This is a genomic window from Pseudonocardia kujensis (genome assembly GCF_021283305.1).
In the GTDB taxonomy this organism is placed as follows: Bacteria; Actinomycetota; Actinomycetes; order Mycobacteriales; family Pseudonocardiaceae; genus Pseudonocardia; species Pseudonocardia kujensis.
In genome coordinates this window covers 1-56,424 of record NZ_JAJSOK010000030.1, presented here as the reverse complement: position 1 = coordinate 56,424, position 56,424 = coordinate 1, and the positions used below count along the sequence as shown (strand labels likewise).

The following is a 56,424-nucleotide window of genomic DNA, read 5'->3' as shown; positions in this document are numbered from 1 at the left end:
TGCATTGGCATAAAGCTGGAATTCCCGCGTGGATCATTCCAGGACGAGGCCGAAGGCGTGTGAGCTAGCGGGTCGGCCAGATGGCGCCATGTTGGCACTAGCTGCGCTCGCTCAGGTCTCTCCACTGTAAGCATCAGCGCGATCCGCAAGCGCCGAATTAATCGCTCCATCTCCTCGTCAGGAGCGACTTCGTTCGGCCACTGGAACGACGAGTCAGGATCATTCATGGACTTCTTCGACCGCTTGACTCGAAAGGGATAGTCGTACTCTAGGATAATATCCCCGTCGTAATTCACAACGGCTTCATTTCCCAAGCTGTCGGTACCCGATACTTGACCGGCCAAGAACTCGGGTGCACGCTCGCGATCTCGCGGGCCAGCCGAGCGTATCTGACCGCGTTCCAGAGGGAGGCTGCTACCTTCCGGAATAGAGACTCCAGTAAAGGCACAGTACGCTCTTATTGAGGCAACATTGCCTGCGAGAGCCGTCCGCAGCAGTCGTAGCAGTTCACATGCACGTTCGACAAGTCCCTCGACCGTTCGATTGGAGGGCTCCAAGTCATGCCACGCCGAATGTATAAGGGTACTCGGCATCATTGAGAGCTGAACTGATCCCCCCTGTCCGGTACTGCGATACAGCATCGCGTATGTACCGGTGTGCCCCCCGGGGTCCTGATGAATGAAAGCCTTCCTCAGTACAGGGTCTACAAGAGCCGCGTCCTGAAACTCGTTGGAGTGGGGATCTCCGAGTATCGCCCGACTTAGAGCGATCGGCGCGAATCGAGGACCTGGAAGCAATTCGTGCTCTTCGAGCGGGAGCAGCAGACCGATATAGGAATTTCGAGCAATCTCGGCAAGTGCATGCTCGACCGGGTCCTGGCGTCGACCATGAAGTGATACACCGACCGCCTCTTCGTGCACTCGACGAGCATTCGAGCGCCCACCCTCATACTGTATTAGAGTCCACGCAACCAGGTTTCGAAGTGCCCGAGCGCCAACACCTTCGCCCAGGCTCTTCCGAAAGTTCGACAGGTCATTTGCGACCCGCCGGGGCAGCTGCGGGAGAGCCTCCGAGGCAGCAGGCAGATCCACGTAGCCAAGGAGGTACGAAAGCGCCTCGGGCCCGATGGCTTCACGGATTTCGTTCAGGCCCGCATTGACTTCGTCCTCCGGCATCTGACCATCCTAGCGAGAACTTCATCCAGCACAGGCAGGTCGCTGAGGTGGACTCGTGACGCCAAGTCATACTGCGAGGTTCGGGGTGCCGACGATGTCATTGGCTCGAATGTGGCAACTCATGCGTACCGCGTCGAGTGTCTGGCGAAGACCGAGGCCGATTGGCCGAAGCCCATCACTTGCCGAATCCGCCTGTAGAAGATCAAGGCGCCGCCTGCGGCGGCGCGGGCCGGCTACGCCGGCACCGCTCGGCTCGCTCGCTCCTGCCTCCGGCCCGCTCGCGGCCGGCGGCACCAGCTACCCGGCCCTCTCAGCCGAGGGTCGCCTCATCCCACAGCGAGATCAGACAGCGCGCCCGTCGCTGCGCAGCGTCCGACCCAGCTCCCGCCTGCGAGATCGCCAGCACCGGCGCCAGAGCCACGACCCACGCAGTGATGCGCTCGGCGTCGAAGCAAGGGACGAGCTGGGCAAGCTCCTCAGCCGCTCGAAGCACACCAGCGCGCGTGGGCGCCTCACCACGAAGGACCCAGTCGATCGCGTCGAAGTGCGAGTCCCCGAGGCACGCGCGGGGATCGATCGCCACGACCGAGCCACCACGGCCGCGAAGCACGTTGCCGGGGTGAAGATCCCCGTGGACCAGCCGAGCAGGCGGCTCGGGGTCGCTCGCCAACGCGACGGCCAATCGCTCCGCCTCATCCAAGGTCTGCGGGCCCACGAGCTGATCACCCCCTGCCTCGATGCGTCGCCGCGTCAAGCCGAACAAGAACTCCACGCGCTCGACGAGAGACGGGACGTGCACGGAGGGCACTTTGACTGAGCTGGTCAAGTCGCTCAGCAGTGGCGCGACCTCGACGAGCTGCCAGTCGTCCTCAACGAGGGGCGTGCCCGGCGAAACACCCGCCAAAAGAAGGGCTCCGTCGGCCTCGTCCGCAGCCAGCAACTCGACCACGTGCGGTAGGCCCGCCCAGCAGCGGAGAGCGTCAGCCTCCCAACGCCCAATCTCCGCGTCCGGACACAGCTTCACCACCACCGGCGCACCCGCCCGCGAGCCCCGGAAGACCACCGAGGTACCGCCTGCGGAGACCTCTTCCAGATCCAGGCCCCACGCCTCTTCCAGCTCCTGCAGTCTGCCGGGGAGGTCGTCCAGCCAACTTCCAACACTCTCGCCGAAGCGCGCCGCCAGCCGCAGCTTCACCGCCGGGTCCAACCGCAGCGACAGCGCACGCGCAGCCTGCTCGTCCACGGCCACAGCATCCACGACCGAGAAGGAGCGGGCTCCGCCCACACCCGACACCGCTCGGAGACCAGGGGAGTGCTGGCCTCCTCACGGCGCGCCGAGACGGCTACCGGACCGAGGGGCGGGCCGCAAGGCGGGACAGCGTGCCTTGCAGCCCACCCCTCGCCCCGGCAGGGTGGAACCCGCGCCGCGAGGAGACCAGCACGAGGGCACCCGTGACGTGGAAGACCCCACGACGAAGTGGATCACCACCGCAACAACAGGCCAGCAACAAGCAGGGGTCAACGGCGGTCAATCTCGGGCACCCTAGACCGACCCGGCTCGCAGGTCAGAGCCACCTTCCTCAGGCGTCCCGCTGGTTCCCAAGCTGAATACGCGGGTTCGATTCCCGTCATCCGCTCAGAAGACGAAGGCCCAGCTCACACGGTGTCCACACCGGAGCTGGGCCTTCGTCGTTCCTCGATCGACGTCTGTCGTCTCCCTCGGTGCCCTCTGCCGCTCGGCCGGCCCCGCGCACGGCCGAGCACGTCGGCGCTCTGGTCCTCGCCTTTCTCACCACGGCGTTCGGCCCACCGAGCGAGCCGTCCATGCCGAACCCGGCGCACGAGACACGATCCCTCACGCCGAGCCGACGTGGTGTCCGACCGCGGCGAGGTGGGCGGCGTGATGTTCGGTGCGTCCGAGAAGACGGGCCGCAACGGTCCGGGGCTGCTGCATGTCGTCGTCGACGATCCGGACGAGCGCCGTGCGCATGGGCAGTGCCGCGACCCGGGGTGGGCAGCGCTCGCCGACGCGGGCGGCCCGGCCGCTGCGCGACGCTCGCACGGTCACACCCCACACCTGGAGGACACCGTGCGCACTCCCACCCCCTTCGCCCCGGCCCGACACCTCGACCCGCTGCTCAGCGTCGAGGGGGCGGGCGACCGCTACCACTGCCCCGACCTCACCAGCCTCGACGCGCACCTCGCCCGGCTGCGCCGCCGCATCGACCGCGACGGCGGCCGGAACCCGGCGGTCGTCGCGACCTGGCGCGCCGACCTCGACCGGCTGCTCGACCGCCGCGCCTGGCTCACCCTGCCGGTGCTCGACGAGCGGGCGAGCCCGGCAGTGACCGCGCCGTCGGCGAGGTCCCGCACAGCAGGCCACGCGGGGCCCGCCATCGACCCGCGACACCACCGCGCGGGGGTCGGTCGGGCACTGACCGAGCACGCCGCCACCCGGCTCCGGGAGCGGGGCAGCACGGTCGCGATGGTCGAGACGGGCGGGGATCCCGGGCACCCACCCGCCCGGGGCCTCTACGAGCGGGGCGGTGACACGCCCCTGCCCTGCGTGCGGTACTTCCGCACCCTGTGACACCCCCGAGCCGAGGCCCCTACCCGTTCGCGCGGATCCGGCCGGTAATCGACGGGCTGCACCGGACCGGGAACCCAGAGGCGCTGCGGGCGGCGTGGCGGAGCGGCGCGCCACGCACGACGCCCCGGGCCCGCGCCGTGCTCCGTGGCGCCGCCCTGCTCCACGCCTACCTGGAGGAGCCGTGCTCAGGCGACCCGCGCGACCAGCCCGTCGAGGACGCCGACGTGCGCCGCGGGCACCCGGACGTCGAGCGCCGTCCCGTCGAGGGCGAAGTCGAAGAAGGAACAGCAGGCGCTCTCCCGCGCGACGAGGTCGGCGGCGTCGGCGTCCCGCTCGGGGCGCAGCGTCAGCCGCAGGTGGCCGGCGGCCACGCGGACCGCCTCGGTGACGCCGGTCGACAGCAGCTCGTCGAACTCCGCCACCCGCAGCGGACGCTCGGCGGTGGGCAGCGTGCACGCCTCCGGAACCCAGCTCGTCATGCCGCCACGGTAGGCCGATGAGTTCCGCGCCGACCGGCGGTCGGAAGGGGGACATCCGAGGCAGGAGAGGACGGCACCCGATGCGCGAGATCGTGGTCTCCGAGTTCACGACCCTCGACGGCGTGATGGAGGCGCCCGGCGGCGAGCCGTCGCACCCGCACACCAACTGGGTCTCCGAGCACGGCACCCCCGAGTTCTTCGAGTTCAAGTACCGCGAGGTGGTCGAGGCGGGCGGGCTGCTGCTCGGCCGGACCACCTACGAGAGCTTCGTGGGCGCGTGGCCGCAGCGCGAAGGGGAGTTCGCGGAGCGGATGACGGCGCTGCCCAAGTACGTCGCCACCTCCCGCCCGCAGGAGCTGACGTGGAACGCGCGCCCGCTGGTGGGCGAGGTCGTCGACGCGGTGACCGAGCTGAAGAAGGGCGACGGCGGGCCGCTGCTGGTCAACGGCAGCGCCACGCTGGTCCGGACCCTGCTCGCCGCCGGTCTGGTCGACGAGCTGCGGCTGCAGGTCTTCCCGGTCGCGATCGGCGGCGGCCTGCGGTTCTGGCCCGAGGACCGGTCCAAGGTGTCGCTGCACCTGGCCGACGTCACCCGCTACGGCGACGTCCTGGTCCAGACCTACCGGGCCTGACCGTCACGATCGCGCACCAGCCGGGCGGGTGCCTTCCGCCGCCACGCCTCCTCGACGAGCTCCGCGAGCTGCGCCGGGTCGATCTCCGTCAGGTCGACGAGGATCGAGCCGTACCCGTCGTAGTGCGGGGTGGTGAAGAAGGCCGGATCGCCCGAGGCGAGCAGCGCCTCCTTCTCGTCCGTGCCGCACACCAGCATCAGCCCGCCCTCCGCCTCCGTGCGCAGCCGGGCGAAGCCCTTGCCGCGGACCTTCAGCGCGGGTGTGCGGTAGGAGGTCGAGACCTCGACCTCCGGCAGGGCGGTCGCGATCGCGACGACGTCGTCCCAGGTCATGGGGTCGATCCTCGCCGACGGGGCACCCGGCGTCGTGGAGGAAACGGATCTCAGGCCGGCGTGTTCGCGGCCAGGAACTCGGCGACCGCCTTCTGCGCCATCGGGACGCTGTCGGGGTCCTTCCACGACTCCAGCAGCGACGCGTTCGGCGCCAGCCGGGCCAGCGTGCGCGAGGCCGCCTGCGGGTGGAACTCGTCGTTCCCCATGAGCACGAGGATCGGGTGGTCGAAGCGCTCGACGTCGGCGTCGGAGACGCTCCACAGCACGTCGTCGCCGCCGTAGAGGTTGTCCCGGAGGCCGGCGAGGTCCTCGGCGGGGATCCCGCGCTCCTCCCCCCAGCCCCGGACCATCTCGTGGAACCGGTCCCGGTTGTCGGACAGCCCGATGGGCTGCAGCGCCACGGCGGCCGCGATCCGGTCCGGCGCCGTGCGCAGCAGGTTCGCGATGAACGCGCCCCCGATGCACATGCCCAGCACGTGCGCCCGTTCGACGCCCGCGTGGTCGAGCACGGCGAGCTGGTCGGCGGTGTAGGTGTCCCACCCGTCCGATGCCGAGACCGGGCCGGAGGAGCCGCCCCCGGCATTGCGCTGGTCCATCGCGATGACCCGGTAGAGCGGCGCGAGCTCGTCGACCGGGTTCCACGGGGCGCGCTGCCAGGCCTCGATGGTGGACCGCAGCCCGCCGGGGGCCAGCAGGAGCACGGGGAAACCGGAGCCGTGCTCCTCGTAGTGCAGGGTCACCCCGTCGCGGGTGAAGGTCGGCATCGGTGCTCCTCGGCTCTCAGCGGACGTGCCGGCGCCGACGATGCCCGGCCGCGGGCGTCGGCGCATTCGCGAGGGCGACCACGCCCGCGACCGAGACCACGAGGCCCGCCGCGAAGGGGACGAGCCAGCCGTGCCGGATCGGGTCGCCCAGCAGCACGATGCCCACCAGCCCGGGGACGATCACCTCGGTCACCGAGAACACCGCCGTGACGCCGGCGAGGTTGCCGATCGCCAGCGCCCGCGAGTAGCAGGTGATCCCGACGACCCAGAACACCCCGATGAGGTAGGTCGCCGGCTGGCCCGCGAGCTGGCCCACGTCGAACCCGGCGTCGGGCGCCAGGTGCACGGCGCGGACCGCGAGCGAGGTCCCGCCGAAGCCCAGACCGGCGATCAACGACAGGGGCCAGGCCACGGGGAGCCGCCACACCGCGATCGCGGCGACGGCCAGCGCCGCCACCGACGAGGCCAGCACGACGATCGCGGTGCCGGAGAAGTCGGCCGGCGCCTCACCGCCCGCGCTCCCGGCGACCACGCCGAGGCCGAGGACACAGGCCCCCACGCCCACCTTGTCGATCGTGCGCAGCCGGACCCCGTAGAGCCCCCACGTCGCGACCGCCGTCAGGGCGATGGACAGGCCGAGCGCGGCCTGCACCGCGAAGACCGGCAGGTGCCGCAGCGCGACCACCGTGCAGATCCAGCCGAGACCGTCGACCAGCAGACCGGCCACGTACAGCGGGCGCAGGGCCAGGTGCGTGCGCGACTCGGTGTGCTGCGCGGCGGCCGACTGCAGCAGCCCGGCTCCGCTGTTGAGGACGGTCGCGCAGAACGCGAACAGCAGGCCGGTCAGCACGGGTGCACGCCTCGGGCCACCTCACCACCGTGGCACGGCGGCGGGCCGCCGGCAGCTCACACGCGGGTGCGGTCGACCTCGACGACGCCGCGCGGGGCCGGGACTTCGAAGAACCCGCTCATGAGCCCGCCGGGGACCGCGGCCTGCTCGTAACGGGCCGCGCGGGCCTCCTGCAGCCGGGCGCGAGGCTTCTCGGACAGGTGCACGAACAGCAGGACGAACGCCGTACCGACCAGCGCGGGGATCCCGATCAGCAGCACCGGCCACCCGAAGGCGAGATACGCGACGACGACCGCCGCGGCCTCGAGACCGATCACCAACCCTGCCAGCCGACCCACCGCGGGATCCTCCTCGACACTCGTCCCGTACGGCGCCCGCGTCCGCGGGCGCCGCAGTCGACTATCGGTCGGCGGATGCGGGACGTCACGCCGAGTACGGGAGCCGAGACGCAACCGAGACCCGGATCGGGTGACGGGCCACCCGACGGCCTCCTCCCGGCCACGCTCAGGACACCGAACCGGTCCACCCAGAACGCAGCCGCCGCCGCGTGCGAGACGCGTTATGGATCCACAACGCTGTTCAGGGGGCTCCTCGGACGCACTGTGGATCCATAACGCTGAAGACTGAGGGGCGCGTTCGGGGCGCATGCGCCAGGCGGGCGGGCGGACCGGAGGGGGGTGCCCAGGACGTCCTACGCCGCCGGCCTCCCCCGTCGAGCACGCTATGGATCCATAACGCTGCCAGTTGGCCCCGTCGACCGCGTTATGGATCCACAACGCCGCCAACGGGCCCCGTCGAGTGCGTTATGGATCCCCAACGCCGCCAGCGGGCCCCGTCGAGCACGCTATGGACCCATAACGCTGCCAGTTGGCCCCGTCGAGCACGTTATGGATCCACAACGCTGCCACCGCGCCCGCCTGAGAGCGCTATGGATCCATAACGCTGCTCAGGGGGCTCCTCGGACGCGGTATGGAGCCATGACGCTGGAGGGGGAGGTGGGTCAGGGGGCGGCGGACGGGGCGGCGCTGCTCGAGGGGGCGGCGGCGACGCTGCTGGTCGGGCTGCCGTCCGTCGACGGGGTGGAGGGGCCGGGGTCGGTCACGGGGTCGCCCCCCGGGTTGCCGGTGTTCCCGCCGCCGGTGTTCCCGCCGCCGGTGTTGCCACCGCCCGCGGTGTCGCCGCCCGTGTTGCCGCCGCCGGTGTTGCCGCCCGCGGTGTCACCACCGGTGTTGCCGCCACCGGTGCTCCCGGTGCCGGTGTTCTCGCCGCCCGTGCCGACGGGCGAGGAGGGAGGCGGGCCCGGTGCCGGGGGGCCGGGGACGACCGGCCCCGGCGCCGGGACGACGGGCGCAGCGGGGGCGGCTCCGCCCGCCGCCGGAGGCCGTGCCCCACCCCCGGCGGGCGAGGTGGCGGTGCGGCCGGCGTTCGCGTTGCCGCCCGACCCCGCGGACCCGGTCTGCGCGGAGGGCGCCCGGACCGCGGTCGTCGGATCGAGGGTGGCCGCCGTCCTGGTGGGGTCCGCGGCCGAGACGCCGGAGGCCGGCACGTTCATCCCGCCGACACCGGTGCTCACGGCGGGCGCGGCCGAGGGCCAGAACACTGCCGCCGCCACCACTCCCACGGCGGCGAGCGCCCCGCCCAGCCCGACCAGCAGGCCGACCGGCATGCGGCGACGGCCGTCGGGCTCCGGGTCGTACTCCCAGTCCGGGTTCGCGGGCGCGGCACCGGGCAGCCCGGGACGCGGCGGGGGACCGGCGGGTGCCCAGCCGCCGGTCGCCGACGGGGACGGGGCCGGGCCCACGACGGCGACCGGGCCGGTCGCGCCGGGGTCGGGCGAGCCGATCGCCACGGTGGCGCCGATGAGCGCGGGCAGCGAGCCCGAGGGGGAGCCGGTGAGCGCGCTCGGCGAGGGCGCCTCGAACCCGCCGGTGGCCGTCGCGGCGCCACCGGGCACCGGGGCCAGCGCCACCGCGGGCCAGGACGCCGTGGGGCGCGGCGAGACGGCGAGCGCCGCCCCCTTCGCGATCGCGTTCTTCGGGTCGGTGTCGACGGCGACGGGCCGACCGAGCTCCTGCGACACGAGCTGCCCGACCAGCGGCACGCGCGAGGACCCGCCGACGAGCAGCACGGCGTCGAGCGCCGCCGGCTGCAGCCCGGCCGAGGCGACGGCCCGACGGAGCGCCCCGACCGTCTCCGCGACCCGGTCCCGGATGACGTCCTCGAACTCGCTGCGGTGCAGCCGGACCGAGCCGCGGTGGCCCGGCAGCAGGACCGGGATCGCGGTCTCGGTGTCCGCCGACAGCGCCTCCTTGGCCTCGGTGCACTCGCGACGCAGCCGGGCGACGGCGGCGAGCACGGCGGGATCGGCCTCGTCGAGACCCTCGAATGCCTCCGGCAGCCCGGCGACGACGTGGTCGAACACCACCTGGTCGAAGTCGACCCCGCCGAGCCGCTCGATCCCCTCCGGCCGCCCCTGCAGGGCGAAGTGGGAGCGGTCGGTCTTGCGCACCACGGCGGCGTCGAAGGTGCCGCCGCCGAGGTCGTAGACGGCGATGGTGGAGCCCGCGGCCACCCGCTCGCCCGCCGCGTAGTGCAGGGCCGCGGCCTGGGGCTCCGCCAGGAAGGTCACCGCGAGGCCCTGCCCGTCGAGCGCCTCGGCCATCAGCTCCAGCTTGTGCTGGCCCCAGGAGGCGGGGTGGGTGAGGGCGATCCGCTCGGCGGGACCGCCCTCGCGGTCGGCGACCTCGTCGACGATCCAGCGGACCAGCCGGGCGCACAGCTCCTCCGGCGCCCAGCTCCGCCCGCCGACGACGATCGGCGTCGCGTCCCCGACGCGGCGCTTGAACTCGCGGACGACCCGGTCCGGGTCGGTCACCGCGCGGCGCTCGGCGGCGTCGCCGACCAGCACCTCGCCGTCGGGTCCCACGAACAGCACCGAGGGGACGTCCGTGCGGCGCCCGGAGAGCGCGACCATCTCCGGGGCGACCCAGTGCTCACCCGCCGGCCGGCACACGGCCGCCGCACTGTACGTCGTACCCAGGTCGATGCCGAGCTGGTAACCCATCGTCGTTCCCCCCGCCGGTCCCCGGCAGCTCTGCCCCCGGGCGCGCCCCCGCACGCCTGCTACGCCATCGCGTGGCGGCACCGCGCCGTTATCGTCCCCGACCCCCTGCTGACACGATCGGGTGACGCCTGGGGGTGCCGGGCCCCGGAAGCCCCTAACGGGCCCCGCCCCGATCCCCTATGCCACCCGGTGGCGAACCGTGCCCGATCCCCGATGGCGGCCCTGCCCCGCGCTCCTACCTTTCGGATCAACGCCAGCCGGGGTCGCCCGGCGCGACACCGACACGATCCACGGAGACGATCCCCATGACGCTTCTCGAGTTCCTCCTCAAGCTCATCGGCAACGACGAGGAGTCCCTTGAGCTCCAGCAGGACTTCCGCGAGAACCCGTACGAGACGCTGCGCGACGCCGGCCTCGAGGACCTGACGGCCGAGGACGTGCACGACGCCCTCGTCCTGATCCAGGACAACGACACCGCCTCCTTCGACCGCAACTACGACACCGGCAGCAACCACCTGGTCGCGGCCGCGGCGGCCCCGCACCACGGCGGCGGGCACCACGAGGGTGGCCACGACGGCCACAAGGGCGCGGTCGACTACATCAACCGGTACGTCACCAACAACTACGTCGACGACCGCGACACCATCGTCGACAACTCCGTGAACCAGCACATCGACACCGACGGCGGCGACTTCCGCCAGACGATCGACACCGACGTGGTGACGGCCTCCGGCGACGGCGCGGTCGCGGCCGGCGGCGACATCGAGGACTCGGTCGTCACCACGGGCGACGACAACATCGTCGGCGACGACAACAACGTGGTCGAGGGCGACGGCAACACCACGGCCTTCGGCACGGGCAACGCCAACAGCGCGTCCTTCGAGGACGTCTCGGTGGACGAGGGCGGCGCGCTCTCGGTCGGCGGCTCGGCGACCGGCGACCACGACGTCTCCGACTCGTACAACTCGGTCAGCAACGAGACCAACACGAGCGTCGACATCGAGGACTCGTACAACCAGAGCTCCGAGGTCTCCGTGTCGGAGGAGACGAACTCCTACTCGGAGACCAACACCGACATCGACACCGAGACCAACGTCCTGAGCAACAACGAGGTCGACGTCGAGGTCGGCTGACCTCCCGCTCCCCCTCCCTCACGACCTCACGACCTTCACGGAGACGACTGACATGGCTTCCCCCCAGACCCTGATCGAACTGCTGCTGAGCCTGCTCAAGGACCCGGAGGCCGCCGAGGCCTTCAAGGCCGACCCGGCCGCCTACATCGAGGGCTGCGGCCTCACCGAGTTCACCGCCGAGGACGTGCACGACGCCGCGCTCCTCATCCAGGACAACGACGACTCGGACTTCGAGCGGAACCACAACACCGGCGGCAACCACCACCACACCCCGCCGCCGCCCCCGCACAAGGAGCCGCACGAGTCGGACCACGAGCACGCGGTCAAGTACCTGAACACGTACGTCACCAACACCTGGATCGACGACCGCGACACCATCGTGGACAACTCGATCAACCAGCACATCGACACGGACGGCGGGGACTTCCGCCAGGACATCGACATCGACGCGGTGACCGCGTCCGGTGACGGGGCCGTGGCCGCCGGCGGCGACATCGAGGACTCGACGGTCACGACCGGCAACGGCAACGTGGTCGGTGACGGCAACAACGTGGTCGACGGCGACGACAACACCACCGCCTTCGGCAACGGCAACGCCAACAGCGCCTCCTTCGAGGACGTGTCCGTCGACGACGGCGGGGCGCTCTCGGTCGGCGGCACGGCCTCCGGCAACTACGACGTCGACAACTCGGGCAACGAGTACTCGACGGAGACCAACAACTCGACCTCGGTCGACGACTCGTACAACGTGGACAACGACTTCGAGTCGAACGTCTCGAGCGACGACACCGACATCACCAACACGAGCTCCGACACCGAGACCAACATCGGCAGCAACAACGAGCTGGTCCTCGACGCCTGACACGCCTCCCGCGTGACCGGACGCCCCGACACCCTCACCCGAGGGTGTCGGGGCCTTCGTCGTGGACGCGGTCGGCGTGTAGGCAGAATGTGGCGGACAGGCGTCCCGGCGGCCGGGACCGGAGAGGACGACGATTCGGTGGCGGTACCGGCAGCGGTCCAGCTGGTCGATCTGGCGCTCAAGGCCACGACGGCCTACGAGCGCCCCGACCTCGCCGTCCGGCTGCAGGCGACCCGCGCCCGGCTGGCCGACCCGAACGTGCGGGTGCTGATCGTCGGGGAGTTCAAGCAGGGCAAGAGCCAGCTGGTGAACGCGCTGGTCAACGCCCCGGTCTGCCCCGTCGACGACGACATCTCCACCGCCGTGCCCACCGAGGTCCGGTTCGCCGAGACCACCACGGTGACCCTGGTGAAGGTGCCGCCGGGGGCGCAGGAGGGCGCGGAGCCCGTCGAGGAGCGGACGGTCGTCGAGACCTCCCGGCTCGCCGACTTCGTCTCCGAGGCCGGTAACCCCGAGAACCGCGCCGGCCTGCACCACGCCGAGGTCACCCTGCCGCGCAAGCTGCTGCAGAGCGGCCTGGTGCTCGTCGACACCCCCGGCGTCGGGGGGCTGGGCTCCGCCCACGGCGCCGCGACGATGGCCGCCCTGCCGACCGCCGACGCCGTCGTCCTGGTGTCCGACGCCGCGCAGGAGTACACCGCCCCGGAGATCGACTTCCTGCGCTCGGCGACGGGCCTGTGTCCCAACGTCGGGTGCGTGGTCACCAAGACCGACCTCTACCCGCACTGGCGCAAGATCGTCGAGCTCGACAAGGGCCACCTGCAGCGGGCCGGCGTCGAGGCCGAGATCTACCCCGTGTCGTCGGCGCTGCGGCTCGCGGGGGCCGAGACCGGCGACGCCGAGCTGATGAGCGAGTCCGGGTTCGCGCCGCTGGTCGGCTTCCTGCTGCGCAAGGTCGTCGCCCGGGCGGACGACCTGGACCGGCGCTCCACCAGCCAGGACGTGCGGGCCGTCGCCGAGCAGCTCTCCGCGCAGTTCACCGCCGAGCTCGCCGCGCTGGAGGACCCGGGCAAGGCCGAGGCGCTGGTCGAGGAGCTGACCCGGGCCAAGGCCCGGGCGGACGACCTGCGGCAGCGCTCGGCGCGTTGGCAGATCACGCTCAACGACGGCGTCGCCGACCTGATCTCCGACATCGAGTACGACCTGCGGGACCGGCTGCGCGCGGTCACCCGCGAGGCCGAGCAGCTGCTCGACGACGCCGACCCCGCGGACATCTGGGACCAGTTCGCGCAGTGGTTCCACCAGCAGGTGAGCCAGGCGACGTCCGCGAACTACGTGTGGACGGCGCAGCGCGCCCGCTGGCTCGCCGAGCAGGTCTCCGAGCACTTCGCCGAGGGCGCCGACGCCGCCCTCCCCGAGATCCACATCGATGGGAGCCGGCTGGGCGGCTCCGTCCAGGCGCTCGAGCAGCCGGAGGGCGAGAAGTTCGGGCTCGGGCAGAAGCTGTTCGTCGGCATGCGCGGCGGCTATGGCGGCCTGCTGATGATCGGCCTCGCGACGAGCTTCGCGGGCCTCGCCCTGCTCAACCCCTTCTCGATCGCCGCAGGCCTGCTCTTCGGCGGCAAGACCGTGCGCGACGAGCGCAGACGGCTGCGCGAGCGGCGCCGGGCCGAGGCGAAGACCGCGGTGCGCCGGCACATCGACGAGGTGACCTTCCAGGTCGGCAAGGACTCCCGCGACACCCTGCGCCGCGCCCAGCGCCAGCTGCGGGACCACTTCACCGTGCTGGCCGAGGAGCTGTCGGTGTCGCTCGCGACCTCGGTGTCGGCGGCGCAGAGCGCGGTGAGCTCGGACGTCTCGGGCCGGCAGAAGCGGATCGAGGACCTGAAGGCCGAGATCACCCGGGTCGAGTCCCTGGCGAAGCGGGCCCGGGCGCTGGTGGACGAGAAGTGAGCGAACACTCCACCCTCCGGACCCCGGCGCAGCCCGCCGGTCTGGGCGCCGAGGTGCGCACCCTGCTCCGCCGCACGATCGACGTCTACGCCGACAGCCCGCAGGCCGTCGGCTGGCTGCGCCAGCACCTGGGCCGGTTCGAGGAGCCGCTGCGCGTGGCGATCGCGGGCAAGGTCAAGGCGGGGAAGTCGACGCTGCTCAACGCCCTCGTCGGTGAGGAGATCGCGCCGACGGACGCGGGGGAGTGCACCCGGGTCGTCACCTGGTACCAGGACGCGCCGGCGCCGCGGGTGCAGATGTTCCCGCGCGCGGGGCCGCCGCGGCAGCTCACGATCGCCCGGTCGCAGGGCGCCCTGCAGCTCGACCTCGGCGGGCTGCCGGCCGAGCAGGTGGACCGGCTCGTCGTCGACTGGCCGTCGCAGTACCTGCGGACCACGTCGCTCGTCGACACCCCGGGCATCGCGTCGCTGTCCGCCGACGCCGCCGCACGCGCGGGCGCCTTCCTCGCGCCCGAGGACTCGCCCTCGCAGGCCGATGCCGTCGTCTACCTGATGCGCCACCTGCACAGCACGGACGTGCGGTTCCTCGAGTCCTTCCTGGACCGCGGGGTGGCGCGGGCGACCCCGGTGAACACGATCGCCGTGCTGTCCCGGGCGGACGAGATCGGCGTCGGGCGGCTCGACGCGCTCACCTCGGCCCGGCGCATCGCCCGCCGCTACCGGGCGGACCCGAAGATCCGCGGGCTGTGCCAGACCGTCGTCGCGGTCGCCGGGCTGTTGGCCCAGACCGGGCGCACCATGCGGCAGGACGAGTACGCGGCGATGGCCGCCCTCGCCGGGATGCCGCGCGCGGAGCTCGACGCCCTGCTCCTGTCCGCGGACCGGTTCGCGAACCGCGAGGTGGAGGGGGCGCCCGCGCCGGAGGTGCGGGGCCGGCTCGTGGAGCGGTTCGGGCTCTTCGGCGTCCGGCTCGGCACCACGCTGGTCCGCCAGGGCGTGACGGACCCGTCGGCGCTGGCCGCCGAGCTCGTCCGGCGCAGCGGGCTCGAGGAGCTGCGCTCGGTGCTGGCCACGCAGTTCGCCGAGCGCCGCGAGCTGCTCAAGGCGCGGTCCGCGCTGCTCGCCGTCGAGCTCGTGCTGCAGCGCGAGCCGCGCCCGACGGCGCAGCCGATCGCCGCGGAGATGGAGCGGATCCTCGCCGGTGCCCACGAGTTCGTCGAGCTGCGGATGCTGTCGGCGCTGCGGGCCGGCACCGTCACCTTCCCCGCCGACGCGCTGCCCGACGCCGAGCGTCTCCTCGGCGGCGACGGCAGCGGCGTCGCCGCCCGGCTCGGTCTCGACGCCACGGCGGGGCCGGACGAGCTGCGCGCCGCCGCGCTCGACGCCGTGGTCCGCTGGCAGCGGCGGGCGGAGAGCCCGCTGGCGAGCAGGGCGACGGCCGACGCGGCCCGGGTCGTGGTGCGCAGCTGCGAGGGGATGCTCGCGCGGTTGCGCTGACGCCCGGGGCGCTCCTCAGCCGACGATCCGCTTGAGCTGTGCGAACAGCTCGCCGCGGCTCGTCGACCCGAGCCGCTGGCGCATCCGGGCCACGTGGTGCTCCACGGTCTTGGCCGAGATGAACAGCTTCTCGCCGATCTGCTTGTAGGTCAGGCCCTCCAGCACCAGCGCCGCGACCTCGCGCTCGCGGTCGGAGAGCTGGCCGTCGGCGGGCTCGTCCTCGACCGGCGGACCGGCCGGCGCCCCGGTCTGCTCGGTGCCGGGTTCCTGCGGCCGGGCCGGGGCCGGCGGCGCCTGCTGGCCCTGCAGCGCCCGGGCACAGGTCAGCAGCGCGCTCATCGCCTTGCGGTCGTCCGTGCGGATCGCGGCCTGGCCGGCGAGCTTGCCGCCGTCCCAGGACAGACCGACGGCGTGCAGGCCGCGCGCGGCGGCCTCGACCGCCGCGGGGTCGACCCGGGAGTCGAGCAGCGCCACCCAGTGCGGGGCCGCGACGGCCATGGCCTCGGCGAACCGGCTGCCGCAGGCCGCTCCCTGCAGGGCCGCGGCGTGCGCGGCGGCCTCCTCGCGGTCCTCGGTGAGGATGGCCGCGTGCAGTCGGGCCCAGTGCAGCGGGGCGGCCCACAGCGGCGGGCTGCCGAGCCGACCGAGCAGGGCCTCGGCCTCGTCGAGGTGTGGGCGGACCCAGCTCGGCTCGCGCAGCCGGGTGGCGGCGATCGCCAGCTCGCCCAGCGGCTGCAGCACGAAGAGGTCCACGGGGTGGCGCACGATCGCCTCGCGGGCCCGGCCCCAGAGCGGCATGAGGGAGGCGAGGTCACCGGCGCGGCGGGCGAGGGCGACCTCCAGCGCGGAGGCGAGCAGCTCGTCGCGGGGTTCGAGCGCGTCCCGGCCCACCGCGTCGAGATGACCGCGCGCGGAGGCGAAGGCGCCCCGGTTCAGGGCGATCCAGCCGAGCAGGAGCCGGTGCCGGGCCGCGGCCGCGGGGCCGCCCAGCCGGACCGTGACGGCCCGCTCCAGGAGCGACCTCGCGACGTCGAGCTCCCCGGTCTGCACCGCCACCAGCGCGGCGAGGGCGGCCGGGGTGTCCGGCAGCAGCGCCGCCCGGGTGGACGACTCGAGCAGTGCGGCAGCCCGCGCGAGCTGGGAGAGCGCCCGCGTCGGCGAGCCGGTGACCGAGTCGAGCACCCCCTGGGCGGTGAGCTCCTCGGCCCCGGCGAGCAGGGTCGGCGGCCGCGCGGGACCACCGGTGGGCGCGCCGCCGCCGAAGCCGGGTGGGGCGCCCAGGACGGCGCCGGCCGACGCCGGGGGACCGCTCGGGACCGCCGGCGGGGCCGGGGCCCGGAGCGCGGCCCGCGCCTCGTCGAGCGCCCCCGTGCCGACGAGGGCGGGGATCGCGAGGGCCGTCGGTGCCCCCGCCCCGGCCATCCAGCGGTACAGCTCGGCGCTGCGGGCGAGCATGCCGCGGTGCGCGAGGACCGCCGCGGCGACGGTGCCGGCCCGCAGCGCGTCGTCGACGTCGACCCGGTCCAGTGCGGACAGGACCTGGTCGGCCTCGGCGAGGGCGTCGTCGAGCCGGCCGGCCCGGATCGCCGCTTCTGCGCGGCGCGAGGCCAGCGGCAGCGCGGGGGCCCCGGCGGCCACGGCGGCGGCGTAGAAGGGTCCGGCGTCCTCGTCGGCGGCGGTGCGGGCGAGCTCGTCGCCGGCGGCGGTGAAGACCTCGGCGGACCGGACGCCGGTCGCGCCGGTGCCGAGCATCCCGCGCGCCGCGGTGAGCACGCTCCCGCCGCGGTCCAGCTCGATCTCGGCGAGCGTGCGGCGGATCTCCAGGCGCCGCGCCTCGGGCGTCACGCGCAGGATCGCGCTCGTGACGAGCGGGGCCGGCCCGCCGGACGGGGTGAGGACGGCCGCGGCGCGGGCCTCCTCCACGAGCTCGTCGACCTCGTCGATGCCCCCGCCCGCGGAGTCGAGCAGGCCGAGCAGGGGGACCAGGACCTCGGCGTCGAGCGGGGCGCCCAGGGCGACCGCGATCGCCAGCTCCCGCACCCGGGCGTCGAGCGCCCAGAGCCGGTGCCCGAGCTGGTCGAGCAGCCCGGTCGGCACCGGCACGCGGACCGACCCGGGCGGGGTGTCGCGCAGCAGCCGGGCGCGGTTCTGCGGCCCGATCCGCTCGACGATCTCGGCCAGCATCCGGTCGACCAGCGCCGGCAGGCCGGCGGTCTTCGTGTGGACGTGCTCGACCAGGGCATCGGCGGCGGGCGCGCCGAGCAGGCGCGCGGCCCGGGCCGCCACCCCGGTGCGGTCGAGCGTGCCGAGCAGCAGCGGGGGACGGTGGGTGCTCAGCGCGGCGCCGAGGGCGGCCAGCTGCGGGCCGCGGGGCCAGGGTCGGCGGGCGACGACGAGCCGAGCGCCGGGCCGGGCGGCCCGCTCGCACAGGAGGTCGAGGGTGCGCCCGGGGAGCTCGTGGGCGTCGTCGACGACGAGGGGGGCGTCCGGGTCCCCCTCGATTCGCGTCTCGGCCGGGACCGTGACCGATGTGGACCACGCCGCGGCGACGGCGCGCAGGGTCGTGGACTTGCCGGCCCCGGCGGGCCCGACGACGTCGCACACCGTGCCGGCGCCGGGGTCCGCGGCGATCGCGCGGACCAGCCGGCGCGCGGCGGGCGCCCCGGCCAGTGCCTCGCCCGCGTCCGGTTCGGACACCGCTCCACCCCCTTACGGCCCCCCGACCGTGCGACGACCGAGCGTAGCGATCCACAGCGGCCCAGCGCCCCGCCCCCGCATCGGCGCAGGCACGACCCACCGATCGGGTGAGGGTGGCTCTCAGGTACGGCGTGTCCGATGTGGCGTCAGTGCGGAGGCCCGAGGGGATCCGAGGTGGTGTCCGCCGGAGCGCCGGAGGTGCCGAGCAGGTCCTGCCAGGCCGGTCGGTCGACGACGTCGGGGACGGCCTCGGCAGCTCCGCCCGATGGCGCGCTCCGCGTCCGGTCCGATGGTCCACTCCGCAAGCTCCGTGTCCGGTCCGATGGTCCACTCCGCAAGCTCCGTGTCCGGTCCGATGGTCCACTCCGCAAGCTCCGTGTCCGGTTGGCCGCGAGGAACTCGACGGCCCGCGCGGCGTCCGAGCCCGGTTCCGCGACCCGGTCCACGGTCCGGGCCAGCACCGGCCAGGACTCGCCGCCGAGGATGCCGTTGGGCTCCTCGGCCCCGGTGGCCTGCTGGAACTCGGTCACGGCGGCGACGGTGGCCGGGGTGTAGCGGCCGTCGAGGTTCGTGCGCAGCCCGGCGTCGCGCAGCAGGTACTGCGCGGCGAGGACGGCGTCGCCGGTGTCGCCCGCACGCAGCAGCGGCCAGCTCGCCTTCTGCGTGTCCGCCTCCTCGACCCGACGGCCCAGTACCTCCGCCACCTCGCTGCGCAGCCGCGGCAGCATGCCGTAGAGCCGGTCGCCGGGGCAGATCGTGTTCTTGAAGTCGCGGTGCCCGTACAGCTCGGTCGGCGCGATGCCGTACTGGCTGCAGGCGTACGCGCACAGGGCGCGCAGCGAGTCCCACAGCGCGCCGGGCGGGTCCTGGTCGATGTAGGTGCCCTCGTTCTCGATGCCGATCGCCACGACGTTCTGCCCGGTGCAGTGCGCACCCTCGACCTGGCGCTGCCCGATCCGCAGCACCTCGAGCGAGCGGTGCCGGCCCTCCAGCACGAAGCCGCCGCGGCTGATCGTGAAGTGCTGCCCGGTGTCGAGCCAGCCGCGGCTGTCCATGTGGAAGTTCTGGATCGCGCGCGCGACCCGGTCCGCGCCGCCGCGGCTCATGTCCGCGACGTTGGCCGACGCGGTGTGGTGCACGAGGATCTTCACCGGCCGCTGGTTCCAGATCGGCACGATCGCGCTGTTCGGCCGGGCACCCCAGCCCGCGCAGTCGACGATGTCCGGTGCGGCCACGCCGTCCGTCCGGGCATCCCCGGCCGGCATCTCGCCGGCGTGGGCCAGCCCCGGTGCCCCGAGGAACACCCCCGCCGCGAGTCCACCCAGGACGAAGCCGCGGCGCGTGAGGTCGCCCCGCACCGCTCCCGTCACCCCACGCTGACGACCCATCGTGGCCCCCTGCCCGTCCGGATGACCCACGCGGTCACACGAGTCACATCCGCCCCGGTGGAACCTTGGATCACACACGCTCCGTGCACAACCGGTCGACACGAAGGTGTGATCGGCGTCCGGCCAGGCGGTGACGGTTGCCGTGGTTACCGACGAGTAATAAGCTGTGCACAGGAGTTACCCGTCGGTAGGAAGGAGCACCGCGATGGGCCACTACAAGAGCAACGTGCGCGATCTCGAGTTCAACCTGTTCGAGGTGTTCCGGGTCCAGGAGCAGCTCGGGACGGGCGCCTTCGAGGGCGTCGACACCGACACCGCGAAGGGCATCCTGAGCGAGCTGAACGCGCTCGCCACCGGCCCGCTGGCCGAGTCCTTCGCCGACGCCGACCGCAACCCGCCGGTCTTCGACCCGAAGACCCACACGGCCACGCTGCCGCAGTCCTTCAAGGACTCTTACAGGGCCCTGTGGGACGGCGAGTGGTACCGGCTGTCCCTGCCCGTCGAGCTGGGCGGCTTCGGCGTGCCCCCGTCGGTGCAGTGGGCCGCGTCCGAGCTGATCCTCGGCGCCAACCCCGCGCTGTACATGTACATGGCCGGCCCGAACTTCGCCTCGGTGGTGCACGCCAACGGCACCGAGGAGCAGAAGCACTGGGCCGAGATCATGATCGACAAGGGCTGGGGCGCCACCATGGTGCTCACCGAGCCCGACGCGGGGTCCGACGTGGGCGCCGGTCGCACCAAGGCCGTGCTGCAGGAGGACGGCTCCTGGCACCTCGACGGCGTGAAGCGGTTCATCACGTCCGGCGACCAGGACATGACCGAGAACATCATGCACCTGGTACTGGCCCGCCCCGAGGCGCCCGGCCTCGACCCGAGGCCCGGCACCAAGGGCCTGTCGCTGTTCCTCGTGCCGAAGTTCCACTTCGACTCACGGACCGGCGAGCTGGGCGAGCGCAACGGCGCCTTCGTCACCAACGTCGAGCACAAGATGGGCCTCAAGGTCTCGACGACCTGCGAGCTCACCTTCGGCCAGCACGGCGTCCCGGCGAAGGGCTGGCTGCTCGGCGAGGTGCACGACGGCATCGCGCAGATGTTCCAGGTCATCGAGTACGCCCGGATGATGGTCGGCACCAAGGCCATCGCGACGCTGTCGACCGGCTACCTCAACGCGCTGGAGTACGCCAAGGAGCGCGTCCAGGGGCCGGACCTGACCCGGCAGACCGACAAGACCGCGCCGCGCGTCACCATCACGCACCACCCCGACGTCCGCCGCTCGCTCATGACGCAGAAGGCGTACGCCGAGGGCCTGCGGGCGCTCTACCTCTACACCGGCACCTTCCAGGACAAGATCCGGCAGGGTGGCGAGGTCGAGCTGGCCGAGAAGGTCAACGACCTGCTGCTGCCGATCGTCAAGGGCGTCGGGTCCGAGCGGGCGTCGGAGCAGCTGCTGCAGTCCCTGCAGACGCTCGGCGGCTCGGGCTTCCTGCAGGACTACCCGCTCGAGCAGTACATCCGCGACTCGAAGATCGACTCGCTGTACGAGGGCACGACGGCGATCCAGTCACTGGACTTCCTCTTCCGCAAGATCGTCAAGAACAACGGCCAGGCGCTGATGGCCGTCGCCGGCGAGATCCAGGCGTTCCTCGAGAACGAGACCGGCAACGGCCGGCTCAAGGAGGAGCGCGCGCTGCTGGCCACCGCGCTGGCCGACGTCCAGGGCATGCTCGGCACGCTGACCGGCTTCCTCTTCGCGTCGCAGGAGGACGTGAAGAACCTCTACAAGGTCGGCCAGCACTCGGTGCGGTTCCTGATGGCCGTCGGCGACCTGCTCGTCGGCTGGCTGCTGCTGCGCCAGGCCGACGTCGCGCAGAACGCCCTGGCCGGCGACGTGTCGCCCCGCGACAAGGCCTTCTACGAGGGCAAGGTCGGCGTCGCCCGGTTCTTCGCCAGGACCGTCCTGCCGCGGCTGACCGCCGAGAAGGCGATCGTGGAGGCAGCGGACAACGCGCTCATGGAGCTGGACGAGGCCGCCTTCTGACCGGGGCCCGACCCCACCGACGGCGCTCTCGTGCGGCCCTGCCGCGCGAGAGCGCCGTTCGTGCATCCTCGGACGGGCTACTGCGCGATGTAGGACTCCAGCTGCTCGCGCTCCCGCTCCAGGGAGTCGATCCGGGCCTTCACGAGGTCGCCGATCGACACGATGCCGCGCAGCTCGTCCTCGACCACGACCGGCAGGTGCCGCACCCGTCGGTTGGTCATCACGACGGCGAGGTCGCTCGCGCTGTCCTCGGGCGTGCAGGTGGCCACCACGGTCGTCATGATCTCGGAGACGGCCACCTCCAGCAGGGCCGCGCCCTGCTCGTGCAGCTTGCGGACGACGTCGCGCTCGGACACCATCCCCACGAGCCGGCCGTCCTCGACGACCGGCAGCGCGCCGTAGTTCCCCTCGGCCAGACGGGCGAGCAGCGCCGTCACCGTGGCCCCGGGCTCGATCGTCGCGACGGCGTGCCCCTTGCTCCGCAGGACGTCCGCGATGCGCATCCGTGCCCCCGTTCCTCGACGTCGTTGTCCGAGGAGGGTACGAACCGTGAGCCGGATCACGCGAGGGCTGAACGGCGGCTCGCCCCGATCGTCCGACGGCGGATCAGCCGCAGATCACGTTCGGTGACGGGTTGTACTTGACCGTGCGCGTCTTCCGGGTGACCTCGCCGGTCTCGAGGTTACGCATCACCCGCGTGTCCGTGGCCGTGAACCCCGGCGCTCCCTTCGACGGGGTACAGGCCTGGCCCGGCGGGACGGTGATGGTCTGCGGCTCGGTCGGGTTGGTGCGCGGCCCGGTCTCCGAGGTGACCTCGTAGCGCTTGGTCCCGAACATCTTGACCGTGAGGCTCGACGGGGTCCAGAACGTCTGGATGAGCACGCCGGTCGGCCCGTCGTTGCGGAACTTCAGGTCGATGAGGTCGTCGAACACCGTGGCCTCGCGCGCCACCGGGTAGCGGCTGATGTAGAAGCTGTGCTCCTTGTGCGCGACGTCGACCATGCCGGCGAAGTACGCCGCGTTGTACAGCGTGGTCGCCACCTGCGACACGCCGCCGCCGATCCCTCGGGCCGAGTGGCCGTTCTCGATGATGCCGGCCTCGACGTAGCCGTTGGCCGCGTTGCGCGGGTTCGTCCTGGCGTTGAGGCTGAACGTCTCGCCGGGCTGCACGATCGTGCCGTTGATCTGGTCGGCCGCGCGCTTGATGTTCTGGCCCGAGTCGGCCGCGAAGCCGCCGGTGCTGAACGAGCTGATCTCGCCGGTGATGCCGAGCGACGACAGCTTCTCCGTGGTCAGCTCGGCCTTCTGGTCGGCGTACACCGCGACGACGCTGCGCTCGCCGGTCCCGGTCAGCACCGCGACGACGTTCTCGAGGGTCTTGTCGTAGTCGATCCCGCGGCCGTCCTGCGAGGGGACGACGGTCGGGGTGCCGGAGGAGAAGTCCAGGCTCGCGTCCCGGGCGGGCTTCTCGGTCGCGGCGAGCTGCGGCGACGCGACCTCCTTCAGGGCCTCGTCGTTGATCTCCGGGACGAGTCTGGGGCTCGCCGCCGCATCGGCGCGGAAGGTCAGGGCCGTCGCGATGTCCGCGGGCTGCAGGACGGCGTCGGCGCCCTCGCCCTTGATCGTCAGGGGCGCGGAGACGGCCGGCTTCGCGACCTTCTCGATGGCCTGCTGGACGTCGTCGTCGGTGGTGACGGTCGGCTGCGGGATCAGCGGCAGCGCGACCGGGGCACCCGAGGCCCACTCCCGCTCCAGGACCCCGACGGCGGCGGCCAGGTCGAGCGTCTGGCCCGGGACCGGCGGGACGGCGACCGGGGTGGTGCCCTCGAAACGGACGTTGCCCTCGACGGGGGCCTGGTCGACGACCGGCTTGAGCTGCTCGAGCGCGGTGGTGACCGACCGCTCGTCGGCCTTGTTGATCACGCCGGCCTCGTGCTCGGAGAAGAACGACGTGATCCGGGTGATCGGGTTGAGCGGCTGCTCGCCCGCCTGGTCGATGGTGGCCTCGTAGTCCACCTCCAGGCCGGCGGCCTTCGGGTCGATCCGGCTCTGCACCGGGCCTGCGGTGATCTGGACCGGGAGCGACGACCGCGGCTCGATCGCGTCCTGCAGGCGCTGCCGGGCGTCGGCCTTCGAGAGTCCGCCGAGCTCCAGCCCGGCGACCGTGACGCCCCGGGGCACGTTGCCGGCGGAGACCACCAGGTCGGCGACGTAGAGCAGGCCGAGCACGGCCACCACGCCGGCGACGATCAGCAGCGGCTTCCTGCGGCCGCCACCGCCCTTGCCGGAACCGGCCGGGGCATCGCCGGTCGGCGGGGTCCCGGAGGTCTGCGTCGGCGCCGTCGCGCCGCCGGTCGGCATGCGGAACTGCTCGGTCGGCGGGTCGGCCGGACCGGCCGCGGCGCCGGGTCGTCGGACCGGCTGGGCGCCGAGGCGCCGGGTCGGCTGGTCGACGGCCGCCGTGGCACCCGCACGGGGGAGGACCTGGGTGTCCTCGGCGCTCCAGCCGGTCGCGGTGGGGTGGACGGCGGTGGGGCGCTCGTCGGCGGAGCCGGGAGTACCGGTCGAGCCGGCCGGGGCGGGCTGGTCGCCTGCCGGCGGGGTGGCGGTGTCGGCGCTCGACGCGTCGGCCGGGGTCGGGGCGGGGATCGGGGTGCCTGCCGGGGCCAAGCCGGGGGCCGGGACCGCGGAGCCGGCATCGTCCGTGCCCGGGGCCTGCGCGTTCGCCGCGGACACAGGGCCGGTGGCCTGCGTGTCCGGCACAGGTGCGGAGCCGGCGGCCTGCTGGTTCGCCGCGGGCGCGGGGCCCGCGCTCGGCGTCGGAGTCGCCGTGGTGGGGGCCGGCGTGCCCGCGGCGATCCCGGAGGAGTCCGCGGCGGCGGTCCACCCGGGGCCCGTCGCCTGCGCGGCAGCACCGTTCGTGTCGTCGCCCGGGCCGGTCCCGGCGGCCGTGTCCCCAGCGGCCGCGGTGCCGGTCGCCCGGGTGAGACCCGCAGCGGCACCGTTCGCGCCCGCCCCGTTCGCGGCGCCGTTCCCCGCCCCGGGCACGGCTCCGTTCGCCTCGTGGGCAACGCCGTTCCCGTCGCCGGCGGTGCCGTTCCCGTTCGACGAGGAGGTCGCGGCCGGAGCCTCGGCACCCTCGCCCGCCGCACCCTTCGGGCGGGGCGACGGCCGGGTGATCGGCTCGACGGCCGTCGCGGCGGCGCCGGTCGCGCCGGCGCCCTCCCCGCCCTGCTCGCGGGCCTGCGGCGTGGGCCGCGGGGCCGGGGAGAACAACGCGTCGCCGCGCGGGCTGTCCGTGCGCGGGCCCGCGGCCGGTCGGGGGCCGTCCGTAACCGAGCCGGCGGCGTTCCCCCCGCCGCCGGTGCGCTGCTCGTCCACCTCGCCGGGCGAGGGCTGCCGCTCGGGCATCAGGCCGTGTTCCTTCCCCACCGATGTCCACCGTCCCGCGTGCCCCGGGACGGTCGTGCCACGCGCCACGCGCCTACAGGTACAAGCCGGTCCCGTGCTCGGTGCGCTCCGTCGCGACGGCGTGCAGGTCGCGCTCGCGCATCACGATGTAGCTGGAGCCCTGGACCTCGACCTCGTACTGGTCCTCGGGAGCGAAGAGGACCCGGTCGCCCACCTTGATGCTGCGGACGTGCTGGCCGATGCCGAAGACCTCGCCCCAGATCAGCCGCTTGGCGACCTGGGCCGTGGCCGGGATGACGATTCCCGAGGAGCTCCGCCGCTCGCCCGCCGACTCCACAACCTTGATCATGACGCGGTCGTGCAGCATCTGGATCTCGAACTTCGGGTCCGGCACCGGGGTGATGCTACGGGCAGCGCGGACACCGTCACCCGGCGGTGTCGTCTCGGGGACGAGTCGGGCGGGGCGACGGGTCCCGCGGGTCGCCCGAGGTCGCGCCCGGGAACGTGGAGACCCCGTGGAGCTGCCAGGTCGGGGGTCCGACAGCGCCACGGGGCTACCCCAGGATTCGTCCGCCCCCGGCCGGGCGTTACGCCCCCGGTGCCGAAAGACGTTCTTCACTCGTTCGGCGCAGCGCTGCGTCAGGTGGAGGCGAGCAGGTACCGGCCGAAGTGGGGCACGGTGAAGGCGATCTGGCCGCGTTGGGCCGAGAACACCAGGCCCTTCTTGAGCAGGCTGTCCCGTGCCGGGGACAGCGAGGAGGGCTTGCGTTCCAGGTGCTGCGCGATCGTCGAGGTGACGACGGGCTCGTCCGTCCCCTCGGCCAGCTCGGCCATCGCGCGCAGGTACTCACGCTCCGCGGGCGTCGCACGCTCGTACCGCGACCCGAAGAACCCGACCGCCAGCTCGGCCTCCGCCTCCGGCGCGGCCAGCGCGACGTCCTCGGCCCGGATCGGGCTGGTCGGCGCGGCGTCCCAGGCGGCCTTGCCGTAGGCCTGCACGAAGTACGGGTAGCCGCCGGAGCGCTCGTAGAGCTGGTCCAGGGCCTCGGCGTCGAAGGCGGCGTCCTCGCGCTCGGCCGGTGCGATCAGGGCGAAGTCGGCGTCCTCGCGGTCCAGCTTGTCGATCCGGGCGTACTTGAACAGGCGCTCCGAGTAGGACTTCGACGCGGACAGCACCGCCGGCAGGTGCGGCAGCCCGGCACCCACCACGACCAGCGGCATCCGGGACTGCGAGAGCTCGTGGCAGGCGGCGCAGAGCGCGGAGACGTCGTCGGGTCGCAGGTCCTGCATCTCGTCGATGAGGATCGCGATCCCGGTGGCGACCTCGCTGGCCAGCTCCGCGACCTCGGTGAACAGCTCGACGAGGTCGATCTCGATGTCGCCGGAGTCGGCGCGGCCGTTGCGGACCGGCACGTCGATGCCGGGCTGCCAGCGCTCCCGCATCCGTGCGCCGTCGGGCGAGGCGCGCAGGGCGAAGGCCTTGAGCACCCCGAGCACCTCGTCGACGCGCTCCTGCCGCGGGTGCTGCACGGCCAGGTCGCGGATCGCCCGGTGCAGCGCGGCCGAGAGCGGGCGGCGCAGGTCGGCGTCGGGCCGGGCCTCGATCTTCCCGGACCCCCAGCCGGCGCGCACGGCCATCGACCGCAGCTCGCCGAGCAGCACCGTCTTCCCGACGCCGCGCAGTCCGGTGAGCACGAGGCTGCGTTCGGGGCGGCCCCGCGAGACCCGCTCCAGCACGATCTCGAACGCGTCGACCTCGCGGTCCCGGCCCGCCAGCTCCGGGGGCCGCTGACCTGCGCCGGGAGCGAACGGATTGCGCACCGGATCCATGGATCGCACGGTATCCGTGCGTCTCGCGCAGACCCTAGATTTCGCTATCCGGGGCGATGGCGTGTCGTCGATCGGCCGGTCTGCGCCCGTCTAACGCCGAGACGAGACACCGCCCGCTCAGGCTCGACGAAGGGCCGCGTCGGCGACGCAGTACAGGCCGAAGGCGCCGAACCCCAGGGCGACGACGACGAGCAGGGACATGCCCAGCGGCGTCTCGCCCAGGGCCCGCAGCGCGGCGTCGAGCCCGCCGGCCCGGCGCGCGTCGGACGCCACGGCGGCCGTGAACACCAGCACCCCGACCACACCGAGGGCGAGCGCCCGGGCGAGGTGCCCGACCATGCCGACCACCTCGACGACGCGGCGCAGGGCGGGGGAGAGTCGCCGGACGTCGAGATCGCCCATGAAGGTCCGGCGGATCCCGGTGTAGGTCATGGTCACGGCCATCACCCCGATCGCGATGGCCGCGGCCGCCACCAGCAGCGTGCCCCCGGGGAGCAGCAGGAGGTCCGCGACGACGTCGCGCGCCCCCGCGTCGCCGGACCGCGGCCCGGAGCGCAGGAACGCGACGGCGACCGCCGCGAGCCCGAGCATCGTCACCGCCTTCGCGAACGCACCGACCCGCTTGCGCACCCGCTCGCCGCCGGACACCCAGCGGAACCCGAACGCGGCGGCCGTGAGCTGCCAGAACGCGAACGCGACGAGCCCGACGACCGCCACCACGAGGCCGACGGCGCCGGCGCCGGTGGCGATCTCCGCGACCGCGCCCTGCGCGTCGGCCGAGCCCTCCGGCAGGCCGATCGCGATCCGCACGGCGAGCCAGGCCACCATGAGGTGCACGAGGCCGTAGGCGACGAGGCCGCCGCGGCCGAGGAGGTCGATGGTGGGGCCGGGCGCGTCGGAGCGGCCGCGGCGAACCGACCGGCTCAGGCGCCGGAGGGGAGCGAGCACCGCACCACGGTAACCATCGGTGTGTCTGCCTCCGTCTAGCGTGCAGCCGAGAGTCGGGAATACGTCGCGATCGCCCGCGATCTGGGAGGCTCGGGGACGTGACCGAGAGCGCACCGGAGATCGTGACCGAGGGCACCGGCTGGGTCGAGCACACGGCCGACCGGGCGGAGCTCTCCGTGGTGTTCGACGCGCGGGGGCGCAGCCGCACCGCCGCCGTCGAGGAGCTGGGGCGGCGGGTCGCCGCCGCCGAGAAGGCGCTCGGGCTGCCCGGGCTGACGGTGCGCGGCCGGCGGGTGTCCGTGCACACCGAGTACAAGGGATCGAAGCCCGCCGGGTGCCGCGCGAGCGAGGCGATCCAGGTGCGCGTCGACGACCCCGGTGTCCTCGAGGAGGCGTTGTCGCTGTTGCTGGGCGCCGAGCCGGCCTCGCTGTCCGGGCCGTCCTGGTCGCTCGCGGACCCCGACGCCGTGCTGGCGGAGGCCCAGCGCGGAGCGGTGGCCGACGCCCGCCGCCGGGCCGAGGGCTACGCCGCCGCGCTGGGCGGGAGCCTGGGCCGGCTGGTGCGGCTCAGCGAGGCGGCCGAGCACGGGCCCGCGCCGATGATGGCGATGCGGGCCGCACGGGCGGAGGGCGGCCCGGACGTCGCCGATCTCGGGCTGGAGCCGGAGCCCGTGCGGGTCACCGCGCGCTGCACCACGACCTGGACGTTGGTCGGCTCGTGACAACGGCGCAGTTCCGGCCGAATACGTGTTCCAACGGGTGAATCGGCGCGTCCGAGTAGCGCAGTTCCCGTCGCGGGTCCGACACTCGTTCGGACTAGTCACTCCGTGATCGACGGGAGGACAGCGTGGGTTCTCGAGGGGGACGGCACCGTCTGACGCGACGCACCCGGCAGGAACTGCGGATGCGCCCCGGACCGAGGCGCCGGGCCGGGCTGCGGGCGACCGCCCGGGCCATGCTCACCGCGGCCGTCGGCCTGCTGCTCACCGGCAGCGGCGCGGCCGTCCTGCACAACGACGGCGGCCCCGTGACGGTCGCCTTCCTGACCTCCGAGGCCGAGTAGCGCCGGCAGGTCCAGGGGCCGTCTAGCGGCCGTCGACGACGGTCCCCTCGATGACCAGGGGCCCGGCGGGCCGGCGCGGCGTCCCGGTGTCCGTACCGGTGCCGGTTCCGGGCTGCACGTCGACGACCTCGGCATCGATCACCGTGCCCTCGCTGCGGATCCGCGCGGTGCGCAGGCCGGGGTGCCGGCGCTCGGTCGACGCGACGAGCCGGCGACGCACCAGCGCCCGGGTGGGCGGCAGCACCAGGAGCAGGCCGAGCACGTCCGTGACCAGGCCCGGCACGAAGAGCAGCAGGCCGCCGACGGCGACCAGCATCCCGTCCGTGGTCTCCGAGGTGGCGACGCGGCGGCTCCGCGCCGCCTCGGCGAGGGCCTGCGCGGCCCGCACCCCCTCCCGGCGGGCGAGCCACAGGCCCAGCACGGAGCCCGCGAGCAGCACCAGCAGGGTCGGGAGGGCGCCGATCCAGGAGCCCAGCGCGACCACGGCGACGATCTCGACCACCAGGTACAGCAGCACGAACGGCATACCCGTCCAACGCACGGGACCGCGAGTTTTCTCCCGGTTCCGGGAACCGGACGGCCCGCCGGGCGGGAGGAGCGCCCGGGCGGCTACCAGAGCAGCGCGGTGGCCGGGTCCTCCAGCAGGGCGCCGACGTCGGCGAGGAAGCGCGAGCCCTGCTCGCCGTCGACCAGCCGATGGTCGAACGACAGGGCCAGCTGGCACACCGTCCGCACCGTGAGCTCCCCGTCGACGACCCACGGGGCGGGCTTGATCGACCCGACCGCCAGGATCGCGGCCTCGCCCGGGTTGAGGATCGGCGTGCCGGTGTCGACGCCGAACACCCCGACGTTGGTGATCGTGATCGTGCCGCCGACCAGGTCCGCCGGGGCCGTCCTCCCCGCCCGCGCGGTCTCCGTGAGCTGCCCGAGCGCCACGGCGAGGCCGTGCAGGTCGAGCCGGTCCGCGTCGCGGATCTTCGGCACGAGCAGGCCGCGCGGGGTCGCCGCGGCGATCCCGAGCTGGACGTGGTCGTAGTACACGATCTCGCCCGCCGGCTCGTCCCAGCTCGCGTTGACCGCCGGGGTCCGGCGGGCGGCGAGGCACACCGCCTTGGCGACGAACGCGAGCGGGGTGAGCTTGACGTCGGCGAACGCCCGGGAGGCGCGCAACCGGTCCCGCAGCGCCATCGTCTCCGTGACGTCGACGGACAGGAACTCGGTGACGTGCGGGGCGGTGAAGGCGGACTGCACCATGGCCGCCGCGGTCGCCTTCCGGACGCCGCGGATCGGCTCCCGGCGCACCCCGCCGGACGCGGGAGCACCCGCGGGCTCGGCCGGCGGCGCGGTCACCGGCGCGGTCGTCGGCTGGGTCACCGGCTCGGTCGTCGGGGCCGCGTCGCCGGCGGCCGCCTGCGCCGACGCCGCGGCGCGGACGTCCTCCCGGGTGATGACGCCGCCCGGGCCGGACCCGGCGAGCGCCCGGAGGTCGACGCCGAGGTCCTTGGCCAGCTTGCGGACCGGCGGCTTGGCCAGGGGCACCAGCGAGCTCGGGCGCACCGGCTCGTCGAGCCCGGGTGCGGACGCCGCCGCGGCCTCCGCACCGACCTGCGCCACCGCCTCCTCCCCGGCGACGACCGGCGCGACCTCCGGCTCCGCGACCGCGGCCGCGGCGCCGGGCGCCCCCTTGCGCGGGCGCCGTCGGGCGGTGCCCTGCCGCGGCCCGTAGCCGACGAGGGTGGCGATCCGGCCGTCGGCGCCGGCCTCGCCGATCAGCGCGCCCTTGCCCTCCGCCGGAGCCCCCGTCGGAGCCGCCGTCGGCGCCTCCGTCGGCGCCTCCGTCGGCTTCGGTCCGGGCGCACTCCCGGCGGTCTGGACCGCGATGATCGGCTCGCCGACCTGCACCGTGGCGCCCGGCTCGGCCAGCAGTTCGTGGACGGTCCCCGCGAACGGCGAGGGCAGCTCGACGACCGCCTTGGCCGTCTCGATCTCGACCAGGACCTGGTTCACCGCGACGGGATCGCCGGGCGCGACCTGCCAGGCGACGATCTCGGCCTCGGTCAGCCCCTCGCCGACGTCCGGCAGCCTGAAGATCTCGGGCACGCTCACCATCCCAGGGCGCGGTCGACGCCGTCGAGCACGCGGTCGAGGTCGGGCAGGTAGTCGTCCTCGCACTTGGAGGGCGGGTAGGGGGTGTCGAAGCCGGTCACCCGCAGCACGGGCGCCTCCAGCGAGTGGAAGCACTCCTCCTGCACGCGGGCGGCGACCTCGGAGGTCACCGAGGCCTCGGACGGCGCCTCGGACACCACGACGAGCCGGCCGGTGCGGCGCACCGAGGAGAAGACCGGGCCGAGGTCCAGCGGGGAGAGCGAGCGCAGGTCGATCACCTCGACGTCGGTGCCCTCGGCCTCCGCGGCCGCCGCGGCCTCCAGGCAGGTCTTCACCAACGGGCCGTAGCAGGCGACGGTCACGTCGGCGCCGGACCGCACGACCCGCGAGGAGAACAGCGGGGCGGGCTCGGTCTCGGAGACCTCGCCCTTCTCCCAGTACCGCCGCTTGGGCTCGAAGAAGATCACCGGGTCGTCGCTGGCGATCGCCTGGCGGATCATCCAGTGGGCGTCGTCGGGGTTCGAGCAGGCGACCACCTTGAGCCCGGCGACGTGCGCGAACAGCGACTCGGGCGACTCGCTGTGGTGCTCGACGGCGCCGATCCCACCGCCGAACGGGATCCGGACGACCACCGGCATCGGGACCCGGCCCTGGGAGCGGAACCGCACCTTGGCCAGCTGGGAGACGATCTGGTCGTAGCCGGGGAAGACGAACCCGTCGAACTGGATCTCGCAGACGGGGCGGAAGCCGCGGATCGCGAGGCCCACGGCGGTGCCGATGATCCCGCTCTCGGACAGCGGGGTGTCGAGCACGCGCTGCTCGCCGAAGTCCTTGGCGAGCCCGTCCGTCACCCGGAAGACGCCGCCGAGCTTGCCGACGTCCTCGCCCATCACCAGGACCTTCGGGTCCAGCTCCATCGCCGCGCGCAGCCCGGAGTTGAGCGCCTTGGCGAGCGTCATCGTGGTCATCTCACACTCCTCCGATGCGCGGGCCCGCGAGCGACCCTTCGGTCTCGAAAGACGCGTGGTACTCGAGATAAGCCTGCTTCTGCGCCTCCAGCTGCGGCGACAGCTCGGCGTAGACCTCGGAGAACATCCGGTCCGGCCCCGGGTCCGGCATGGCGAGGCAGAAGGCGCGGAACCGGGCGGCGAGCTCGTCCGACTCGGCCTGCACCCCGTCGAAGAAGTCCTGCTGCACCCCGTGCTCGCGCACCAGGTTCACGCGCACCCGCTCGATCGGGTCCTTGAGCTTCCAGAGCTCGAGCTCGTCGGCGAGCCGGTAGCGCGAGGGGTCGTCCGACGTCGTGTGCGCGTCCATCCGGTAGGTGAACGCCTCGATCAGCACGGGCCCGTTGCCGGTGCGGCACTCCTCCAGGGCCCAGCGCGTGACGGCGAGACAGGCCAGGACGTCGTTGCCGTCGACCCGCACGCCGGGGAAGCCGTAGCCGCGGGCCCGCTGGAAGAGCGGCACCCGGGTCTGGCGCTCGAGCGGCACCGAGATCGCCCACTGGTTGTTCTGGCAGTAGAAGACGACCGGCGCGTCGTAGGCGGCCGCCCAGACGAAGCCCTCGTGGACGTCGCCCTGGCTGGTGGCGCCGTCGCCGAAGAAGCACATCGTGGCCTCGGCGTCGGGCCCGTCGCCGACCTTCCCCTCGAACTTCTGCCCCATCGCGTAACCGGTGGCGTTGAGGCACTGGTTGCCGATGACGATCGTGTACAGGTGGAAGCGGGCCGCGATCGGGTCCCACGAGCCGTGGTCGGTCCCGCGGAAGATGCCCAGCAGGTCCGTCGGGTCGATCCCGCGGCACCAGGCGACGCCGTGCTCGCGGTAGCTCGGGAAGATCATGTCGCGCGGGGTGGCCGCGCGGCCGGCGCCGACCTGCGCCGCCTCCTGGCCCAGCAACGGCACCCAGATGCCGAGCTGGCCCTGGCGCTGCAGGGCGTTGCCCTCGCGGTCGATGCGACGGACCAGGACCATGTCGCGGTAGAAGCCCTGCAGTTCCTCGCGGCCGACGTCGGCGGCCCAGGAGCCGAACCGGTCGTCGGACACCCGCTGCCCCTCCGGGGTGAGCAGCTGGACGAGCTCGGCGCCGCCCTCGTCGGTGCCGTGCAGTCCGGACAGGACGTGTTCGCGGGTCGGTACGGATCGGGGATCGGTCGGGACCCAGCTCTGTGGACGGGACACGCGTTCCTCCTCGTGCTCACGGCACGCGGGTCCGTGCTGTGCCACACCGCCCCGCGGACCGGCGGACGCCCGCGGCGGACCACTCGGGTGTGTGGGCCGCCCCACGCCGGACGTCCTGTGAGGCTGATAGTGGCACGGCTCGCACCCCGAGGGGGATCGCGAGATCCCACAGCCGGTGCCGCCGCCCCGTGCGTGGGGCCACAGCTCCGTTCGGCGTCCGATGCTCGGATCCCGGAGCGCCGACCACGGAGCGCGGCACCCGGGGACGACGACGGCCCGGCCACCCGCGAGGGTGACCGGGCCGCTCGGTCCCGTCCGGCGTCAGGCGCCGCGGTAGGGGGCGGTGGGCGGTTCCTGCCCGTACCCCTGCTGCCCCGGGCCCTGCCGGTCCGTCGGCCGGCCGGGGTGCCCGTAGCCCTGGTTCCGGTCCTGGATGCCCGCCACGCCCTTGGCCTTCTGCGCGACGCCCTGGATCTGCCCGGAGTACTTGCCCTTCGTCTGCTTGTCGACGAACTGGGCGGCCTGGTCCAGGAACTTGCCGGCCTGCTCCGGGTTCTTCCTCGCGTAGCGGCGCGCCGCCTCGGCGGCACCCGCCAGCACACCGAGCTTCCTGATCATGCCGGCCATGCACTTCCTCCCGTCGTGTCCGGTGTCGTCCACCGTCCGCTCCACACCGACAACGGTCGGTGACATGCCCTGGTTCCCGCGCGGCGGCGGGCATAACCATGTGTACGTCGGGTAACGGACGATCGTTCCGGGATGTCCTGACGGCGTCCGGGTGGCAGCATCCCGACGACCGCGCCACCCGGCGCGGACCGATGAGGAGGTGCCGGCGTGTCCGCGCGAACCCGAACCATCCCCGCTGCGCTGGCGGCGGCGGCCCTCGCCGTCGTGCTGGCGGGCTGCGGCTCCGGCGGCTCCGGCGCAGGCTCCGGCGGCGCCGCGGCGAGCTCCGCTCCCGCGATCCCCACGCCGACGAAGGACGACGCGCTGGCCGCCATGGTGCCCGCCTCGATCTCCGCCGACGGCAAGCTCGTCTTCGGCACCGACGCCTCGTACCCGCCGAACGAGTTCACCGACACCGACGGCAGCACCATCATCGGGATGGACGTGGACCTGGGCACCGCCATCGCGCAGAAGCTCGGGCTGCAGGCCGAGTTCCAGAACAGCCAGTTCTCCGGGATCATCCCCGGCATCGACGGCGCCCGGTACGAGGCCGGCATGTCGTCCTTCTCGATCACCCCGGACCGCACGGCGACCGTCGACATGGTCAGCTACTTCACGGCGGGCACGAGCCTCGCGGTGAAGGCCGGCAACCCGGACGGGCTGACCCCCGACAACCTCTGCGGCAAGGCGATCGGTGTGCAGGCCGGCACCACGCAGGCGGAGGAGGTCAGCACCCGCAACCAGGACTGCCAGGCGAAGGGTCAGCCGCCGCTGCAGGTCACGGAGCTGCAGCAGCAGACGGACGTCACGCTCGCGCTCACCTCGTCGCGCATCGTCGGCATGCTCGCCGACTCCCCGGTCGCCGCGTACGCCGTGACCACCACGAACAAGGCCGTCGAGGTCGTCGGCCAGCCCTACGACACCGCCCCCTACGGCGTGGTGATCAAGAAGGGCCAGGACAAGTACGCCCAGGCCGTCCAGGGCGCCATCCAGTCGCTGATGGACGACGGCACCTACAAGGCCGTCCTCGACAAGTGGAACGTCGCGAACGGGGCCATCCCGACCTCGCAGATCAACGCCTGAGCAGCCCCGGATGACCGTACGGCCCGACCGTCCCGAACCCATGAACGCCGTCCCGGTCCGGCACCCGGGACGGTGGGTCGCCGTCGCCGTGCTGGCCGTGCTGGCCGCCATGCTGGTCCACACGGTCGTGACCAACGACGGCTTCGGCTGGCCCGTCGTCGGCGACTACCTGTTCTCCCCGCCCGTGCTCAACGGCCTGAAGAACACGCTGATCCTCACGATCCTGTCGATGGCGATCGGCATCGTCGGCGGCGTCCTGCTCGCCGTCATGCGGCTGTCGCCGAACTGGATCCTCAGCGCGGTCGCCGCCGTCTACATCTGGGTGTTCCGCGGCACCCCGCTGATCGCCCAGCTGCTGTTCTGGAACTTCCTGTCGGCGCTGTACCCGCGGCTGTCGCTGGGGGTCCCGTTCGGGCCGGAGTTCGTCTCGTTCGACACGAACCAGCTGATCAACCAGTTCGCGGCGTGCCTGCTCGGCCTCGGGCTCAACGAGGCCGCGTACATGGCCGAGATCGTGCGCGGCGGCATCGCCTCGGTCGAGCACGGGCAGACCGAGGCCGCCGGCGCGCTGGGCATGTCCCGGGCGCAGACGCTGCGCCGCATCGTGCTGCCGCAGGCGATGCGGGTGATCATCCCGCCGACCGGCAACGAGACCATCTCCATGCTGAAGACCTCGTCGCTCGTCGTCGTGATCGGGTACTTCGAGCTGCTCACGTCCGTGCAGCGGATCTACTCGGTCAACTTCCAGACCATCCCGCTGCTCATCGTCGCGGCGCTCTGGTACCTGGCGCTGACGTCGATCCTGTCCGTCGGGCAGGGCTTCATCGAGCGGCGCTACGGGCGCGGGCTGCAGACCGGCCCGCCGGGACCGTCGCTGCTGGGGTTCCTGCGCCGGTCGCCGGAGGAGCGTGCCGCATGACGCCCATGGTCGAGGCCCTCGGCATCCACAAGAGCTTCGGCGCCACCCGCGTGCTGCGCGGCGTGGACCTGGTCGTGCAGCCCGGCGAGGTGAGCTGCGTGATCGGACCGTCCGGCTCCGGCAAGTCCACGCTGCTGCGCTGCATCAACCACCTGGAGCGGATCGACTCCGGGCGGCTGCGGGTCGACGGGCACCTCGTCGGGTACCGGGAGCGCAACGGGAAGCTCTACGAGATGCGCGAGTCCGAGGTCGCGCACCAGCGCCGCGACATCGGCATGGTCTTCCAGCGGTTCAACCTCTTCCCGCACAAGACGGCGATCGAGAACGTCATGGAGGCGCCGGTCGTCGTGCGCCGCCAGGACAAGGCCGCGGCGCGGGCCCGGGCCGTCGAGCTGCTCGACCGGGTCGGGCTGGCCGACCGCCGGGACAACTACCCCGCCCAGCTCTCCGGCGGGCAGCAGCAGCGCGTCGCCATCGCGCGGGCGCTGGCCATGTCGCCGCGGCTCATGCTGTTCGACGAGCCGACCTCGGCGCTCGACCCCGAGCTCGTCGGCGAGGTGCTCGACGTCATGCGCGGGCTCGCGCGCGAGGGCATGACGATGGTCGTGGTCACCCACGAGATGGGCTTCGCCCGCGAGGTGGGCGACGCACTCGTGTTCATGGACGAGGGCGTGGTCGTGGAGCACGGGGCACCGCGCGAGGTGCTGGGCAACCCGCAGCACGAGCGGACGAGGTCGTTCCTGTCGAAGGTGCTGTAGCCCCTCGGCCGGGGCCGTCCCGGGAAGCGGGCGAAGCACCCGAATCGGGCGGCGACCAGGCCGGGTGACACGATCGTGGGCATGCGCACCCGAGGACTGACCCGGCTCGTCGGGGCCGTACTGGCGGCCGGGGCGCTGCTCGTGGGCGCCGTCGGGTGTGCGACCACCCCCGCACCGCCCGTCGGCGTCGTCCAGCAGCCGCTGCCGGAGGTGGCGGCGGACCCGGCTCTGGTCGCCCTGCTGCCGGCCACGCTGCAGGGCGGCACGCTGCGGGTCGCCGTACCCGGGGTGGCCGGGCCGGCGAGCGGTCCCGAGCAGGAGCTCGGCGCCGCCCTCGCCGCGCGGCTCGGGCTGCGGGCGCTGCCCGACGGCGTGTCCGCGACCGCGCTGCCGCGGGCGCTGGTCGGCGGCCGGCACGACATCGGGATCCTCCCCGTCCCGGTCGCGCAGGCCCCGCCGGGCGGCAGCGTGCTGCCGTGGCTGGCGGCCCGCACCGCGATCGTCACGCCGCCCGGGAACCCCGACCGCGTCGAGCCGACCACGCTCTGCGGGCACCGCATCGGCGTCGTCGCCGGCTCGGCGCAGCACGCGGCGGTGACGGAGGACAACCTGCACTGCGCCGACAACCGGCGGCCGGAGATCGAGATCGTGCCGGTCGGCGGGGCCGAGGACGCCACCCGGCGGCTGCTCGCGGACCGGCTCGAGGCGTTCGTCGCCGACGCCCCGGCGGCCGGGCACGCCGTCGTCCTCGGGCAGGGGAAGCTGGCGATGCCGGGCACCCCGTACGGCGAGGGCACCGCGGGGATGATCGTGGAGAACCGCGCCACGCCGGCCGTGCGGGCCGCCCTGGCGTCGCTCGTCGCCGACGGCACCTACGCCGCGATCCTCGACCGCTGGCTGCTCGGCGACCTCGCGGTCGACGGCGCCGCCGTGCGGTCGTGACGCATTCGTGACCGATTCGTCCTGATCCCGTGGCCACCCCGGCCTTCGCCGGTGCTCGTCCTCGTCAGTCCTGACGAAGATCGCCCCGACGTCGTTGCACGCGGTCCGGGTCCGACGATCCACGGTCCGTGATCCGCTCGCGCCTCCTTCTCCTCCCGGTCCTCGCCGGCGCCCTGCTCGTCGCGGGGTGCGGCTCCTCGACGGCCACCCCGGTGTCGTACGCCACCGCGCCGACCACGGGCCCCGCCCCGACGACCACCACGCCGGTGCCGACCACCACCACGCCCGCGCCGACGACCCCCGTCGCCGTGGCCGCGGCCCCGGTGGCCGCGCCGACGACCCGCGCCACCACCCGTCCGCCGGCACCGCGGACCACCGTGGTCCGCGTGGCCACCCCGACGACCCGCCCGCCGGCCCGGACCACGACGACGGCCGCCCGGGCCGCGTCGAACTGCGACCCGAACTACTCCGGCTGCGTGCCCGTCGACTCCGACGTGGACTGCGCGGGCGGCAGCGGCAACGGGCCCTCGTACGTCCGCGGGCCCGTGCGGGTGACCGGGACCGACATCTACGGGCTCGACGCCGACAAGGACGGCCTCGGCTGCGAGTGAAGCGGCTGCCGGTCGGGGCCGGCAGGGGCCGGTCGGCGCGATCAGCGGGGCAGGCGGCCCATCAGGAAGAACTCCGGGTTGGGCCGCAGCGCGGTCAGGTGCGCCATGCGGTTCGAGAGGGCGAAGAGCGCGGTGATGGCGCCGACGTCCCAGATCTCGTCGTCCGTGAGGCCGGCGGCACGGGCGTCGTCGAGCTCGGCCTCGGTGAGCGCGGCGGAGTCGGTGGCGACCAGCAGCGCGAGGTCCACGATGGCCCGCTCGCGCCGGCTCAGCTCGACCGCGTACGGGTTCGTCGCGACCCGGTCGGCGATCTCGGCGTCCTTCGCGCGGATCCGCAGGATCGCACCGTGCGCCACCACGCAGTAGGTGCAGTGGTTGGCGCCCGACGTGGCGACCACGATCAGCTCGCGCTCCGCCTTGCTCAGCCCGTCGTCGGAGTCCATGAGCGCGTCGTGGTAGTCGAGGAAGGCGCGCAGCTCCCGGGGGCGCCTGGCCAGGGCGCGGAAGACGTTGGGCACGAACCCGGACTTCTCGGCGATCGCCCCGATCCGCTCCCGGAGGTCCCCGGGCATGTCCTCCAGCTCCACGTGCCCGAACCGGCTCACCGCGTGCTCTCCCATGGCCGTGACCGTACCTCCGCCCCGCTCGCCCGCACACGCGTCCGCCGGCCTGCCGGGGGCTCGCGCACGGGCGAGCCCCGTCCATGATCACCGGGTGGGACCTCTGCGAGCCGGATGTGGCGGCGTCCGGTCCCGAACGGCGATCAGCGGCGCGGACGAGCCGTCCGCCGCGGAGATCGCCGGCTGCGGCACGGTTGGGCGCGGGGGAGGTCACCGGAGGGGAACATCCCGGGTCCGGACCTTCCCCGGCGGACGCGCAAACGTCATCATCTGCGGGCATGGGGGTGTCCGAGGAGATCCGTACCCGGTTGTCCGACTGGTGCGCGGACTGCCTGTCCGCCGAGGAGCGCGAGCACCGCCGCGTCGCCTACACGACCGTGGGCGACCACATCACGATCCTCGACCGCCGCCCGCCCGCGTTCCCCGAGCTGGGCGCGGTGTGGTCGTCGACCCCGCTCGCGCAGCTGCGCAACGAGCGCGGGAGCGGGCGCTGGGTGCTCTACATCCCGACGAGCTCCGGCGACCGCTGGGAGCGTCAGGAGCCGTCGGCCGACGATCCCTTCGTGCTGCTCGACCGCATCCGGTCGGCCCTGCGCGCGGCGGGCTGAGCGACCGCCCTCAGGCGCCCGCCTGCTCCCGCCGCGGCGCCTCGGGCCGGCGGGCGGTGGGCAGCCGCATCACCCGGCCGCCGGGGTCGGGCGGGCGCGGCGGGGCGACGACCGGGGCCTCGGCCCGCTGCAGCGCCCCCAGGACGGTCGCGCCGCCGTCGGCGGGGTGGGCGTCGGGGCCCGCGACGGCGAGGAGCCGCGGTGCCGCCGCGGCGACCAGCAGTCGCTCGACCGAGAGCTCCGCGGCGTCGAGCACCACGATCGCGTCGAGCACGTCGTCGGCCGGCAGCCGGGACAGCAGCGACTCCAGCGGCACGCTCCAGACGAACCCGCGCCCGTCGGCGAACGCCCGCGCCGCCTCCGGGTCCTCGGCGCGGAGCCGGGCCAGCAGCGCGTCGCAGCGGGCCTGGTCGGCGACCTCCCGGCGGGTGGGCTCCAGCGCGGCGAGGGCGGCCTCGTAGGCCTCGGCGTCGCGCGCCCGCAACGCCTCGACGGCCGCGCGGTGCCCGGCGCTGAGCTCCGCGGCCGCTCCCGACCCGGCCAGCCCGTCGGCGATCGCGTCGAGCCGGGCCGCCGCCTCGGGCGCGGACCCGTGCTCGGCGACGTCGAGGATCCCCGCGGCCACCTGCTCGGCGGCCGCCAGGTCCGGCACGGCGATGGGCGAGCTGGGGTGCAGGAACAGGACGTCGTGGCGGAGCTGCCCGACGGCCCGTGCCGCCTCGTCGACGCGGCCCAGCCCCGCGACGAGCGCGCGCAGGTCCCCGACGTCGTCGGGCGTCGGGATGCCGAGCGTGCGGCACCCCTCGTCGACCGCGGTGAGCCGGCCCGCGAGCTCGACGTGCAGCACGGCCGCGTGCACCGACCGCGCGTCGGCCGGGACCTCTCCGCCCACCCGGATCAGGTCGAGCACCGGCTGTACCTCGCGCTGCACGCCGTTGCGGAAGCGCCGGCGGGCACGGCCGCCGGAGTCGAGGAACTCGCGGTAGTCGACGAGCAGCTCGTGCGCGTGGGCGGGCAGCCCGCCCGCGAGCGTGACGAGCGGGAGGTCGCGCGAGCGGTCGGCGATCCCGAGGGCCTCGGCGGCGGCCGCGCGCACCGTGTCGAACACCGGCCGGTGCCGGGAGTGCACGAGGTCGGCGAGCAGCGGCCGGGCCCAGGAGTCCTCGCCGGCGTCGAGCGCGTCGAGCGCGGCGCGCACCGCGCGGGCGACCTCGGTGACCGCGGCGAGCCGCGGCTCGGCGAGCGCGGTGAGGACGTCCCGGAGCAGGTCCGGTCCGCCGGCGCGCGCCCGCCCGGACCCGTCGGCGTGGGCGCACAACGCCCGGATCTCGTCGGCCGGCGGGAACGCGGGCGGCGGCGGGAGCTGGCGCCGGGAGTGGTCCCGACGGGCGGGCGTGGCCGTGGCCAGGAGCAGCCGCAGCTCGCGCTGCTCGGGCCCGGTGAGCGCGGGCAACCGGTCCACGGTGGGGGTGACGGCGTCGAGCCGGGCCAGGTCGGCCGCCGTCACGGCGACCCGCATGCCCGCCCGGGCCAGGTCGTCGACCGCGGCGGCGATCTCCACCGGGCGGTGCCCCTCGAGGACCAGCAACGACTCGGTGCGCACGGCCGCGACGACGTCCGTGAGCGGGGCCGGGCTCTCCGCGGCGGTGCGCTGCCGCGGCACCATCGAGGGGGGCACCATCGAGGGGGCGGTCCCCGCAGCCGTCTCGGCCCCCGCGAGGGCCTCCGCGAGCCGGCGCAGCCCGGCCGGCGCGGCGCCGGCCTCCATCCGGGCGCGGATCTGCTCGGCCGCGGCGAGGGTGGCGGCGTCGGCAGGTGGCGGGCCCGCGGGTCCCGGGCTGCCGGCGGGGTCCGTCCCGTCCGGCGCAGGAGCGGACGCCGCCTCGTCGGCGGCCCGATCGGCCAGCAGCTCCACCAGGCCGCCCAGGGGGCCGCTCTCGCGCCCACGCGCATCACCGGCGCGCGGGCGCGGATCGAGGCCGCCGGCACCCTCCTCCACGGGCTCCTCCTCCGGCCCAGCCTGCCGCCCGGTACCCGCCGTCGGCAGGTGGCGGACCACACGTCGGATCTCCGCCATCACTCACCTCCCGCCGCCGCCGTTCCCGGCGGTCACCGGGGGTATCGCTCGCGCGGCCACGATGTTCCACCCCGGTGGTGTCGTCCTGCAACACGTACGGGGCCGGCCGGTCACGCAGGGCACTCGTTCGGCCGCACGACCGCGGGGTGGCGGCCGGCCGGGCGCCGGGCCTTCCCCCGACGGCCGTCACCGCGCCAGGGTCACTGCGTGAGCACGTCCGCCACCGGACGGAGCCGCTTCGAGCCCTCGTCGGCGTGGTAGTCCCCGCCCCGCGTGGCGTCGACGCCGTTGCCGACCTTGAGCGCGTGCAGCACCGCGGACACGACGACGGCCACCACCAGGTTGAGGACCAGCGCGACGAAGCCCACGTAGATCTGGACCTGCGAGCCGGCGAACGGGTGCCAGCCGAAGACCGTCAGCTTGTCCAGGGTGAGCGCGGAGCCGCCGAAGTGCGCCTTGTTCGCCGCGGGGTTCGGGATGAGGTAGAGCAGGTACATCCCGTACGCCATGCCGACGAGCCAGCTCGCCACCAGCGCCCAGCGGTGCAGCCAGCGGGTGTAGAGCGCGATCGCGACGGCCGGCAGCGTCTGCAGGATGATCACGCCGCCGATGAGCTGCAGGTCGATGGAGAACTGCGGGTCGACGAACAGCACGAACGCCACCGCCCCGAACTTGACGACGAGCGAGGCCAGCTTGGCCTGCCGTGCCTCCTGGTGCGGCGTGGCGGAGCGGTGGAGGTACTCCTTGTAGATGTTGCGCGTCCACAGGTTGGCGGCCGCGATCGACATGATCGCCGCGGGCACCAGGGCCCCGATCCCGATGGCCGCGAAGGCGATGCCGGCGAACCAGCTCGGGAACTGGCCGTCGAACAGCACGGGGATGATCGTGTTGGTGTCGGGCCGCCCGGTCGCGTTGTTCGTGATCGGCTTCGAGCCCGCGGCGATCGCGACGTAGCCGAGCAGCGCCAGCAGACCGAGCAGCAGCGAGTACGCCGGCAGCGCCACCATGTTCCGCTTGAGCACGTCGCGCCCGCGCGAGGCGAGCACGCCGGTGAGCGAGTGCGGGTAGAGGAACAGCGCGAGCGCCGAGCCCAGCGCCAGGGTGATGTACTGCAGCTGGTTGTTGCCGGTCAGCAGGATCGAGCCCGCCGGCTTGCCGGTGGCCGGGCTCGGCTGGGCCAGCTTGTCCGAGGCCGCGCCGAAGATCGCCGACCAGCCGCCGAACTTCGCGGGCAGGTAGATCACGGCGACCAGGATGACCAGGTAGATCAGGATGTCCTTGACGAACGCGATCAGCGCCGGCGCCCGCAGCCCCGACTGGTACGTGTAGACCGCCAGGATCACGAACGCCACCAGCAGCGGCAGGTGCCCGGCGATGCCGGTGCCGTTGAGCCCCATGGTCCGCAGCACGGCCTCGAGGCCGACGAGCTGCAGCGCGATGTAGGGCATCGTGGCCACGATGCCGGTGATCGCCACGAGGAAGGCCAGCAGCGAGCTGCCGTAGCGGCCGCGCACGAAGTCCGCCGGCGTCACGTAGCCGTGGACGCGCGACACCGACCACATCCGCAGCACCGGCAGGAAGACGATCGGGTACAGCACCACGGTGTAGGGCAGCGCGTAGAAGCCGAGCGCGCCGGCGCCGAACATCAGCGCGGGCACCGCGACGAAGGTGTAGGCCGTGTAGAGGTCGCCGCCGACGAGGAACCAGGTGATCCACGAGCCGAACTTGCGGCCGCCCAGGCCCCACTCGTCGAGGTGGTTCAGCGCCCCGCCCCGCTGCCAACGTGAGGCGACGAAGCCCATCACCGTCACCACGAGGAACAGGACGACGAAGACGGACAGCTGCACCCACTGGATCATCGCCGGGCCCCCTCGTCGAGGTCGTCGACGCGCTCGTCGACGTCGGGCGCGTACTCGCCGTCGCCCTTCGTCCGCAGGTAGACGAGCAGCACGCACACCACGCCCACCGGCACCCACAGGAACTGGGACCAGTAGAAGAACGGCATCCCGAACACCACCGGGTCGGTGCTGTTGAACCACGGCGTGACGAGCATCAGCAGCGGGACCAGGAGGAGCAGGTTCCACGGGCTCCAGCGGAACCCGGACCTTTCCTTGTGTGCAGCCATGACTCCCCGATTCGATCGACGGCGATCAGCAGGCGCCTCGTCCTCCGCCCGGAAGCGGCCTCGGACGCGCGCATCCTAGGTCGGCCGTGCGGAGATCGCCGGACCACGCGCCGACGACGCGATCACGGCACCCGGACGGGACCCGCCGCGCACGGCGACGGCCCGCCCCGGGGTGTCCGGGACGGGCCGTCGACGCGGGTGCGAACCTACATGCCCAGGCGCTGCTTGAGGTTCTCGAGCTCGTCGCGCATCGAGGTGGGCAGCTTGTGGCCGACCTTGGCGAACCACTCCTCGATGAGCGGGATCTCCTGCTTCCACTCCTCGGGGTCGACCTCGAGCGCGGCGGCGACGTCCTCGGCGGTGGCGTCGACGCCCTCGAGGTCCATCTGGTCCGGCGTCGGCACGTAGCCGATCGGGGTCTCGGCCGCGGCGGCCTTGCCCTCGATCCGCTCGATGACCCACTTCAGCACGCGGCTGTTCTCGCCGAAGCCCGGCCACAGGAAGCGGCCGTCCTCGCCGCGGCGGAACCAGTTGACGTAGAAGATCCGCGGCAGCTTGCCGGCGTCGGCACCCTTGCCGACGTTCACCCAGTGCTGGAAGTAGTCGCCGACGTTGTAGCCGAGGAACGGCAGCATGGCCATCGGGTCGCGGCGCACCTGGCCGAGCCCGCCGGTCGCGGCGGCGGTCTTCTCCGACGACATCGTGGCGCCCATGAAGGTGCCGTGCTGCCAGTCGCGGGCCTCGGTCACCAGCGGGACCGTGGTCTTGCGGCGGCCGCCGAACAGGATCGCCGAGATCGGCACGCCCTGCGGGTCCTGCCACTCCGGCGCGACGACCGGGCACTGCGAGATCGGCACGGTGTAGCGGGAGTTCGGGTGCGCGGCGTCCGTCCCGGACTCGGGCGTCCAGTCGTTGCCCTTCCAGTCCGTGAGGTGCTGCGGCTCGCCCTCGAGGCCCTCCCACCAGACGTCGCCGTCGTCCGTGAGCGCGACGTTGGTGAAGATCGCGTTCCCGGCCTCGATGGTGCGCATCGCGTTCGGGTTGGTCTTCCAGTTCGTGCCCGGCGCGACGCCGAAGAAGCCGAACTCGGGGTTGACCGCGTACAGCCGGCCGTCCTCGCCGAAGCGCATCCAGGCGATGTCGTCGCCGACGGTCTCGGCCCGCCAGCCGGGGACGGTCGGCTGCAGCATCGCCAGGTTGGTCTTGCCGCAGGCCGACGGGAAGGCGGCCGCGACGTAGTAGGCCTTCTCCTCCGGGCTGATCAGCTTGAGGATCAGCATGTGCTCGGCCAGCCAGCCCTCGTCGTGCGCGATGGCGGAGGCGATCCGCAGCGCGTAGCACTTCTTGCCCAGCAGCGCGTTGCCGCCGTAGCCGGAGCCGAAGGACCAGATCTCCCGGGTCTCCGGGAAGTGGGTGATGTACTTCGTCTCGTTGCACGGCCAGGGCACGTCCTGCTGCCCCGGCTCGAGGGGCGCACCGACCGAGTGCACCGCCGGGACGAACTTCTCGCCTGCGGGGCCGTCCAGCAGCGGCAGCACCGAGGCGCCCATCCGGGTCATGATCTTCATCGAGACCACGACGTACTCGGAGTCGGTGATCTCGACGCCCAGCATGGGCTCCTCGGCGTCGAGCGGGCCCATGCAGAAGGGCACCACGTACATCGTGCGGCCGCGCATGCAGCCGCGGAAGAGACCGCGCAGCGTCTCCTTCATCTCGGCCGGGTCGGCCCAGTTGTTCGTCGGTCCGGCGCCCTCCTCGGTGGCCGAACAGATGAAGGTGCGCTCCTCGACCCGCGCGACGTCGTTCGGGTCGGAGGCGGCGTAGAAGCTGTTGGGCTTCTTCTCCTCGTTCAGCTTGACGAAGGTGCCCGCCTCGACGAGCCGGCTCGTCATCCGGTCCCACTCGGCCTCGGACCCGTCGCACCAGACGACGGCCTCCGGCGTCGTCAACTCCGCGATCTCACGCACCCACGACAGCAGGCGCGCGTTGGTCGTGGGCGCATCGTCGATGCCTGGGACGGTCGCTGCGGTCATGGTGAGTCTCCTAGCCTGGCCGGCCCCCGTTCCCCGGCCGGGGAATGCTGGCAGGGCCTCGCCTGGTCGGGACGAGGCCTGTAACGGGGAAAGATGACTACGGAGGTTACCGGTACGGCCCTGTTCCACACATCGATGCGAACTGTCGATTGACTCACAACACCGATCATGGAATCGATACAGTTTGTGCTGACAAATCTGCTCACCACCGCATTCGCGGAGGATCCGGGCAGTCGGCGACGTGCGCGCGGCCCCTCACCGCCGGGCCCGTGGTTCAGCGGTGCGACGCCGGCATGACGCACGTGTGAAATCGAGCGCAGGGCTTATGAATTCGAAAAGCGCAACCATGCCCGGCGGAACAGCAATTCCCGGCCCCTTCAGGCGCTGCGCAACACACCCGCGCGCGCCGGGCGGCCGGTCGGCCGGGAGGGAGTGCCGGCGATCGCCGGGAGCAGGATCGGGAGCCGGTGCGCCTGCACCTGCCAGAACCGCGTCTCGGGCTCGCCGGCCCGCCACGCGTCGGCCAGCCGGGCGGCCGCCTCGGGGTCGGTGACCCGCCGTGGGCGGGGCCGCATGCCGCACCGGGCGCGGATCTCCGCGTCCAGCGCGCGCCAGGCCGCCTCCGCCGACGAGAACACCTGCACGTCGGCCGGGCCGTCCTCGTCGCCCACGACCAGGGTGTACGCGCTCACAGCGTCCAGGGACACGGTCCGACCTCCTCGCACTCGCCGGCCGCGGCGTCGGTGGCGCGGTGCAGCTCGTTGACTTCGCCCGACCCGAGGCTCAACGGACATGGTGCGGACCGGGTACGGCTTCAGCGGCGCGACGCGCCGGGCGGGCGTCCCGGTACGACGAGGGAATGCGCCGAACGGCGTTTGCGCACAGGGCGAGCGGGGAACCTCCGGCGCTCGCTCAGGCCGGGTCGCCGAGCCGGCCCAGCAGCCGGGCCAGCGCCGCGGGCTCGCTGAGCATCGGCCAGTGTCCGGTCGGGAGCTCGGTGAAGGACCAGTCCGGGCCGGCCATCTCCGCGAAGGCCGGCACCCCCGCCGCGATCAGCTGGCGGGCCCGGTCCTCGGTGAAGCTGCACGCCACCACGGTCTTCGGCAGCGTCGGATCGGGGGCGCCGCGACGCACGCCGGTGAGGATCACACCGGCGGGCTCGGCGAGCGCGCGGGCGCGCAGGTCGGCGAACGCCTCGTCGTCCAGGCCCGCGGTGCTCGTGCCCAGCTGCGCGAACTCGGCGCGGGTGGGCATCGGCTGCACCCCGCCGTGCTCGGCGAGCCGCGCCCGGATCCACGCCTGCCCCTCCGGAGGGTTGAAGTCGACCTGGGCGACCCCGTCGGGGAGCGGGCCGGTGTCGACGAACACGAGCCGCCGGACCCGCTCGCGCGCCCGCTCGGCCGCGGCCGCGCAGACCGGCCCGCCGCCACTGTGCCCCACCAGTACGGCCGGCCCCGCCTTCTCCAGGACCTGAAGCACGTCGTCGACATGGCTCTCCGCCGTCGCGTCCGGCTCGTGGCCCAGCTCCACCGCGTAGACCTCGTGGCCCGCGGCGCGCAGGTCCGCGGCCACCGCGTCCCACGCCCACGCACCCAACCAGAACCCCGGGACCAGCACGTACGTCGTCATGCGGGAAACGGTAGGGCCGATACAGGGCGGAAACGGTCCTGTTTACTCGGGGGATGTCGGCCGGTCGCGTACTCGCGCTCCTCGAGCTCCTCCAGGCCCGGCCCGGGCTGACCGGACCGGAGCTGGCCGGGCGGCTGGAGGTCGACGTCCGGACCGTCCGCCGGTACGTCGCCGCCCTGGAGGGGCTCGGGGTGCCGGTCGTCGCGGAGCGCGGGCGGTACGGCGGCTACCGGCTCCTGCCCGGGTACAAGCTCCCGCCGCTCATGCTGTCCGGCGACGAGGCCGTCGCCGTGGTGCTCGGGCTGCTGGCCGCCGAGCGCACCGGGATGCACGCGGCCGCGCCCGCGGTGGCGAGCGCGCGGGCGAAGGTGGAGCGGGTGCTGCCCGCCGAGCTCCGGGACCGGGTCGCCGCCGTCGCCGGCACGCTCGGCTTCACCACGGCCGCCCGCGACGGCACCGCCCCGGCCGCCGACGTCCTGCTCGCCCTCGGCGAGGCGGTGCGGGACCGACGGCGGGTACGGCTGGACTACCGCTCCTGGCGGGGCGAGGAGAGCACCCGCGAGCTGGACCCCTACGGGCTCGTGTTCCACTCCGGACGGTGGTACGTGACCGGCCACGACCACCGCCGCGGGGCGGTGCGGACCTTCCGGCTCGACCGGGTCGCGCGGGTCGGGCCGCCCGGCGCCGGGTTCGTCGCGCCGGAGGGCTTCGACCCGGTGGCCCACGTCGTGGCCGGGCTGGCGGGGGTGCCCTACCGGTTCGAGGTGGAGGTCCTGGTGCAGGGCCCGCCCGACGACGTCGCCCGCCGCTGGCCGGCCTGGCTCGGCGCCGTCGAGCCCCATCCCGGCGGTGCGCTGCTGCGCGCCCGGGCCGAGGACCCGGACGGGATGGCCCGCGCCCTCGCCGGTCTCGCCTGGCGGTTCACCGTGCTGCGGCCCGACGAGGTGCGCGAGGCGGTGGCGCGGCTCGCCGCCCGCCTCGCCGAGGACGCGCTCGACCCCGCTCCCGGCCGCAGTACGGATCCCTGACGCGTTCGAACCCCGCTCCCGGCCGCAGTATGGATCCTCGACGCGTTCGAACCCCGCTCCTGAGCGCAGTATGGATCCCTACTGCGGTCAGGAGCGGCGGCGCAGGCCCAGCACCACGGTGAGCGCCACCAGCAGCAGGGCGGCCGTGCCCACCCCGGCGGTGACGTCGACGCCGAGGGAGAAGGCCGTCCGCGCCGAGCCGAGCAGGGCGTCCGCGGCAGGGCCGGGCAGGCCGGCAGCCACGTCGACCGCGCCGCCCAGGGTCTGGCGGGCGGTCTCCGACGCCTCGCTGCCGAGCGCCACCCCAGGCGCGGCCTCCGCCGGTACCTCCACCGCCGCCCGGTAGACCGCGCTCAGCACGCTGCCCAGGACCGCCGTGCCGAGCACCGCACCCAGCTCGTAGGCGGTCTCGCCGACCGCCGAGGCCGCCCCGGCCCGATCGGCGGGCGCGGCGGCGAGGATCGCGTCGTTCGTGATCGTCTCGGACAGGCCGATACCGGCGCCGATGAGCACCGCGGCGAGCAGGAGCAGCGTCTCCGCGGAGCCGACGCCGAGGCGGGTGCAGAGCACGTAGCCCGCAGCCGCGAGGACGAGACCGGCGGGCACCAGCACCCGCAGCGGGAACCGCCTGGCCAGGCCCGCCGCGCCGAGTCCGGCGAGGATCGTCGCGACCATCCCCGGGACCAGCACCAGACCGGCTTCCAGCGGCGAGCGGCCCAGCACCAGCTGCAGGTACTGCGCGGCGAAGAACAGCAGCCCGGTGAGCGCGAACATCGTGGTCGCGTTGGCGAGCACCGACACCCGCACCACGGGCGAGGCGAACAGGCCGAGGTCGATCAGCGGCGTGCGACCGCGGTGGGGCAGCGCCCGGCAGCGCCGGACGAACAGCACACCGGCCGTCACGCCGACGGCCAGCTCGACGACGGACGCGGCGGTGAACCCGCGTTCGCCGATCGTGTGGATCGCGAGGACGGCCGGCACGGTGGCCAGCATCGACAGGGCGACGCCGCCGAGGTCCCGGCGGCCCGGGTGGGCCATCCGCGACTCGGGCAGCACCAGGGGCGCCGCGAGCAGCACCAGCACCGCGACCGGCACGTTGACCAGGAAGACCGAGCCCCACCAGAAGTGCTCGAGCAGCAGGGCGCCGACGATCGGGCCGAGCGCGGCGCCCGCGGCGAAGGCGGTCGCCCAGATCGCAAGCGCGAGCCGCCGCCGGGTGCGGTCGACGAAGACCGTGCGCAGGATCGCCAGCACCGAGGGCATCAGCATCGCGCCGAAGAAGCCCAGCGCGGCACGCGCGGCGACGAGGTGCGCCCCGTCCGCCGCGAGGGCCGCCAGCAGGGACACCGCGCCGAAGCCGGCGATGCCGACGAGCAGCAGCCGGCGGCGCCCGATCCGGTCGCCCAGCCCGCCCATCGCGATCAGCAGGCCAGCCAGGACCAGCGGGTAGACGTCGACGATCCACAGCAGGGTCGGGGCGTCGGGGCGCAGCGCGCGGCTGATCGCGGGCAGGGCGAAGCCCAGCACCGTGTTGTCCACGGCGACCAGCAGCGTGGGGAGGAAGAGCACGGCGAGCGCGAGCCAGTCCCGCACGCCCGCCCGGGCGGGGACGTCCGAGGGGGAGCGCGTGGCCGGCGGGGTGGTCCGGGTGACGGTCATGGCGTGCGGGTCCTTGCAGCTTCCGGTGGCGCCCGCGGGCGCGGATCGGGGTGGGGATGGCTGTACCGTCCGGACGGTACAGCTACACCGTCCAGACGGTACAGTGCGCTCAACGGCCGGGTCCAGCGGCGCATTCCGCTGGTGAGCGGCCTCACCGGGCGGCGGCCGCCGGGGTCCTGGCGTCGGGATGCGGTCGGTAGGGTCCGGATGTGCCGAGCGCCCGCGACCGCGTCCTGGACGCCTACGAGACGCTGCTCGTCGAGCAGGGCCCCGCGGGCGCCACGCTCGACGCCGTCGCCGCCGCCGCCGAGGTGTCGAAGGGCGGCCTGCTGTACCACTTCGGGTCCAAGGAGGCGCTCGCCGAGGGCCTGCTCCAGCGGCTGCGCGAGCGCAGCGCGGCGGACGTCGAGCACATGCGCGCGGACCCGGGCGGCGCCGTGGCGTACTACCTCCAGACCTCCGTCCCGGGCGCGGCCTCGCCGGTCGGGTTGACCCGCACCTACCTCGCCGCGCTGCGCATCGCCGACGGCAGCGCCACCGGCGAGGCCACGCGCCGCGCCCTCGCCGACGTCGACGCCCAGGGGCTCGCCGCGCTGCGCACCGAGGTCCCGGATCCCGTCCTGTCATGGCTGGTGCAGCTCGTCGGCGACGGGCTGTACCTCCGGACCCTCACCGGCGCCCCGCTCACCGGCGACGTCGGCGTCGACGCACTCGTCGCCCGGCTGCGTGAGATGTTGATCTCGACCTCACGGGGCTAACGCCGGCTCCCCTCCCGCCGAATCCCCGGCCCGGGAGGACGAATCGGATGGTGCTGGTGCGACGCGGGGTCGTCGACGTGGACGTGGACCGGGTGGGCGCGGGCCCGCCGGTCGTGCTGCTGGGGTCGATCGCGGGCGGGCGCCGGGTGTGGGACCCGGTCGCCGACGCGCTGCTGGACCGCTACCGGGTGCTGACGCTGGACCTGCACGGCCACGGTGCGACGCCGCCGTGGCCGGGGGACCGCCCGCAGACCCTGTCCGACCAGGTCCGGCTCGTGCACGCGGTGACCGCGGGCAGCAGCGAGCGGCTCGGGCTGGTCGGGCACTCGTTCGGCGGGGCCGTCGCGATGCGCGCCGCCGTCGAGCTGGGCGAGCGGGTCCGGGCCCTCGTGCTCGTCGAGCCCACGCCCTTCGCGCTGCTCGCCCGGGCCGGCCGCGACGACCTGTTCGACGCCGTGTGCGCCTCGCGGGACCGGTTGCGGGCCGAGCTCGCGGCGGGGCGCCCGGACGAGGCCGCCCGCGAGTTCACCGACCACTGGCTCGGGCCGGGCGTGTGGGACGGGCTGTCCGCCGAGCGCCGCGCCGCCGTCCTCGAGGGACTCCGACCCCGGCTCGCCGAGTTCGACGCGATGACCGACCCGGGGCTCACCCTCGCCGAGGTCGCGACCGCCGACACACCCACGCTGCTGATCCACTCGCGGGACCCCTCGGAGCCGGTGCGGGCACTCGTCGACGTGCTCGCCGAGGCCCGGCCGGACTGGGAGTGCGTGACCCTGCCGGGGGCGGGCCGGTGGGCGCCGCTCACCGGGGCCGAGGAGCTCGCGCCGGCGATCGGCGCGTTCCTGGACCGGCACCTGGGCCGGTGATCCTCACTTCCCGAGCGACACCGACGACATCCGGAAGTCCGGGATCCGCATCGCGGGCATCCGCGCGCGGGTGAACCAGTCCTTCCACTCCCGTGGCAGCGCCGGCTCGGTGCGCCCGACCTCCGTCGCGCGCCGGAGCATGTCCAGCGGCGAGTAGTTGAACCGGAAGTTGTGGTCGACCTCGGCGGTGACCTCGCCGCCCTCCACCAGGTACACCCCGTCCCTGGTCAGCCCGGTGAGCAGCAGCGTCGCCGGGTCGACCTCGCGGATGTACCAGAGGCAGGTGAGCAGCAGGCCGCGTTCCGTGCGCGCGACCATCTCGTCGAGCGTGGCGGCTGAGCCGCCGGTGAGCAGCATGTTGTCGCCGGGCGGGGTGAAGGTCGTCCCGAACTCGGCCGCCTCCGCCCGGGAGTAGACGAGTTCGTCGACCATCCCCTCGCGGATCCAGTCGACCCGGCGGGTCGGGGCGCCGTTGTCGAACACGCTGACCCCGCCGCCGGAGCTCGACGTGATCACCACGGGCTCGTACTCCAGGCCCGGCGCGGCCGGGTCGGAGTACAGGGTGAGCGGAAGGTCGGTGAGCCGCTCGCCGACCCCCGCCTTGCCCGTGAACGCGCTGTGCCCCTCCTGCGCCGCACGGCCCTCCATGGACCAGCCCGCGTAGACGAGCATGTCGGAGACGGCCGACGGCGGCATCACGGTCTCGTAGCGGCCGGGCTCCAGCCGGACCTTCCGCGCGCCCCACGCCAGCCGCTGCGCGGCCTCGGCGGCCAGCGCCCGGACGTCGACGTCGGTGAAGTCGGTGGTCGCCGTGCCGGTCCAGGCCGAGGAGTCCGCGTCCTTGACGTTCAGCTCGACCGACCCCGTGGGCTGGACCCAGCGGCGGCGGACGCCGGTGGAGGTGCCGAGCCAGGTCGTCGTGAGGGAGTGGTCGGCGAACCCGAACTGGCGCAACGGCCCGGCCAGGACCTCGGCGAGGCCGGCGGCCAGGTCGGTGTAGACCGCGATCGAGGTCGCGGCGGCCGGCTCGGCCCAGCCCGGGTCGGCGTCGCCGGTCGGCTCGGGCAGCGGCGCGGCGTCGCGCGAGGGCCCGGCGTCGCGGGCGCTGCGCTCGGCCGCGGCGACGAGGTCCGCCAGCCGCTGCGGCGCGGTGATCTGCTCGCCCGACGACACGGTGCCGGCCGCGGTCCCGCCCGGCACGTCCACGACGGCGATCACGGTGACCCGGGACGAGGTGGTGTGCCCGTTGGTCGTCATCGTGGAGTTTGCCCAGCGGAGCACGGCCTCGCTGGTCTCCGAGACGATCACGACACAGCCGGTGAGGTGGGCCGCCGCCGCGAGCGTCCGTTCGACCGTCTCCTGCGGAGTGAGCACGCCGGTCACTCGCCCTCCTCCCGGGTGTTGAGCACGGTCACGCCGCGGAACAGCGCGCTCGGGCAGCCGTGGCTGACCGGCGCGATCTGCCCGGGCTGGGCCTTGCCGCAGTTCATCGCCCCGCCGAGCCGCCACGTCGAGGGCCCCCCGACGGCCGCGAGCGCACCCCAGAAGTCCGTCGTGGTGGCCTGGTAGGCGACGTCGCGCAGCTGCCCGGCGAGCCGGCCGTGCTCGATCCGGAAGAAGCGCTGGCCGGTGAACTGGAAGTTGTAGCGCTGCATGTCGATCGACCACGACCGGTCGCCGACGACGTAGATCCCGCGCTCGACGCCCGCGATCAGCTCGTCGGTCGTGGTGTCGCGTACCGGGTCCGGCTGCAGCGAGACGTTGGCCATCCGCTGGATCGGGACGTGGTGCGGGGAGTCGGCGTAGGCGCAGCCGTTGGAGCGTTCGAGGCCGAGCGGGGGGCGAAGGTCCGGTCGAGCTGGTAGCCCACGAGCGTGCCGCCGCGGACGAGGTCCCACTCCGAGGTGGCGACGCCGTCGTCGTCGAACCCGATGGTGGACAGCCCGTGCGGGACGGTCCGGTCGCCGGTCACGTGCATGTGCATGTGCTCGGAGCCGTAGCGCAGCGTGCCGAGCTGGTCCGGGGTGGCGAACGAGCCGCCGGCGTAGGCGGCCTCGTAGCCGATCGCGCGGTCGTACTCGGTGGCGTGGCCGACCGACTCGTGGATCGTCAGCCACAGGTTCGTCGGGTCGATCACCAGGTCGTAGGCGCCCGGCTCGACCGACGGCGCCTTCGTCTTCTCCGCCAACAGCTCCGGGAGCCGGGCGAGCTCCGCCTCCCAGTCGTACGAGGTGCCGGTGAGGTACTCCCAGCCGCGCCCGGCCGGCGGGGCGAGGGTGCGCATCGACTCGAAGGTTCCGGCGCCGGGGTCGACGCTGGTGGCGCTCAGCCCCGGCTCGATGCGGACGCGCTGCTGCAGCGTGGTGGTGCCGGCGAGGTCGGCGTAGAACTTGCACTCCCGCACCTGCGTGACCGACGCCTGGACGTGGTCGATCCCGTCGGCCGCCAGCAGCCGCTGCGACCAGTCGGTGAGCAGCTCCACCTTCTCGCGGGTGGGCACCGTGAAGGGGTCGACGTCGTAGGCGGACACCCAGATCGCGTTCGGGTACACCGGCTCGTCGGCCCGCTCGACCCGCTCCAGCGCGACCGGCGCCAGGGTCCGCGCCACCGCCACCGCCCGCTCCGCCGCGGCGCTCGCCGCCTGCACGGTCAGCTCGACGTGCGAGGCGAAGCCCCACACGCCGTCGACGAGCACGCGGACCGCGAGACCGGTGGTGACGCCGTCCGACACGCCCTCGACGGTCCCGTCGCGCAAGGAGATCCGCTGCGACACCACGCGTTCGACGCGGAGGTCGGCGTGGTGCGCGCCCAGCAGCATGGCCCGGCTCAGCGCGGCCCCGGCGAGGGCCTGCAGCGGGAGCGACCGGAACTCGGGGTCGACGGCGTCGACGGGATCGCTCCCCGGGAGGAAGGGAGCTGGATCGGGGGCCACGGCGCAGAACCTATCCCGCGCCGGGGAGGGGCGCGACAGGTCCGCGGGACCGCTCAGGGATCGGCGAACCAGGTCCACGGCGCCCACCAGTGCACCTCGGCCCGTGCGTCCACAGTGGGTGGACCTGCCCGGCCGCCGAGGGTGGCGGCGCCGAGGCGGAGCACCTGGTCGGCGAGGCCGTCGCCGTCGAAGTCGATGTGCAGCAGGAGGTCCGGCCCGTCGACGACGACGGCGGAGTCGGCGAGACCGTCGGCGTCCGTGTCGAGGCCGTCGGCGCCGACGGCGACGCGGGTCGGTGCGGGCCCCAGGGGTTCGGGCCGCACCGGGGCGTCGACATCGGGATGGGCGTCCGGATCGGGGTCAGGGCGCATCCCGGCCTCCGAGGGAGCGCAGCTCCGCGCCGAGCGTGGTGCGGCGCTCGGCGGCGGTGCGGTCGAGCAGCTCGGTGGCCCGTCGCTCGAGGTCGATCAGCAAGGCGGACAAGGCCGAGACCGTCGCCGCCTCGGCGTCGCGCAGCGCCGTGTCCAGCCAGTACCCCCACCGCTCGCGGTCGACGACCGCCCGCCGGTGCCGCGCGAGCAGGGCCACGGCCGCCGCCGCGACCCCGAGGGCCAGCGGGAGCAGGGCTCGCCCACCCGCCACCGACAGCCCGAGCGCCGGCGCGCCGGCGACGAGCACCAGCACGAGGCGCACGGCGCCGGCACCGGATCCGGCCCGCAGCACCGCGTCGAGCCGGCCGGGCCGCCCCGGAGGCACGGGCAGCTCGCCGACCGCCGCCGGAGCGGCCGGAACCGCCGCCGTGGGGGCCCGCGGGATCAGCTCGCCCGGCAACGGGAGCGGTCCGAGCATCCGGCCGGCGGCCCGCCGCACCGCGGCCTCGGCCTCCCCGCCGGCCCGGGCGAGGAGCGTGGCCGACGCGCGCGCGATCGCGGGGCCCAGCACGTCCGGCAACGACGAGCGCGGCCCGCTGATCCACGGGGCGCTCAGGGTGCGCAGATCACGAAGTGCCGCCGTGAGATCGGCCGTCGCGCGCAGCCGGACCAGGGCGAGGTCGCCGCGCAGCCGGGCCCGGTGCCGTCCGTCGACCTCGGCCAGGGCGGCGGCGAGCTCGGACCGCCTGGCGCGCAACGCCTCGGCGTGCCGACGGGCGAGGGGAGACGGAACGCAGGGCGCAGCGGGGGCGGCGGCCGGGAGGGCGGCGGTCGTGGTCACGGGCCCGAGCCTCGCCGACCGGGGTCCCGGTACGGGCCGCATCGGGCGAAACCCTTCACGCCCGTGAACGCGCCGGCCGGGTCGTCCGGCGTTCACCCCCACCGGGTGGTCCCGCGTCGGCGCCCGCGGGCCCCGACGACACGCCCCGGCCCCTCCCGCCTGCACGAGTTCCCCCCGATCGCACCCCGCCCCTCGCCCACGGGCCGCCGGTGCGTCAGAGTGGAGCGTCGAGGGAGAGCACGGACGAGCGGGCGAGCACGGACCAGACGCGACCGGGGGGAAACGATCGTGTGCCGACGGCATGGGGGAGCGGGCCGGTGAGGCCCGGCGCGTCCCCCGGAGCCGGCCTCGCCCCCGAGCTCGCCGGGACCCCCGACCTGGAGCCCGACCCGTCCGGCTGGACCGGCCTGGACCAGCGCTGCGTCCCGGTCGCGGGGGTGCTGACCACCGTCACGGTCGCCGTCCTGGGCGCGACGGCCGTGGTCGCCGTCGCGGCCCGCGAGCCCGAGCTCGCCGGCCCGGTCGCGCTGTGGACGCTGACCGTCGCGCTGCTGCTGGTCGGACTCGCCGTCGCGACCTCCTACGCCCGCTGGCGCTGCTCGCGGTACCGGATCACCCCGGACCGGGTGGAGCTGCGCACCGGCGTGATCGTGCGGCGGGCGCGCAGCATGGCGATCGAGCGTGTCCGGACCGTCGACGTGGCCGCGGGTCCGGTCCTGCGGGCGTTCGGCCTGGTCACCCTGCGGGTCGGCACGGGCCAGCAGCGCGGGCGCGGCGAGGCGACGCTGCGGCTGCGCCCGGTCGAGCGGATGGAGGCCGACCGGCTGCGCACGCTGCTGCTCGACCGGATGCGGTCCGCGGGCGGCCCCCCCTCGAGCCAGACGGCGGACGCACAGGCCGGCT

54 protein-coding genes (1 of these 54 only partly in view) are annotated in these 56,424 nt (G+C 73.9%); 19 read left to right on the top strand and 35 right to left on the bottom strand.

Annotation, left to right across the window (positions count from 1 at the left end):
• From LWC35_RS40405 to LWC35_RS21095, 3 genes are all read right to left on the bottom strand, one after another.
• Positions 1–296, bottom strand: the 5' portion of a protein-coding gene (locus tag LWC35_RS40405) for a HEPN domain-containing protein (RefSeq protein ID WP_232871899.1). 463 nt of this gene lie to the left of the window's left edge; the window shows 296 of its 759 coding nt (coding positions 1–296); the start codon lies at positions 294–296; its stop codon lies beyond the left edge, outside the window.
• A 1,189-nt stretch (positions 297–1,485) separates the two neighbouring features.
• The gene (locus tag LWC35_RS21100; RefSeq protein ID WP_232871898.1) at positions 1,486–2,418 is read right to left on the bottom strand and encodes an aminoglycoside phosphotransferase family protein; all 933 of its coding nucleotides are present in this window, start codon (positions 2,416–2,418) and stop codon (positions 1,486–1,488) included.
• 612 nt (positions 2,419–3,030) lie between these two features.
• Positions 3,031–3,243 (bottom strand): hypothetical protein, encoded by a 213-nt coding sequence (locus LWC35_RS21095; RefSeq protein ID WP_232871897.1) that lies wholly within the window; start codon positions 3,241–3,243, stop codon positions 3,031–3,033.
• 21 nt (positions 3,244–3,264) lie between these two features.
• On the opposite strand from LWC35_RS21095, the gene LWC35_RS21090 reads away from it, so the two are divergent.
• Positions 3,265–3,765 (top strand): GNAT family N-acetyltransferase, encoded by a 501-nt coding sequence (locus LWC35_RS21090; protein WP_232871896.1) that lies wholly within the window; start codon positions 3,265–3,267, stop codon positions 3,763–3,765.
• Positions 3,766–3,950: 185 nt separating this feature from the next.
• Here the strand turns inward: LWC35_RS21090 and LWC35_RS21085 are convergent, their stop codons facing one another.
• Entirely contained in the window at positions 3,951–4,244 is a 294-nt protein-coding gene (locus tag LWC35_RS21085) for a hypothetical protein (protein WP_232871895.1), read from the bottom strand.
• 80 nt (positions 4,245–4,324) lie between these two features.
• Here LWC35_RS21085 and LWC35_RS21080 point away from each other — a divergent pair, with 80 nt between their 5' ends.
• Entirely contained in the window at positions 4,325–4,876 is a 552-nt protein-coding gene (locus LWC35_RS21080) for a dihydrofolate reductase family protein (RefSeq protein WP_232871894.1), read from the top strand.
• Here the strand turns inward: LWC35_RS21080 and LWC35_RS21075 are convergent.
• The 5 genes from LWC35_RS21075 to LWC35_RS21055 all read right to left on the bottom strand — a co-directional run bounded on the left by LWC35_RS21075 (position 4,864) and on the right by LWC35_RS21055 (position 9,886).
• A complete protein-coding gene (locus tag LWC35_RS21075) occupies positions 4,864–5,208 on the bottom strand; it encodes an MmcQ/YjbR family DNA-binding protein (RefSeq protein WP_232871893.1) in 345 nt (114 codons plus the stop codon). The genes LWC35_RS21080 and LWC35_RS21075 overlap by 13 nt on opposite strands.
• Positions 5,209–5,258: 50 nt before the next feature.
• Positions 5,259–5,972 carry an alpha/beta fold hydrolase gene (locus LWC35_RS21070; RefSeq protein WP_232871892.1) on the bottom strand — a complete coding sequence of 238 codons (714 nt, stop codon included), beginning with the start codon at positions 5,970–5,972 and terminating at the stop codon, positions 5,259–5,261.
• Between the two features lie 16 nt (positions 5,973–5,988).
• On the bottom strand, positions 5,989–6,822 hold the full coding sequence (locus LWC35_RS21065) for a DMT family transporter (RefSeq protein WP_232871891.1): 834 nt from the start codon (positions 6,820–6,822) through the stop codon (positions 5,989–5,991).
• A 56-nt stretch (positions 6,823–6,878) separates the two neighbouring features.
• Positions 6,879–7,160, bottom strand: coding sequence for a hypothetical protein (locus tag LWC35_RS21060; RefSeq protein WP_232871890.1), 282 nt, complete (start codon positions 7,158–7,160; stop codon positions 6,879–6,881).
• 662 nt (positions 7,161–7,822) lie between these two features.
• Positions 7,823–9,886 carry an Hsp70 family protein gene (locus LWC35_RS21055; protein ID WP_232871889.1) on the bottom strand — a complete coding sequence of 688 codons (2,064 nt, stop codon included), beginning with the start codon at positions 9,884–9,886 and terminating at the stop codon, positions 7,823–7,825.
• Positions 9,887–10,191: 305 nt separating this feature from the next.
• Between LWC35_RS21055 and LWC35_RS21050 the strand changes: the two genes are divergently transcribed.
• From LWC35_RS21050 to LWC35_RS21035, 4 genes are all read left to right on the top strand, one after another.
• Positions 10,192–11,019, top strand: a complete 828-nt coding sequence (locus tag LWC35_RS21050; RefSeq protein WP_232871923.1) for an IniB N-terminal domain-containing protein — start codon at positions 10,192–10,194, stop codon at positions 11,017–11,019.
• 52 nt (positions 11,020–11,071) lie between these two features.
• Positions 11,072–11,881, top strand: coding sequence for an IniB N-terminal domain-containing protein (locus tag LWC35_RS21045; protein WP_232871888.1), 810 nt, complete (start codon positions 11,072–11,074; stop codon positions 11,879–11,881).
• 138 nt (positions 11,882–12,019) lie between these two features.
• Positions 12,020–13,834 (top strand): dynamin family protein, encoded by a 1,815-nt coding sequence (locus tag LWC35_RS21040; protein ID WP_232871887.1) that lies wholly within the window; start codon positions 12,020–12,022, stop codon positions 13,832–13,834.
• Entirely contained in the window at positions 13,831–15,330 is a 1,500-nt protein-coding gene (locus tag LWC35_RS21035) for a dynamin family protein (RefSeq protein WP_232871886.1), read from the top strand. Before LWC35_RS21040 ends, LWC35_RS21035 begins: the two co-directional genes overlap by 4 nt.
• Before the next feature lie 15 nt (positions 15,331–15,345).
• Here LWC35_RS21035 and LWC35_RS40400 read toward each other — a convergent pair whose 3' ends face one another.
• Both LWC35_RS40400 and LWC35_RS21025 read right to left on the bottom strand, forming a co-directional pair.
• Positions 15,346–18,027: a helix-turn-helix transcriptional regulator gene (locus LWC35_RS40400; RefSeq protein WP_232871885.1), complete on the bottom strand. Its 2,682-nt coding sequence runs from the start codon at positions 18,025–18,027 to the stop codon at positions 15,346–15,348.
• Between the two features lie 146 nt (positions 18,028–18,173).
• Positions 18,174–19,415, bottom strand: a complete 1,242-nt coding sequence (locus tag LWC35_RS21025) for a peptidoglycan recognition protein family protein (protein WP_232871884.1) — start codon at positions 19,413–19,415, stop codon at positions 18,174–18,176.
• A gap of 205 nt (positions 19,416–19,620) precedes the next feature.
• Here LWC35_RS21025 and LWC35_RS21020 point away from each other — a divergent pair, with 205 nt between their 5' ends.
• Positions 19,621–21,453, top strand: a complete 1,833-nt coding sequence (locus tag LWC35_RS21020; protein ID WP_232871883.1) for an acyl-CoA dehydrogenase — start codon at positions 19,621–19,623, stop codon at positions 21,451–21,453.
• Positions 21,454–21,530: 77 nt separating this feature from the next.
• Here the strand turns inward: LWC35_RS21020 and LWC35_RS21015 are convergent, their stop codons facing one another.
• The 5 genes from LWC35_RS21015 to LWC35_RS20995 form a co-directional block, all read right to left on the bottom strand.
• Entirely contained in the window at positions 21,531–21,956 is a 426-nt protein-coding gene (locus LWC35_RS21015; RefSeq protein ID WP_232871882.1) for a CBS domain-containing protein, read from the bottom strand.
• Between the two features lie 103 nt (positions 21,957–22,059).
• Entirely contained in the window at positions 22,060–24,864 is a 2,805-nt protein-coding gene (locus LWC35_RS21010; RefSeq protein ID WP_232871881.1) for a VanW family protein, read from the bottom strand.
• A gap of 73 nt (positions 24,865–24,937) precedes the next feature.
• Positions 24,938–25,258 (bottom strand): GroES family chaperonin, encoded by a 321-nt coding sequence (locus LWC35_RS21005; protein ID WP_232871880.1) that lies wholly within the window; start codon positions 25,256–25,258, stop codon positions 24,938–24,940.
• 245 nt (positions 25,259–25,503) lie between these two features.
• Positions 25,504–26,694 (bottom strand): ATP-binding protein, encoded by a 1,191-nt coding sequence (locus LWC35_RS21000; protein WP_232871879.1) that lies wholly within the window; start codon positions 26,692–26,694, stop codon positions 25,504–25,506.
• Between the two features lie 117 nt (positions 26,695–26,811).
• Complete coding sequence (locus LWC35_RS20995; RefSeq protein ID WP_232871878.1) at positions 26,812–27,642, bottom strand: DUF1206 domain-containing protein; 831 nt, start codon at positions 27,640–27,642, stop codon at positions 26,812–26,814.
• A 98-nt stretch (positions 27,643–27,740) separates the two neighbouring features.
• On the opposite strand from LWC35_RS20995, the gene LWC35_RS20990 reads away from it, so the two are divergent.
• Both LWC35_RS20990 and LWC35_RS20985 read left to right on the top strand, forming a co-directional pair.
• The gene (locus LWC35_RS20990) at positions 27,741–28,364 is read left to right on the top strand and encodes an SIMPL domain-containing protein (RefSeq protein ID WP_232871877.1); all 624 of its coding nucleotides are present in this window, start codon (positions 27,741–27,743) and stop codon (positions 28,362–28,364) included.
• A gap of 182 nt (positions 28,365–28,546) precedes the next feature.
• A complete protein-coding gene (locus tag LWC35_RS20985; RefSeq protein ID WP_232871876.1) occupies positions 28,547–28,705 on the top strand; it encodes a hypothetical protein in 159 nt (52 codons plus the stop codon).
• Between the two features lie 22 nt (positions 28,706–28,727).
• Here the strand turns inward: LWC35_RS20985 and LWC35_RS20980 are convergent, their stop codons facing one another.
• From LWC35_RS20980 to LWC35_RS40395, 5 genes are all read right to left on the bottom strand, one after another.
• Entirely contained in the window at positions 28,728–29,231 is a 504-nt protein-coding gene (locus tag LWC35_RS20980) for an FxsA family protein (RefSeq protein WP_232871875.1), read from the bottom strand.
• An 83-nt stretch (positions 29,232–29,314) separates the two neighbouring features.
• On the bottom strand, positions 29,315–30,805 hold the full coding sequence (locus tag LWC35_RS20975; RefSeq protein ID WP_372463076.1) for a dihydrolipoamide acetyltransferase family protein: 1,491 nt from the start codon (positions 30,803–30,805) through the stop codon (positions 29,315–29,317).
• A 2-nt stretch (positions 30,806–30,807) separates the two neighbouring features.
• On the bottom strand, positions 30,808–31,779 hold the full coding sequence (locus LWC35_RS20970; RefSeq protein ID WP_232871873.1) for an alpha-ketoacid dehydrogenase subunit beta: 972 nt from the start codon (positions 31,777–31,779) through the stop codon (positions 30,808–30,810).
• A gap of 1 nt (position 31,780) precedes the next feature.
• The gene (gene pdhA / locus LWC35_RS20965) at positions 31,781–32,995 is read right to left on the bottom strand and encodes a pyruvate dehydrogenase (acetyl-transferring) E1 component subunit alpha (RefSeq protein ID WP_232871872.1); all 1,215 of its coding nucleotides are present in this window, start codon (positions 32,993–32,995) and stop codon (positions 31,781–31,783) included.
• Positions 32,996–33,316: 321 nt separating this feature from the next.
• Positions 33,317–33,655: an antitoxin gene (locus tag LWC35_RS40395; protein WP_308194618.1), complete on the bottom strand. Its 339-nt coding sequence runs from the start codon at positions 33,653–33,655 to the stop codon at positions 33,317–33,319.
• A 174-nt stretch (positions 33,656–33,829) separates the two neighbouring features.
• Here LWC35_RS40395 and LWC35_RS20955 point away from each other — a divergent pair, with 174 nt between their 5' ends.
• The 4 genes from LWC35_RS20955 to LWC35_RS20940 all read left to right on the top strand — a co-directional run bounded on the left by LWC35_RS20955 (position 33,830) and on the right by LWC35_RS20940 (position 37,363).
• Positions 33,830–34,744 (top strand): ABC transporter substrate-binding protein, encoded by a 915-nt coding sequence (locus LWC35_RS20955; protein ID WP_232871871.1) that lies wholly within the window; start codon positions 33,830–33,832, stop codon positions 34,742–34,744.
• 10 nt (positions 34,745–34,754) lie between these two features.
• Complete coding sequence (locus tag LWC35_RS20950) at positions 34,755–35,663, top strand: amino acid ABC transporter permease (RefSeq protein ID WP_232871870.1); 909 nt, start codon at positions 34,755–34,757, stop codon at positions 35,661–35,663.
• Complete coding sequence (locus tag LWC35_RS20945) at positions 35,660–36,421, top strand: amino acid ABC transporter ATP-binding protein (RefSeq protein WP_269804524.1); 762 nt, start codon at positions 35,660–35,662, stop codon at positions 36,419–36,421. The genes LWC35_RS20950 and LWC35_RS20945 overlap by 4 nt, the downstream gene beginning before the upstream one ends.
• 81 nt (positions 36,422–36,502) lie before the next feature.
• Positions 36,503–37,363 (top strand): type 2 periplasmic-binding domain-containing protein, encoded by an 861-nt coding sequence (locus LWC35_RS20940; protein ID WP_232871869.1) that lies wholly within the window; start codon positions 36,503–36,505, stop codon positions 37,361–37,363.
• A gap of 64 nt (positions 37,364–37,427) precedes the next feature.
• Here the strand turns inward: LWC35_RS20940 and LWC35_RS20935 are convergent, their stop codons facing one another.
• Positions 37,428–37,757: a hypothetical protein gene (locus tag LWC35_RS20935; protein WP_232871868.1), complete on the bottom strand. Its 330-nt coding sequence runs from the start codon at positions 37,755–37,757 to the stop codon at positions 37,428–37,430.
• Here LWC35_RS20935 and LWC35_RS20930 point away from each other — a divergent pair.
• Complete coding sequence (locus tag LWC35_RS20930) at positions 37,750–37,974, top strand: hypothetical protein (protein WP_232871867.1); 225 nt, start codon at positions 37,750–37,752, stop codon at positions 37,972–37,974. The genes LWC35_RS20935 and LWC35_RS20930 overlap by 8 nt on opposite strands.
• A gap of 41 nt (positions 37,975–38,015) precedes the next feature.
• Here LWC35_RS20930 and LWC35_RS20925 read toward each other — a convergent pair whose 3' ends face one another.
• Entirely contained in the window at positions 38,016–38,594 is a 579-nt protein-coding gene (locus LWC35_RS20925; protein ID WP_232871866.1) for a peroxidase-related enzyme, read from the bottom strand.
• A 278-nt stretch (positions 38,595–38,872) separates the two neighbouring features.
• Between LWC35_RS20925 and LWC35_RS20920 the strand changes: the two genes are divergently transcribed.
• On the top strand, positions 38,873–39,202 hold the full coding sequence (locus LWC35_RS20920) for a DUF3024 domain-containing protein (RefSeq protein WP_232871865.1): 330 nt from the start codon (positions 38,873–38,875) through the stop codon (positions 39,200–39,202).
• Positions 39,203–39,212: 10 nt separating this feature from the next.
• Here the strand turns inward: LWC35_RS20920 and LWC35_RS20915 are convergent, their stop codons facing one another.
• The 6 genes from LWC35_RS20915 to LWC35_RS20890 all read right to left on the bottom strand — a co-directional run bounded on the left by LWC35_RS20915 (position 39,213) and on the right by LWC35_RS20890 (position 47,066).
• A complete protein-coding gene (locus LWC35_RS20915) occupies positions 39,213–41,201 on the bottom strand; it encodes a hypothetical protein (RefSeq protein WP_232871864.1) in 1,989 nt (662 codons plus the stop codon).
• Between the two features lie 278 nt (positions 41,202–41,479).
• Positions 41,480–43,138, bottom strand: a complete 1,659-nt coding sequence (gene mctP, locus LWC35_RS20910) for a monocarboxylate uptake permease MctP (protein WP_232871863.1) — start codon at positions 43,136–43,138, stop codon at positions 41,480–41,482.
• A complete protein-coding gene (locus tag LWC35_RS20905; RefSeq protein ID WP_232871862.1) occupies positions 43,135–43,404 on the bottom strand; it encodes a DUF3311 domain-containing protein in 270 nt (89 codons plus the stop codon). Before LWC35_RS20905 ends, mctP begins: the two co-directional genes overlap by 4 nt.
• Positions 43,405–43,610: 206 nt before the next feature.
• Positions 43,611–45,437, bottom strand: a complete 1,827-nt coding sequence (locus LWC35_RS20900) for a phosphoenolpyruvate carboxykinase (GTP) (protein ID WP_232871861.1) — start codon at positions 45,435–45,437, stop codon at positions 43,611–43,613.
• Between the two features lie 377 nt (positions 45,438–45,814).
• Complete coding sequence (locus LWC35_RS20895) at positions 45,815–46,144, bottom strand: hypothetical protein (RefSeq protein WP_232871860.1); 330 nt, start codon at positions 46,142–46,144, stop codon at positions 45,815–45,817.
• 205 nt (positions 46,145–46,349) lie between these two features.
• Positions 46,350–47,066: an alpha/beta fold hydrolase gene (locus LWC35_RS20890; protein WP_232871859.1), complete on the bottom strand. Its 717-nt coding sequence runs from the start codon at positions 47,064–47,066 to the stop codon at positions 46,350–46,352.
• Positions 47,067–47,119: 53 nt separating this feature from the next.
• Between LWC35_RS20890 and LWC35_RS20885 the strand changes: the two genes are divergently transcribed.
• Positions 47,120–48,094, top strand: coding sequence for a helix-turn-helix transcriptional regulator (locus LWC35_RS20885; RefSeq protein WP_232871858.1), 975 nt, complete (start codon positions 47,120–47,122; stop codon positions 48,092–48,094).
• 87 nt (positions 48,095–48,181) lie between these two features.
• Here LWC35_RS20885 and LWC35_RS20880 read toward each other — a convergent pair whose 3' ends face one another.
• Positions 48,182–49,753 carry an MFS transporter gene (locus LWC35_RS20880; RefSeq protein ID WP_232871857.1) on the bottom strand — a complete coding sequence of 524 codons (1,572 nt, stop codon included), beginning with the start codon at positions 49,751–49,753 and terminating at the stop codon, positions 48,182–48,184.
• 209 nt (positions 49,754–49,962) lie between these two features.
• On the opposite strand from LWC35_RS20880, the gene LWC35_RS20875 reads away from it, so the two are divergent.
• Both LWC35_RS20875 and LWC35_RS20870 read left to right on the top strand, forming a co-directional pair.
• Positions 49,963–50,511 (top strand): TetR/AcrR family transcriptional regulator, encoded by a 549-nt coding sequence (locus tag LWC35_RS20875; protein WP_308194617.1) that lies wholly within the window; start codon positions 49,963–49,965, stop codon positions 50,509–50,511.
• A gap of 47 nt (positions 50,512–50,558) precedes the next feature.
• Complete coding sequence (locus LWC35_RS20870; protein WP_232871856.1) at positions 50,559–51,377, top strand: alpha/beta fold hydrolase; 819 nt, start codon at positions 50,559–50,561, stop codon at positions 51,375–51,377.
• 3 nt (positions 51,378–51,380) lie between these two features.
• Here LWC35_RS20870 and LWC35_RS20865 read toward each other — a convergent pair whose 3' ends face one another.
• Genes LWC35_RS20865 through LWC35_RS20850 form a run of 5 tightly spaced genes read right to left on the bottom strand, consistent with a single transcriptional unit; the run spans position 51,381 to position 55,521 of the window.
• A complete protein-coding gene (locus LWC35_RS20865) occupies positions 51,381–52,760 on the bottom strand; it encodes a metallopeptidase TldD-related protein (RefSeq protein ID WP_232871855.1) in 1,380 nt (459 codons plus the stop codon).
• Entirely contained in the window at positions 52,757–53,146 is a 390-nt protein-coding gene (locus LWC35_RS41020) for a metallopeptidase TldD-related protein (RefSeq protein WP_372463075.1), read from the bottom strand. The genes LWC35_RS20865 and LWC35_RS41020 overlap by 4 nt, the downstream gene beginning before the upstream one ends.
• Positions 53,089–54,309: a TldD/PmbA family protein gene (locus tag LWC35_RS20860; protein WP_372463074.1), complete on the bottom strand. Its 1,221-nt coding sequence runs from the start codon at positions 54,307–54,309 to the stop codon at positions 53,089–53,091. Before LWC35_RS20860 ends, LWC35_RS41020 begins: the two co-directional genes overlap by 58 nt.
• A 53-nt stretch (positions 54,310–54,362) precedes the next feature.
• The gene (locus LWC35_RS20855) at positions 54,363–54,680 is read right to left on the bottom strand and encodes a hypothetical protein (RefSeq protein ID WP_232871854.1); all 318 of its coding nucleotides are present in this window, start codon (positions 54,678–54,680) and stop codon (positions 54,363–54,365) included.
• The gene (locus LWC35_RS20850; protein WP_232871853.1) at positions 54,670–55,521 is read right to left on the bottom strand and encodes a hypothetical protein; all 852 of its coding nucleotides are present in this window, start codon (positions 55,519–55,521) and stop codon (positions 54,670–54,672) included. Before LWC35_RS20850 ends, LWC35_RS20855 begins: the two co-directional genes overlap by 11 nt.
• Before the next feature lie 317 nt (positions 55,522–55,838).
• Here LWC35_RS20850 and LWC35_RS40390 point away from each other — a divergent pair.
• Positions 55,839–56,424 (top strand): PH domain-containing protein (locus LWC35_RS40390; protein ID WP_232871852.1); only part of this gene is annotated, 586 nt, incomplete at its 3' end.

What these genes read in the sequence shown, in the direction of transcription:
- LWC35_RS21085 (WP_232871895.1), bottom strand. Translation starts at nt 4,244, where the DNA reads ATGACGAGCTGGGTTCCGGAGGCGTGCACGCTGCCCACCGCCGAGCGT.
- LWC35_RS21080 (WP_232871894.1), top strand. Translation starts at nt 4,325, where the DNA reads ATGCGCGAGATCGTGGTCTCCGAGTTCACGACCCTCGACGGCGTGATG.
- LWC35_RS21075 (WP_232871893.1), bottom strand. Translation starts at nt 5,208, where the DNA reads ATGACCTGGGACGACGTCGTCGCGATCGCGACCGCCCTGCCGGAGGTC.
- LWC35_RS21070 (WP_232871892.1), bottom strand. Translation starts at nt 5,972, where the DNA reads ATGCCGACCTTCACCCGCGACGGGGTGACCCTGCACTACGAGGAGCAC.
- LWC35_RS21055 (WP_232871889.1), bottom strand. Translation starts at nt 9,886, where the DNA reads ATGGGTTACCAGCTCGGCATCGACCTGGGTACGACGTACAGTGCGGCG.
- LWC35_RS21050 (WP_232871923.1), top strand. Translation starts at nt 10,192, where the DNA reads ATGACGCTTCTCGAGTTCCTCCTCAAGCTCATCGGCAACGACGAGGAG.
- LWC35_RS21045 (WP_232871888.1), top strand. Translation starts at nt 11,072, where the DNA reads ATGGCTTCCCCCCAGACCCTGATCGAACTGCTGCTGAGCCTGCTCAAG.
- LWC35_RS21025 (WP_232871884.1), bottom strand. Translation starts at nt 19,415, where the DNA reads ATGGGTCGTCAGCGTGGGGTGACGGGAGCGGTGCGGGGCGACCTCACG.
- LWC35_RS21020 (WP_232871883.1), top strand. Translation starts at nt 19,621, where the DNA reads ATGGGCCACTACAAGAGCAACGTGCGCGATCTCGAGTTCAACCTGTTC.
- LWC35_RS21015 (WP_232871882.1), bottom strand. Translation starts at nt 21,956, where the DNA reads ATGCGCATCGCGGACGTCCTGCGGAGCAAGGGGCACGCCGTCGCGACG.
- LWC35_RS21010 (WP_232871881.1), bottom strand. Translation starts at nt 24,864, where the DNA reads ATGCCCGAGCGGCAGCCCTCGCCCGGCGAGGTGGACGAGCAGCGCACC.
- LWC35_RS21000 (WP_232871879.1), bottom strand. Translation starts at nt 26,694, where the DNA reads ATGGATCCGGTGCGCAATCCGTTCGCTCCCGGCGCAGGTCAGCGGCCC.
- LWC35_RS20985 (WP_232871876.1), top strand. Translation starts at nt 28,547, where the DNA reads ATGCGCCCCGGACCGAGGCGCCGGGCCGGGCTGCGGGCGACCGCCCGG.
- LWC35_RS20980 (WP_232871875.1), bottom strand. Translation starts at nt 29,231, where the DNA reads ATGCCGTTCGTGCTGCTGTACCTGGTGGTCGAGATCGTCGCCGTGGTC.
- LWC35_RS20970 (WP_232871873.1), bottom strand. Translation starts at nt 31,779, where the DNA reads ATGACCACGATGACGCTCGCCAAGGCGCTCAACTCCGGGCTGCGCGCG.
- LWC35_RS20950 (WP_232871870.1), top strand. Translation starts at nt 34,755, where the DNA reads ATGACCGTACGGCCCGACCGTCCCGAACCCATGAACGCCGTCCCGGTC.
- LWC35_RS20945 (WP_269804524.1), top strand. Translation starts at nt 35,660, where the DNA reads ATGACGCCCATGGTCGAGGCCCTCGGCATCCACAAGAGCTTCGGCGCC.
- LWC35_RS20940 (WP_232871869.1), top strand. Translation starts at nt 36,503, where the DNA reads ATGCGCACCCGAGGACTGACCCGGCTCGTCGGGGCCGTACTGGCGGCC.
- LWC35_RS20925 (WP_232871866.1), bottom strand. Translation starts at nt 38,594, where the DNA reads ATGGGAGAGCACGCGGTGAGCCGGTTCGGGCACGTGGAGCTGGAGGAC.
- LWC35_RS20920 (WP_232871865.1), top strand. Translation starts at nt 38,873, where the DNA reads ATGGGGGTGTCCGAGGAGATCCGTACCCGGTTGTCCGACTGGTGCGCG.
- mctP (WP_232871863.1), bottom strand. Translation starts at nt 43,138, where the DNA reads ATGATCCAGTGGGTGCAGCTGTCCGTCTTCGTCGTCCTGTTCCTCGTG.
- LWC35_RS20905 (WP_232871862.1), bottom strand. Translation starts at nt 43,404, where the DNA reads ATGGCTGCACACAAGGAAAGGTCCGGGTTCCGCTGGAGCCCGTGGAAC.
- LWC35_RS20900 (WP_232871861.1), bottom strand. Translation starts at nt 45,437, where the DNA reads ATGACCGCAGCGACCGTCCCAGGCATCGACGATGCGCCCACGACCAAC.
- LWC35_RS20890 (WP_232871859.1), bottom strand. Translation starts at nt 47,066, where the DNA reads ATGACGACGTACGTGCTGGTCCCGGGGTTCTGGTTGGGTGCGTGGGCG.
- LWC35_RS20885 (WP_232871858.1), top strand. Translation starts at nt 47,120, where the DNA reads ATGTCGGCCGGTCGCGTACTCGCGCTCCTCGAGCTCCTCCAGGCCCGG.
- LWC35_RS20880 (WP_232871857.1), bottom strand. Translation starts at nt 49,753, where the DNA reads ATGACCGTCACCCGGACCACCCCGCCGGCCACGCGCTCCCCCTCGGAC.
- LWC35_RS20870 (WP_232871856.1), top strand. Translation starts at nt 50,559, where the DNA reads ATGGTGCTGGTGCGACGCGGGGTCGTCGACGTGGACGTGGACCGGGTG.
- LWC35_RS41020 (WP_372463075.1), bottom strand. Translation starts at nt 53,146, where the DNA reads ATGGCCAACGTCTCGCTGCAGCCGGACCCGGTACGCGACACCACGACC.
- LWC35_RS20855 (WP_232871854.1), bottom strand. Translation starts at nt 54,680, where the DNA reads ATGCGCCCTGACCCCGATCCGGACGCCCATCCCGATGTCGACGCCCCG.